Source organism: Amphritea atlantica, assembly GCF_018860855.1.
In the GTDB taxonomy this organism is placed as follows: domain Bacteria; phylum Pseudomonadota; class Gammaproteobacteria; order Pseudomonadales; family Balneatricaceae; genus Amphritea; species Amphritea atlantica_A.
Map to the genome: position 1 here is coordinate 115,344 of NZ_JAHKQE010000028.1, position 57,671 is coordinate 173,014.

General features: G+C 46.7%; 48 protein-coding genes (1 of these 48 only partly in view). 35 read left to right on the forward strand and 13 right to left on the reverse strand.

Annotated elements, in window-relative coordinates; all coding sequences use genetic code 11:
- Window positions 1-533 precede the first annotated feature (533 nt).
- From KO512_RS12835 to KO512_RS12895, 13 genes are all read left to right on the forward strand, one after another.
- Window positions 534-2,678 (forward strand): hydantoinase/oxoprolinase family protein, encoded by a 2,145-nt coding sequence (locus KO512_RS12835; protein ID WP_215952756.1) that lies wholly within the window; start codon window positions 534-536, stop codon window positions 2,676-2,678.
- Between the two features lie 34 nt (window positions 2,679-2,712).
- Window positions 2,713-5,046, forward strand: a complete 2,334-nt coding sequence (locus KO512_RS12840; protein ID WP_215952757.1) for a hydantoinase B/oxoprolinase family protein — start codon at window positions 2,713-2,715, stop codon at window positions 5,044-5,046.
- A gap of 91 nt (window positions 5,047-5,137) precedes the next feature.
- Window positions 5,138-5,638, forward strand: a complete 501-nt coding sequence (locus KO512_RS12845; RefSeq protein WP_215952758.1) for an acetone carboxylase subunit gamma — start codon at window positions 5,138-5,140, stop codon at window positions 5,636-5,638.
- Window positions 5,639-5,736: 98 nt separating this feature from the next.
- Window positions 5,737-6,189 (forward strand): protein-export chaperone SecB, encoded by a 453-nt coding sequence (secB, locus tag KO512_RS12850; protein ID WP_215952759.1) that lies wholly within the window; start codon window positions 5,737-5,739, stop codon window positions 6,187-6,189.
- 666 nt (window positions 6,190-6,855) lie between these two features.
- Window positions 6,856-8,409 carry an ABC transporter substrate-binding protein gene (locus KO512_RS12855; RefSeq protein WP_215952760.1) on the forward strand — a complete coding sequence of 518 codons (1,554 nt, stop codon included), beginning with the start codon at window positions 6,856-6,858 and terminating at the stop codon, window positions 8,407-8,409.
- Window positions 8,410-8,564: 155 nt separating this feature from the next.
- On the forward strand, window positions 8,565-9,539 hold the full coding sequence (locus tag KO512_RS12860; protein WP_215952761.1) for an ABC transporter permease: 975 nt from the start codon (window positions 8,565-8,567) through the stop codon (window positions 9,537-9,539).
- Entirely contained in the window at window positions 9,539-10,489 is a 951-nt protein-coding gene (locus tag KO512_RS12865) for an ABC transporter permease (protein WP_215952762.1), read from the forward strand. Before KO512_RS12860 ends, KO512_RS12865 begins: the two co-directional genes overlap by 1 nt.
- Before the next feature lie 3 nt (window positions 10,490-10,492).
- A complete protein-coding gene (locus KO512_RS12870) occupies window positions 10,493-11,485 on the forward strand; it encodes an ABC transporter ATP-binding protein (RefSeq protein WP_215952763.1) in 993 nt (330 codons plus the stop codon).
- Window positions 11,485-12,507, forward strand: coding sequence for an ABC transporter ATP-binding protein (locus KO512_RS12875; RefSeq protein WP_215952764.1), 1,023 nt, complete (start codon window positions 11,485-11,487; stop codon window positions 12,505-12,507). The genes KO512_RS12870 and KO512_RS12875 overlap by 1 nt, the downstream gene beginning before the upstream one ends.
- A gap of 99 nt (window positions 12,508-12,606) precedes the next feature.
- Window positions 12,607-13,743, forward strand: coding sequence for a M14 family metallopeptidase (locus KO512_RS12880; RefSeq protein WP_354667745.1), 1,137 nt, complete (start codon window positions 12,607-12,609; stop codon window positions 13,741-13,743).
- Window positions 13,744-13,794: 51 nt separating this feature from the next.
- Window positions 13,795-14,742 (forward strand): LysR family transcriptional regulator, encoded by a 948-nt coding sequence (locus KO512_RS12885; protein ID WP_215952766.1) that lies wholly within the window; start codon window positions 13,795-13,797, stop codon window positions 14,740-14,742.
- A complete protein-coding gene (pepQ, locus tag KO512_RS12890; protein ID WP_215952767.1) occupies window positions 14,742-16,064 on the forward strand; it encodes a Xaa-Pro dipeptidase in 1,323 nt (440 codons plus the stop codon). The genes KO512_RS12885 and pepQ overlap by 1 nt, the downstream gene beginning before the upstream one ends.
- Window positions 16,065-16,161: 97 nt before the next feature.
- The gene (locus KO512_RS12895) at window positions 16,162-16,368 is read left to right on the forward strand and encodes a hypothetical protein (protein WP_215952768.1); all 207 of its coding nucleotides are present in this window, start codon (window positions 16,162-16,164) and stop codon (window positions 16,366-16,368) included.
- Window positions 16,369-16,443: 75 nt separating this feature from the next.
- Here the strand turns inward: KO512_RS12895 and KO512_RS12900 are convergent, their stop codons facing one another.
- Entirely contained in the window at window positions 16,444-17,688 is a 1,245-nt protein-coding gene (locus KO512_RS12900) for a DNA/RNA non-specific endonuclease (RefSeq protein WP_215952769.1), read from the reverse strand.
- Between the two features lie 210 nt (window positions 17,689-17,898).
- On the opposite strand from KO512_RS12900, the gene KO512_RS12905 reads away from it, so the two are divergent.
- Window positions 17,899-18,228 carry a YegP family protein gene (locus KO512_RS12905; protein ID WP_215952770.1) on the forward strand — a complete coding sequence of 110 codons (330 nt, stop codon included), beginning with the start codon at window positions 17,899-17,901 and terminating at the stop codon, window positions 18,226-18,228.
- Between the two features lie 127 nt (window positions 18,229-18,355).
- Here the strand turns inward: KO512_RS12905 and KO512_RS20500 are convergent, their stop codons facing one another.
- The gene (locus KO512_RS20500) at window positions 18,356-18,778 is read right to left on the reverse strand and encodes an IS30 family transposase (RefSeq protein ID WP_354667747.1); all 423 of its coding nucleotides are present in this window, start codon (window positions 18,776-18,778) and stop codon (window positions 18,356-18,358) included.
- Between the two features lie 335 nt (window positions 18,779-19,113).
- Here KO512_RS20500 and KO512_RS12915 point away from each other — a divergent pair, with 335 nt between their 5' ends.
- The gene (locus KO512_RS12915; protein WP_215952772.1) at window positions 19,114-22,332 is read left to right on the forward strand and encodes an RNA-directed DNA polymerase; all 3,219 of its coding nucleotides are present in this window, start codon (window positions 19,114-19,116) and stop codon (window positions 22,330-22,332) included.
- Between the two features lie 292 nt (window positions 22,333-22,624).
- Here KO512_RS12915 and trpB read toward each other — a convergent pair whose 3' ends face one another.
- Window positions 22,625-23,827: a tryptophan synthase subunit beta gene (gene trpB / locus KO512_RS12920; RefSeq protein WP_215952773.1), complete on the reverse strand. Its 1,203-nt coding sequence runs from the start codon at window positions 23,825-23,827 to the stop codon at window positions 22,625-22,627.
- Window positions 23,828-23,997: 170 nt separating this feature from the next.
- On the reverse strand, window positions 23,998-24,246 hold the full coding sequence (locus KO512_RS12925; protein ID WP_215952774.1) for a hypothetical protein: 249 nt from the start codon (window positions 24,244-24,246) through the stop codon (window positions 23,998-24,000).
- A gap of 110 nt (window positions 24,247-24,356) precedes the next feature.
- On the opposite strand from KO512_RS12925, the gene KO512_RS12930 reads away from it, so the two are divergent.
- The 4 genes from KO512_RS12930 to KO512_RS12945 all read left to right on the forward strand — a co-directional run bounded on the left by KO512_RS12930 (window position 24,357) and on the right by KO512_RS12945 (window position 27,730).
- Entirely contained in the window at window positions 24,357-25,496 is a 1,140-nt protein-coding gene (locus KO512_RS12930; protein ID WP_215952775.1) for a 4-phosphoerythronate dehydrogenase, read from the forward strand.
- 70 nt (window positions 25,497-25,566) lie between these two features.
- Complete coding sequence (locus KO512_RS12935; RefSeq protein WP_215952776.1) at window positions 25,567-26,289, forward strand: flagellar brake protein; 723 nt, start codon at window positions 25,567-25,569, stop codon at window positions 26,287-26,289.
- Window positions 26,290-27,402, forward strand: a complete 1,113-nt coding sequence (locus tag KO512_RS12940; protein ID WP_215952777.1) for an ATP-NAD kinase family protein — start codon at window positions 26,290-26,292, stop codon at window positions 27,400-27,402. It abuts the gene before it with no gap.
- A gap of 79 nt (window positions 27,403-27,481) precedes the next feature.
- Entirely contained in the window at window positions 27,482-27,730 is a 249-nt protein-coding gene (locus KO512_RS12945; protein WP_215952778.1) for a hypothetical protein, read from the forward strand.
- Window positions 27,731-28,202: 472 nt separating this feature from the next.
- Here KO512_RS12945 and KO512_RS12950 read toward each other — a convergent pair whose 3' ends face one another.
- Window positions 28,203-28,784, reverse strand: a complete 582-nt coding sequence (locus KO512_RS12950; protein WP_215952779.1) for a HupE/UreJ family protein — start codon at window positions 28,782-28,784, stop codon at window positions 28,203-28,205.
- A gap of 433 nt (window positions 28,785-29,217) precedes the next feature.
- On the opposite strand from KO512_RS12950, the gene KO512_RS12955 reads away from it, so the two are divergent.
- Window positions 29,218-31,950 (forward strand): bifunctional acetate--CoA ligase family protein/GNAT family N-acetyltransferase, encoded by a 2,733-nt coding sequence (locus tag KO512_RS12955; protein WP_252735008.1) that lies wholly within the window; start codon window positions 29,218-29,220, stop codon window positions 31,948-31,950.
- A gap of 310 nt (window positions 31,951-32,260) precedes the next feature.
- Here the strand turns inward: KO512_RS12955 and KO512_RS12960 are convergent, their stop codons facing one another.
- A complete protein-coding gene (locus tag KO512_RS12960; RefSeq protein ID WP_436792278.1) occupies window positions 32,261-32,581 on the reverse strand; it encodes an ArsR/SmtB family transcription factor in 321 nt (106 codons plus the stop codon).
- Window positions 32,582-32,848: 267 nt separating this feature from the next.
- Between KO512_RS12960 and KO512_RS12965 the strand changes: the two genes are divergently transcribed.
- Genes KO512_RS12965 through KO512_RS12975 form a run of 3 tightly spaced genes read left to right on the forward strand, consistent with a single transcriptional unit; the run spans window position 32,849 to window position 37,577 of the window.
- On the forward strand, window positions 32,849-35,401 hold the full coding sequence (locus tag KO512_RS12965; protein WP_215952781.1) for an efflux RND transporter permease subunit: 2,553 nt from the start codon (window positions 32,849-32,851) through the stop codon (window positions 35,399-35,401).
- On the forward strand, window positions 35,398-36,207 hold the full coding sequence (locus KO512_RS12970) for an outer membrane lipoprotein-sorting protein (RefSeq protein ID WP_215952782.1): 810 nt from the start codon (window positions 35,398-35,400) through the stop codon (window positions 36,205-36,207). The genes KO512_RS12965 and KO512_RS12970 overlap by 4 nt, the downstream gene beginning before the upstream one ends.
- Before the next feature lie 2 nt (window positions 36,208-36,209).
- On the forward strand, window positions 36,210-37,577 hold the full coding sequence (locus KO512_RS12975) for a hypothetical protein (RefSeq protein ID WP_215952783.1): 1,368 nt from the start codon (window positions 36,210-36,212) through the stop codon (window positions 37,575-37,577).
- A gap of 78 nt (window positions 37,578-37,655) precedes the next feature.
- Here KO512_RS12975 and KO512_RS12980 read toward each other — a convergent pair whose 3' ends face one another.
- Both KO512_RS12980 and KO512_RS12985 read right to left on the reverse strand, forming a co-directional pair.
- Window positions 37,656-38,213, reverse strand: coding sequence for a DUF5610 domain-containing protein (locus tag KO512_RS12980; RefSeq protein ID WP_215952784.1), 558 nt, complete (start codon window positions 38,211-38,213; stop codon window positions 37,656-37,658).
- A 260-nt stretch (window positions 38,214-38,473) separates the two neighbouring features.
- Window positions 38,474-38,878, reverse strand: coding sequence for a YgaP family membrane protein (locus tag KO512_RS12985; protein WP_215952785.1), 405 nt, complete (start codon window positions 38,876-38,878; stop codon window positions 38,474-38,476).
- A gap of 262 nt (window positions 38,879-39,140) precedes the next feature.
- Between KO512_RS12985 and KO512_RS12990 the strand changes: the two genes are divergently transcribed.
- Window positions 39,141-40,082 (forward strand): universal stress protein, encoded by a 942-nt coding sequence (locus KO512_RS12990; protein WP_215952786.1) that lies wholly within the window; start codon window positions 39,141-39,143, stop codon window positions 40,080-40,082.
- Window positions 40,083-40,212: 130 nt separating this feature from the next.
- Here KO512_RS12990 and KO512_RS12995 read toward each other — a convergent pair whose 3' ends face one another.
- The gene (locus KO512_RS12995) at window positions 40,213-40,758 is read right to left on the reverse strand and encodes a hydrolase (protein WP_215952787.1); all 546 of its coding nucleotides are present in this window, start codon (window positions 40,756-40,758) and stop codon (window positions 40,213-40,215) included.
- Between the two features lie 161 nt (window positions 40,759-40,919).
- The gene (locus KO512_RS13000; protein ID WP_215952788.1) at window positions 40,920-41,180 is read right to left on the reverse strand and encodes a hypothetical protein; all 261 of its coding nucleotides are present in this window, start codon (window positions 41,178-41,180) and stop codon (window positions 40,920-40,922) included.
- 277 nt (window positions 41,181-41,457) lie between these two features.
- Here KO512_RS13000 and paaY point away from each other — a divergent pair, with 277 nt between their 5' ends.
- From paaY to rho, 6 genes are all read left to right on the forward strand, one after another.
- Window positions 41,458-42,057 carry a phenylacetic acid degradation protein PaaY gene (paaY, locus tag KO512_RS13005; RefSeq protein WP_215952789.1) on the forward strand — a complete coding sequence of 200 codons (600 nt, stop codon included), beginning with the start codon at window positions 41,458-41,460 and terminating at the stop codon, window positions 42,055-42,057.
- A gap of 403 nt (window positions 42,058-42,460) precedes the next feature.
- A complete protein-coding gene (locus KO512_RS13010; protein ID WP_215952790.1) occupies window positions 42,461-42,979 on the forward strand; it encodes a TetR/AcrR family transcriptional regulator in 519 nt (172 codons plus the stop codon).
- Window positions 42,979-44,055 (forward strand): alcohol dehydrogenase family protein, encoded by a 1,077-nt coding sequence (locus KO512_RS13015; protein WP_354667746.1) that lies wholly within the window; start codon window positions 42,979-42,981, stop codon window positions 44,053-44,055. The genes KO512_RS13010 and KO512_RS13015 overlap by 1 nt, the downstream gene beginning before the upstream one ends.
- A 380-nt stretch (window positions 44,056-44,435) precedes the next feature.
- Entirely contained in the window at window positions 44,436-45,053 is a 618-nt protein-coding gene (gene thrH, locus KO512_RS13020; protein ID WP_215952792.1) for a bifunctional phosphoserine phosphatase/homoserine phosphotransferase ThrH, read from the forward strand.
- 107 nt (window positions 45,054-45,160) lie between these two features.
- Window positions 45,161-45,913 carry a pseudouridine synthase gene (locus KO512_RS13025; protein WP_215952793.1) on the forward strand — a complete coding sequence of 251 codons (753 nt, stop codon included), beginning with the start codon at window positions 45,161-45,163 and terminating at the stop codon, window positions 45,911-45,913.
- Between the two features lie 17 nt (window positions 45,914-45,930).
- Window positions 45,931-46,878: a transcription termination factor Rho gene (gene rho, locus KO512_RS13030; protein WP_215952794.1), complete on the forward strand. Its 948-nt coding sequence runs from the start codon at window positions 45,931-45,933 to the stop codon at window positions 46,876-46,878.
- 255 nt (window positions 46,879-47,133) lie between these two features.
- On the opposite strand, the gene KO512_RS13035 is transcribed toward rho, so the two are convergent.
- From KO512_RS13035 to pabB, 3 genes are all read right to left on the reverse strand, one after another.
- The gene (locus KO512_RS13035; RefSeq protein ID WP_215952795.1) at window positions 47,134-48,735 is read right to left on the reverse strand and encodes a hypothetical protein; all 1,602 of its coding nucleotides are present in this window, start codon (window positions 48,733-48,735) and stop codon (window positions 47,134-47,136) included.
- A gap of 615 nt (window positions 48,736-49,350) precedes the next feature.
- A complete protein-coding gene (locus KO512_RS13040) occupies window positions 49,351-50,658 on the reverse strand; it encodes a DEAD/DEAH box helicase (protein WP_215952796.1) in 1,308 nt (435 codons plus the stop codon).
- A 338-nt stretch (window positions 50,659-50,996) separates the two neighbouring features.
- Window positions 50,997-52,394, reverse strand: coding sequence for an aminodeoxychorismate synthase component I (pabB, locus tag KO512_RS13045; RefSeq protein WP_215952797.1), 1,398 nt, complete (start codon window positions 52,392-52,394; stop codon window positions 50,997-50,999).
- A gap of 295 nt (window positions 52,395-52,689) precedes the next feature.
- Here pabB and KO512_RS13050 point away from each other — a divergent pair, with 295 nt between their 5' ends.
- From KO512_RS13050 to acnD, 5 genes are all read left to right on the forward strand, one after another.
- Window positions 52,690-53,553, forward strand: coding sequence for an alpha/beta fold hydrolase (locus KO512_RS13050; RefSeq protein ID WP_215952798.1), 864 nt, complete (start codon window positions 52,690-52,692; stop codon window positions 53,551-53,553).
- 191 nt (window positions 53,554-53,744) lie between these two features.
- A complete protein-coding gene (locus tag KO512_RS13055; protein ID WP_215952799.1) occupies window positions 53,745-54,449 on the forward strand; it encodes a GntR family transcriptional regulator in 705 nt (234 codons plus the stop codon).
- A gap of 3 nt (window positions 54,450-54,452) precedes the next feature.
- Window positions 54,453-55,343 (forward strand): methylisocitrate lyase, encoded by an 891-nt coding sequence (gene prpB, locus KO512_RS13060; RefSeq protein ID WP_215952800.1) that lies wholly within the window; start codon window positions 54,453-54,455, stop codon window positions 55,341-55,343.
- Window positions 55,344-55,457: 114 nt separating this feature from the next.
- The gene (gene prpC / locus KO512_RS13065) at window positions 55,458-56,588 is read left to right on the forward strand and encodes a bifunctional 2-methylcitrate synthase/citrate synthase (RefSeq protein WP_215952801.1); all 1,131 of its coding nucleotides are present in this window, start codon (window positions 55,458-55,460) and stop codon (window positions 56,586-56,588) included.
- 131 nt (window positions 56,589-56,719) lie between these two features.
- A protein-coding gene (acnD, locus tag KO512_RS13070) for a Fe/S-dependent 2-methylisocitrate dehydratase AcnD (RefSeq protein WP_215952802.1) crosses the window boundary here: on the forward strand, window positions 56,720-57,671 show its beginning. The gene runs 1,652 nt beyond the window's last position; 952 of the gene's 2,604 nt are visible here — the first part of the coding sequence; it begins with the start codon at window positions 56,720-56,722; its stop codon lies beyond the right edge, outside the window.

Here is a 57,671-nt window from a genome sequence, read left to right on the forward strand (position 1 = left end):
TGCAGCGTTGCCAAGATGCTTGGATAACTGAGCGGACAGCATTATCTTGAATAGCCCCTTTATTGAGTAGCACTTCTCTAGCTTTTGCTATTTTCTGGGGATGCTCGACAGCTGCTGTTCCTCGTAAGGAGGTTCTTATATTTACAGGCTTCATACCATTTTTTTATATTTATTTATAGGTCGTTCAATTCTGCACCGACTGCCATCGTTTTACAATCGTCTGTTTTTCAGACGGTTTTAATTAGACCTACTCTACTTTTTATCCTGTTGTAACGGAGTAACTCGTTCGATTATTTTTAATAAACCCGTTTGATAAACGGTCGATGAACGACTGATTATCGAACGATTCTGTATTTTTTATTCGTATATATATACTTGGATTTTTATTTAATTATTTGTTTTTTATGGATATTTTTATATTGGCATAGTGGCTGCAATTGAATCTATTGATCAGTTTAGACTGATTGAAATACTTACTATGGCAAATCTCACCAGGTAAGCAGAGACAATAAAAATAATATGAGGATAAAATTTTGAATCAATTAATGAATCCAGTAGAAGTCCTAGGAATAGATGCCGGTGGCACTATGACCGATACCTTTTTTGTCCGAGCCGACGGAGAATTTGTCGTCGGCAAAGCACAAAGTAATGTTAATGAATCTCAGGCGGTACTTGAATCGAGTACCGATGCGTTGGCCCATTGGGATCGTAAGGTTGAAGATGTATTTCCAGAAATGGTGACCTGCGTTTTTTCCGGTACGGCAATGCTGAACCGAGTAGTCGGTCGTAAAGGACTGCGCACCGGTTTGATTGTGAGTAAAGGGTTTGAAGATTTTCATCGTATGGGACGTGCGATCCAGAGCTATCTGGGTTATGCCTTCGAAGATCGTATCCACCTAAATACTCACCGTTATGATGAACCCTTGGTGGATATCAAAGACACTCGAGGGGTTACTGAGCGGGTCGACTCTAAAGGGAACGTGGTGATTGCGGTTCGTCTTCATGAGGCCCGTGAAGCAGCACGTGAATTGATTGAGCAGGGTTGTCAGGCGATTGTTATCAGTCTTCTCAGCTCTTATCTCTATGAAGACCACGAGAAAGCGGTTCGCGATGCTTGCAAAGAGGTGGCGTGTGAGATGGGCGTGGATATTCCGGTGTTTGCTTCAGTAGATTACTACCCGGTCCGAAAAGAGAGTCATCGAACCAATACCACTATTCTCGAAGCGTATGCTGCTGAACCGTCAAGAGCGACATTAGGTACGATCAGCGACAGCATGAAAGATGTCGGCGGGCAATTTGATTTGCGCGTCATGGCGAGTCACGGGGGGACCATTAGTTGGAAGGCTAAAGAACTGGCTCGCTCATTGGTATCCGGTCCGATCGGTGGTGTGATTGGCGCTAAATATCTAGGTGAGAAATTAGGATATGAAAATATCGCCTGTTCCGATATAGGTGGAACTAGTTTTGATATGGCGTTAATTACTAAAAACAATTTTGCCATTCATAAAGATGGCGACATGGCGCGATTGGTGTTGTCTCTGCCATTGGTTGCGATGGATACCATTGGTGCGGGTGCTGGTAGCTTTGTACGTATAGATCCCCACGCTAACGCGATAAAACTAGGCCCAGACAGTGCGGGGTATCGCGTCGGCACTTGCTGGCCAGAAGGTGGTGTGGATACAGTGTCAGTAACGGATTGCCACATTATTTTGGGCTATCTAAATCCGGAAAACTTCTTGGGCGGAATCCTTGAACTGGACGTTGATCGAGCTCGGCGTGAAATTAAACGACAGATTGCTGATCCACTCGGCCTATCCGTTGAAGACGCGGCGGCAGGTGTTATTGAACTGCTGGATCTATCATTGCGTCAGCATCTGCGGGCGATGATTACCGGTAAGGGTTATAGCCCAACGGATTTTGTCTGCTTTTCTTACGGTGGTGGTGGCCCTGTACATGCTTATGGTTATACCAAGGGGCTAGGCTTTAAAGAGACGATTGTGCCGGCATGGGCAGCAGGTTTTTCTGCTTTCGGTTGTGCTACGGCAGACTTTGAATATCGTTACGATAAGAGTGTTGATATCGGTATTACAGAAGAGTCCAGTCAGGTAGATATTGCTGCGGCTACTACAACTCTACAGACTGCTTGGAATGAGCTACGGGACAAGGTCTTAGAAGAGTTCCGTATTAATGGTTTTAAGGATGAAGAAGTGACCCTAACACCAGGATATTCAATGCAATATCTGGGACAGCTCAATGATTTGGAGATTGACTCTCCTCTTGAGTCGGTTTCTGGTGCGGAAGATTGGGAAGATCTTGTTCAGTCTTTCAATGAAACTTATGCCCGTGTATACGCTGACGCTGCTCGGTCCCCTGAGCTAGGTTATGGCATCACCGGTGCCATTATGCGGGGTACGGTGGAAACGAAAAAACCTAATATTCCAGTAGAGCCGGATGCTGGTCCAAACCCTTCAGCAGAATCCCGTCAGGGCACTCGTCCTTTCTATTATGAAAAAAAATGGGTTGAAGCCAATATTTTCAAAATGGAATTACTTCAACCGGGCAACGAAGTTAAAGGCCCTGCTGTGATTGAGTCTGATGCAACTACCTATGTGATACCGCCAGGTTTTGAGACCTTTTTGGATGTGAACCGGTTGTTCCACTTAATTGAGTGCAAGTAATCCGATAATAAATACAACAAATTGAGGAAAACAGATGACTATTCAAGAAAAATTCAACGGCGAAAGTAGCAGACAGGTAAGCCTTCTGAAAAGCGGTCTGACGCTTAATGAGCATCGGAATTTGATTCTTAAACGGACGGAAGACAGCGGCTTTTATAATGGTTTGGAACGTTTGGAATTTAAAGAAACGGACCCTATTGGTTATGAGCGGATTTTTTCAAAGCTACGTGCGGGTCTTGTTAACTCCCGAGAGGTCGCTAAAAAAATTGCAGCGTCACCTATTGTTGAGCAGGAGGGGGAGCTGTGTTTCACCCTCTATAATGTTGCTGGCGACTGTATCGCTACCTCGACAGGCATCATTATTCATGTGGGCACTATGGGGGCGGCGATTAAGTATATGATTCAGAATAACTGGGAAGCTAACCCAGGGATCAATCCAGGAGATATGTTTACTAATAATGACTGCCAGATTGGTAACGTGCACCCCTGTGATATCGCCACAATTGTGCCTATTTTTCATGAAGGGGAGCTGATTGGCTGGGTTGGAGGTGTTACACATGTTATCGATGTGGGAGCCGTAGGCCCAGGCTCTATGTCGAACGGCCAAGTTCAACGGTTTGGTGATGGGGTACAGATCACCTGTCGTAAAACCGGTATTAATGATACGCCACTACGTGACTGGTTGCATGAAAGTCAGCGTAATGTGCGAACCCCTAAGTACTGGATTCTTGATGAGAAGACCCGTATTGCCGGTTGCCATATGATTCGTGACCTCGTTGAAGAAACAATTCGTGAAGAGGGAATGGAAGCCTACGAAAAATTTGCGACTGAAGTGATTGAGGATGGTCGCCGTGGATTGGCTAGCCGGATTAAAGCGATGACTATTCCGGGTAAGATCAAAACGGTTGCTTTTGTTGATGTTCCTTATGCGCATGAAGATGTTGTCGTTCCATCACCTTTTGCCAAGGTTGATACGATAATGCATGCGCCTTGTGAAATTACCATCAAACCGGATGCGACTTGGCGTTTGGATTTTGAAGGTTGTAGTCGATGGGGCTGGCATACCTATAACGCCAATCCTGTTGCTTTCACGAGTGGTATTTGGGTCATGATGACGCAGTCCCTTGTGCCAACCGAGCGGATTAATGATGGCGCTCGCTATGCTACTGAGTTCCGCTTGCCCAAGGGTACTTGGACCAACCCAGACGATCGACGTACAGCGCATGCTGATGCTTGGCACTTCCTTGTATCCTCCTGGAGCTCGTTATGGCGAGGTGTGAGCCGCACCTATTTTGGTCGTGGTTATTTGGAAGAGGTTAATGCCGGTAATTCCAATCCATGTAACTGGTTGCAAGGTGGTGGTATTAACCAAGAAGGTGAAATCCATGCGGTTAACAGCTTTGAAACTGCGGCCTGTGGTACGGGTGCCTGTGCGGTTAAAGATGGCTTGAATCATGCTGCTGCTATCTGGAACCCTGAAGGTGATATGGGTGATATTGAGATTTGGGAGTTGGCTGAACCATTACTTTACATGGGACGGACCATTAAAACCAATACGGGTGGTTATGGTAAATATCGCGGTGGTTTAGGGTTTGAAACCCTGCGTATGGTGTGGGGCTCTGCTGATTGGACGATGTTCTTTATGGGTAACGGCTACATGAACAGTGATTGGGGACTGATGGGTGGGTATCCTGCTGCGACTGGTTACCGATTTGAAGCACATAACACAGGTCTGCTGGAGAGGATTGAGGAAGGTAAATCGTTACCACTGGGCAAAGATCGTGATCCAAGTGAATGCGAACTTGAAAAACACCTAAGTAAAGATGCCCTAGTGAAACGGGATAAACAGTGTATTACCACAGAGGCGATCTTTGAAAATGGTGACCTGTATCTCAACTATTTGCGCGGTGGGCCTGGGTTTGGCGACCCATTAGATCGGGATATTACGGGTGTTGAAAACGATCTAAACCAAAATTTCGTGCTGCCAGAATTTGCCGAAAAAATTTATGGTGTGGTGATCTCTCAAGATAGTGATGATACATGGCATGTCGACGAGGAGAAAACGCTACAACGACGTGCAGCGGTTCGTAAAGAACGTATTGCCCGCGGTACTCCTACCCGAGAATGGATGGAAACAGAGCGTCAGAGCATTTTAGATAAGGACGCATCGGTGCAGGTTCAACAGATGTTTGCATCCAGTTTCGATCTATCTGAAAGTTTTCTGAATGAGTTTAAAACATTCTGGGATCTACCCGAGAAATGGGATCTGCTAGAAGAGTCGCTGGGTATTCCTATGTTCGGTGCGAAGCATCATATGGATATAAGTGAATTACCTGATGTACACCCCGTGATTATGACAGAACAGTAATCAACGGCCTCGAGGGGGCAGCCCCTCGTGATCCCTTATTTAAATTGAAATCTAACAACTCAAATCTAAAAACAATAAAGAGAGAGTGATTATGTCAAATTTTACAAAAAAACAGGTGGCAGATCTGGTTAAAGGTAGCCTTGACTGGGATACCCTACACATGATGCTTTCCATGCCTAAAGACAAAGAGCGCTATGCTAATTATATGTCCGTTTTACAGGATCAAGTATCTTGGGACGATAGAATTATTATGGCATTTGGGCCTCATCTTTTCTTGGCGGAGACAATCGACGATAAATCGTTGGTGACAAAATGTTCATGCGGTCATGACTTTGGTGATTACCGGACTAACTGGAAATTGAATGCGCTGATTTATGTCCGGGACGACGAGGAAAAAATGCAACAGGTTTATCCTAAATTGATGGCGCCAGATACTAGTTGGCAGGTCTACCGTGAATATTACTGTCCGACCTGTGGGGTGATGCATGATATTGAAGCACCGACGCCATGGTATCCTGTTATCCATGATTTTCAACCGGATATTCCTGCGCTGTTTGATTGGCTGGATCTTCCCGCTCCCGTTAATGCGTAATTGATAAGACTCGACTCACATCGCTTCCGGTTACTTGCTTGAAGTGTTCTCCCAATGTTGAGTCGAGTCATCACTGTTTTTTAGTCATGGAGCATCTTATGTCAGGTAACTATAACGAATCTCGGAATGCCGAAAACCCTTTTTTTGCATTACAAAAAATCTATGTCAAAAACTCATCCTTTGAATCTCCAAATACGGTTCGGGTATTCAGCGACGAGTGGAAACCAACCGTATCAATGGATTTGAATACCACCTATGAGCAAGCAGAAGAGGGGCTATATGAAGTGGTACTGTCGGTTTCTATCACCGCTAAAAACCATGATCAGTTGGCATTCATTGTCGAGGTTGATCAAGCGGCTATTTTTATGATTAGCGGCTTTCCTGAATTGCAAAAAACCGAAGCATTGGGTGTCGCCTGTCCTTCAGTTATGTTTCCTTATATTCGTGAAACTATTGATCATATTATGGTTAAGGGTGGTTTTCCGCCTTTAATGATGGCTCCGGTGAACTTTGATGTGCTGTATGCAGAGAAGAACCGTAAGTCTGCATAGAAAAATCAGCGGGGTATTGAAAAGCCGTTATGAGTTATATTTTTAATATCCCGTGTTATTAGACGGTTATCATTCTGTGTTACTGGCATTTGAGGATCGGGTGATCGTTTTAAAGACTACCGGTCAGTGAACTATATGTTCAGCGTAGCTTTGACAGATTCCTGCTTGATATAGGTTAAAACTAAAGAAGAATGCCTCATCATTTTTTAGGATGTACGTGCTATTAGTCAGTGATAGAGCCTGTCTATCTGAAAAGAAAGAGCACTGAACTCTTCTATGATTAACGTTAAACAGACTTAGCAAATTGCCATCAAAACCTTACAGTGAGACCACTGTTATTGTTAGTGTTTTTCTCGCTAAACCTGTGTCGTTAATGGCCAAAAGAGCAGCGCTAAATCGAATTTTATGACGGCTGTTATCGGTTTTTTTCAGTGTAGTTCTAATGCGACTTTAATGTTGTGTCTATTTTTTTGGTCTTAATCTCTGTGCCACAATATTGAATTTATTTTTTAATTTACTTTAAAAACAATTAATTAGGTGGCTATTTAGATAGCGTATAAGCTCACTTGTAATCTCAATTGGTATGCCAGCAGCGTTCCGGTAGTCTGGTTTGAGTCCTAATGACTATGAAGACCCCTAACAAAAACATTAACAAGGGATACCGAGATGAAAAAGACCTCTTTGCTATTTGCAGGTGTCGCACTTGCGTTGAATATAGCCAGTGCACAGGCTGCTACGTTGAGAATGGCCTATGATGCAGACCCTGTTTCTCTTGATCCATATGAGCAGCTTTCAGGCGGTACGCTGCAGCTTTCGCATATGACTTATGACCCATTAGTTCGTTGGGATAGAAATTTAGGCTTTGAGCCGCGTTTGGCTGAAAAATGGGAACGTATTGACGATAACACGATGCGTTTTCATCTGCGTAAAGGCGTTAAGTTCCATAGCGGTAATACGCTATCGACAAAAGATATTGAGTTTACTTTTAAGCGCTTACAGGACTCACCCGATTTTAAAGGTGTGTTTGCACCGTTTAAGGCACTCAATGTCATCGATGATTACACCTTTGATTTAGTCACCGCTAAGCCATTCCCGCTCGTCCTGAATAACATGACCTATCTGTTCCCGATGGATAGCGCTTTCTTCTCTGGGGAAGATGCTAACGGCAAGCCAAAAGACTTGCTTGTTAAGCATGGCGATTCATTTGCCTCACGGACTATTTCGGGTACGGGGCCGTTCACGGTTTCTTATCGCGAGCAGGGCGTAAAAGTTGAGTTTGCGCGTAACCCGAATTATTGGGATACCAACTCCCCAGGTAACGTTGATAAGATCGTATTCACCCCCATCAAAGAAGCACCGACCCGTGTAGCGGCTCTGCTGGCAGGTGATGTCGATTTTATCGCCCCAGTGCCACCGACGGATCATAAGCGTATTAAAAGCAGTGATAATGTTGAGCTGGTCACCATGAGTGGCACACGTATCATTACCTTTCAGATGAACCAAGAACGCAATGAAGCCTTTAAAGATGTGCGGGTTCGTCAAGCGGTTAACTATGCGATCAATCAAGAGGGTATCGTTAAGAAAATAATGAAGGGCTTCGCGACGCCTGCTGCACAGTTTTCACCTAAAGGTTATTTAGGATATAACCCAGCCTTAACGCCACGCTATGATCTTAAAAAAGCGAAAGCGTTAATGGCTGAAGCGGGTTATAGCGATGGCTTCTCAGTCACTATGATGGCGCCTAATAACCGTTATGTGAATGATGAGAAAATTGCTCAGGCGGTGGTGTCTATGTTGGCAAAAATCAACATCAAAGTTGATTTGAAAACCATGCCAAAAGCACAATACTGGCCTGCCTTTGATGAGCGTGCTGCTGATATGATGATGATTGGTTGGCATTCAGATACTGAAGACACCAACAACTTCTTTGAGTTTTTGTCCGCCTGTGCCAATAAAGAAACCGGTGCTGGACAATACAACAGTGGTAACTACTGCAACCCTAAAGTTGATGCCATGATGGCTGAAGCGAATGCCGTCACCGATCCTGCTAAGCGTGCTGGTATTATGCAAGCCATGGAAAAAGCAGTGTATGACGATGCTGGCTTTGTGCCGCTGCATTGGCAGAACCTAAGCTGGGGGGCACGTAAAGGTGTTGATATTGCGCCTATCGTCAACGGCATGAACTTCCCCTATCTCGGCGACCTTGTCATCAAAGAGTAAGCCTCTTTAATTTAAACCTTGCGTTTTGTGATGCCTGTTTACAGCTTTATGTATTCAGGCATTACATATAGCCTTTGGGGAGCATTGCCCCCCTAGAATAATAAGCAGATAACCTAGCGTTGGAACCACCGCGCCAAACCCTAAGGCTGATCATCATGATTGCGTTTTTTGTAAAACGGTTTTTTCAAGCGGTTGTTGTGATGTTTGTCATCAGCCTTATTAGTTTTTCTATTCAGGATAACTTAGGTGATCCTCTAAGGGAGCTAGTAGGGCAATCCGTGTCAGAAGAGGAGCGTCAGGCGCTGCGTGATGAGATGGGATTAAATGATCCCTTTCTAGTGCAATATCTGCGTTTCGCTAAAAAAGCAGTGCAGGGTGATCTTGGCGATTCCTATTTCTTTAAGAAACCTGCGTTTGATGTGATTATGAAAAAACTACCGGCGACCTTGGAGTTAGTCTTTGGCGCTACCATTATTATCATTCTTTTTTCAGTACCGATTGGTGTGTACTCTGCGATAAACCCCCAGAGTTGGTTCTCAAAAACGGTGATGGGTTTAAGCATCGTCGGCATATCGATCCCGGTATTCTTGACGGCGATAGGGCTTATTTATCTATTTGCCATTGAGCTTAATTGGCTACCCTCTTATGGGCGTGGCGAAACCTCTAACCTGTTGGGTTGGGAAACCGGCTTTTTGACGGCCGATGGTTTAAAACACCTGATATTACCGAGTTTCACCTTAGCATCCATTATGTTGCCGCTGTTTATTCGCCTGATTCGATCTGAAATGATGGAAGTGTTGCAGTCAGAATATGTGAAGTTTGCTTGGGCTAAGGGGATCTCCCCGCGACGTATCTACTTTGTACACGCACTTAAAAATACCATGTTGCCGGTTATTACGGTGGGTGGCGTGCAGATCGGCACCATGGTGGCATACACCATTTTGACCGAAACTGTTTTTCAATGGCCGGGCATGGGCTTCTTGTTTCTTGAAGCGGTGAATCGCGTCGATACGCCATTGATCGTGGCTTATTTGATTGTGGTGGGCGCTATCTTTGTTGTAACCAATACCTTGGTTGATCTTATTTATGGTTTGGTTAATCCGGCCGTTAAGTTGGCAGGTAAAAAATAATGTCTGAGTCTACTTTTAAGACGGAACAGCCACCTACCGCTTTACAGCGTTTTAAAGCGTCCCACTTTTGGCATAGCTTTAAGATTGATCGGGTGGCCCAGCTGAGTTTTTTGATTTTTTTAGCCTATGTTGTCTTGGCTATCTTCGCTTCATTGATCGCACCGTTTGATCCATACGATGCCTCTCAAATTGATATTATGAATTCAGAAATACCGCCCAGTTGGCAAGCGGAAGGTGAAGCCGACTTTTTGCTAGGCACTGACGCTCAGGGCCGGGATATGCTGTCGACCATCCTCTATGGCACGCGGGTGTCTTTGTTGATTGGGCTTTGTGCCGTGGCCTTGCAAGCGTTGCTGGGAATTGTCATTGGTTTGACGGCGGGTTATATCGGTGGACGTGTCGATAGTTTCTTGATGCGTATCGCCGATATTCAGCTGTCTTTCTCGACGCTCATGGTCGCTATTATTGTGCTGGCGGTGTTTCAGGCAACCTTCGGCACCGAGTTGTATCAACAGTTGGCCATGATCATGTTGATTTTGGTAATTGGTATTGCCGAGTGGCCGCAATATGCGCGTACGATTCGTGCTTCGGTGTTAGCCGAGAAAAAGAAAGAATATGTCGATGCAGCGCGCGTGATGGGCTTTGGGCGATTAAGAATCATGTTTCGTCATATATTGCCGAATACACTGTCGCCTATTCTTGTGATCTCGACCGTGCAGATCGCCAATGCGATTATCTCAGAAGCTTCGTTATCTTTCTTGGGGCTGGGTATGCCGGTGTCGCAGCCTTCGCTGGGGTCGCTGATTTCGAGTGGTTTTGAGTATATTTTTTCTGGTGTGTGGTGGATTACCGTTATTCCCGGTGTTGTGCTGATTGTGCTTGTCCTCGTTATGAATCTGCTCGGCGACTGGATGCGCGATGTTCTTAACCCAAAACTGTATAAGGGGTAACGCATGCCATTGTTAGAAGTTAATAACTTAGAAGTCTGCTTTGGCCTGCGTAGTGGTGCGGTTAAAGCATTGCGCGATGTCAGTTTTACGCTGCAGCGCGGTGAACGTCTGGGTGTGGTGGGTGAATCCGGTGCGGGTAAATCAGTACTGGGTTTCTCGATTATCAATCTGTTATCACGCCCCGGCCATATTTCATCCGGCAGTGTGCATTTTGAAGGCAAAGATCTAGCAAGTTTAGCCCCAGAAGAGCTACGTTCCATTCGTGGTAATCGTATCTCGATGATTTTTCAAGACCCGATGATGACCCTCAATCCGGTATTAACTATCGGTGTGCAGATGGTTGAGTGTCTCTTGGCACATCGCAGAATCTCGAAGGCGGATGCCAAACGCATCGCCCTGAAGAAGTTACAGCAGGTGCAGATCCCCTCACCGGAAAAACGTTTGGATCAATATCCTCATGAGCTCTCTGGGGGGATGCGACAACGTATCGTGATCGCTATCGGCTTGTTGCTTGACCCTGACATCATTATTGCCGATGAGCCAACGACGGCGCTGGACGTTACCATCCAAGCGGAAATTATGGATTTGATGCTGAATTTGTGTGAGCAGAATAACGTGGCATTGATCCTCATTACCCACGATTTGGGTGTTGTTTCTCAAGTGACGCAGCGCATGTTGGTGATGTATGCCGGGCGTATTATCGAGCAGGGGCCAACGAAAGAGATCATCAATGATGCACAGCACCCCTATACGCAAGGGCTTATGAACGCCTTGCCACAAATGGCGCTGCCGGGGCAGAAACTGAATCAGATTAAGGGCACGATGCCGCCTTTACAGCGCATTCCTAAGGGCTGTTCGTTTAACCCTCGGTGTGAATATGTCATGGATATCTGCAAACAAACACTGCCGTCTTTCACTCAGTCGGGTAACTGTCAGGTTGCTTGTCACATGGTGGCTGAACCCATGCAAGATAAAATGCTGATTAAAGAGGTCTGATGATGGCAGAGCAAGCTAATTCATTGGTGCAGATCCGAGATTTATATAAACGTTTTTCTATCTCTGGCGATTTGCTAGACCAATTGCAGTTTAAAGGTGGCAAGTTAACCCGTCATCGAGAGTATGTGCATGCCATCAATGGGGTTTCGCTGGATGTGATGCAGGGCGAAGCCTTATGTGTGGTCGGTGAGTCTGGGTGCGGTAAATCGACTGTTGCCAGAACAGTGATGGGGTTACTTTCGCCGACCGCTGGGCAGATCGCTTATCGAGGCGAGCGTATTGATAACTTGAGCGATAAGCAGATGTTGCCTTATCGCAAAAAGATGCAGATGATTTTTCAGAATCCTTATGCCTCTTTGAATCCACGAATGACCATTGTCGAAACCTTGCAAGAGCCGATTAAGTTTCATAACCCGTCGATGACCCGCGGTGAGATACAGGACAAAATCGCCGAGGTGATGTTATCGGTCGGGGTTGACCCTAGTTGGGGAGAGCGTTACTCCCATGAGTTCTCGGGTGGCCAGCGACAGCGTATCAGTATTGCCCGTGCATTAGCGGTTAACCCTGAGTTTATCGTCGCCGATGAACCTATTTCAGCCTTGGATGTATCCATTCAGGCGCAGGTTTTGAACCTGATGATGGATGCACAGGAGCAGCGTAATTTAACCTATCTGTTTATTACCCATGACCTGTCGGTGGTTGAGCATTTTGGCACCCGTGTGGCGGTGATGTACCTAGGTTCACTGTGTGAGTTGGCATCGACTAAACAGTTATTTTCTAACCCTCGCCATCCCTATACACAGGCGTTGATGTCGGCTATTCCGCGTTTAGAGGATGACCGACCGGACTACATCAAGTTGACGGGGGAAGTACCCACCCCGGTTAACTTACCCTCCGGCTGCGTGTTTCATGGCCGTTGCCCCCATGCTAACGAGCGCTGCAAGCAGGAAATTCCCGTGCTGACAGCGTTGGATGATGGTACTCAGGTTGCTTGTCATGGTGTCGAAGAGGATCGTCTTTAAATGGGGCGCTTAAGTCGATAATGTAGCGGTAGTGAGGTTTAAATATCGCGCTATCAGGTTTTAAAAAATTGTAATAACCCTTTTTATATAGGCATGAGCATGCTCAAGATTAGCAGCCAGTTTGATGCGGGTAATATAGAGGTGGTTGAAGCCTCGTCGTTACAAAATATTCAGCTTAGCATTCGCAAAGATCAGCACTCGGACTTTTTTCAGTGGTTCTATTTCCGTGTGCAAGGCGGTCAAGGTGAAACGCTGCGAATGCGTTTAGTGAATGCCAGCGAGGCGGCTTATCCCGATGGTTGGGATGATTATAAAGCGGTGGCTTCTTATGATCGTCAAACCTGGTTCCGGGTGCCGACCGTCTATGAAAATGGTGAATTGATCATTGAACATACACCAGATCAAAACAGCATTTACTATGCGTATTTTGCCCCTTATAGCTTTGAACAGCACCTTGATTTAATCGCTGCGGCGCAGCAGTCTTGGCGCTGTGAGGTTGTCGATGTCGGCAGCACCTTAGACGGTCGAGATATTAATCTGTTGCGTATAGCGACCGATGAATCAGCCGCTGACCAGCGAATGAATATCTGGCTAACGGCACGCCAGCATCCAGGCGAAACCATGGCGGAGTGGTTTGTCGAAGGGGTGTTAGAGCGTTTGCTTGACGAAGACGATGCACTGGTCAATTGGTTATTAGAGCGTTGTGTTTTTTGGCTGGTGCCGAATATGAATCCTGATGGCTCTGTTCGAGGGCACCTGCGCACCAATGCTGCCGGTGCTAACCTCAACCGAGAATGGCATACACCGAGCTTAGAAAAAAGCCCTGAAATTTTATTTGTCAGAGATCAGATGATGGTTCATGGTGTCGATCTGTTCCTTGATATCCATGGCGATGAAGCGTTACCGTGTAATTTCATTGCTGGGCAAGCAGGCGCGCCCGATGTGACGGATAAAATCCTAGCTGAAGAGGCGCAGTTTGTTGCATCACTTTGCCGTGTTAACCCCGACTTTCAGATGGATAGGGGGTATGAGCCGGGTAAGTTTGGCCCCGAGACCCTGACCGTTGGCTCGTTCTGGGTTGGCCATCATTTTAAGTGTCCGGCGATGACGATAGAGATGCCGTTTAAGGATTACGATAAACGTCCAGACCCAGTTTATGGTTGGTCTCCTGAACGTTCTCGAAAACTGGGTGCGTCTATAGTGCATCCAATTAAAGATTGGCTGGCGACGCGCTAATAACGTTAGGGATAGGGATGTGGGGTGGATAATGTTCGGAGCATATAGCGCATGGAACTGAGGTGGCTCGATGATTTTATCGCCTTGGCTCGTACACGCCATTTCTCACGAGCAGCGGAGGAATGCAATGTCACTCAGCCAACCTTGAGTCGTCGTATTAAGTTGCTTGAGGATGAGATGGGGGTCACACTGATTGATCGAAATACCCTGCCATTGAGCTTAACGCCCGCCGGTGAGGTGTTTCTGTCAGGCGCTGAGAATATGTCGCGTATCGCCCGCGAGACCAAATCGCAATGCCGTGAAATACGCAAACAAGTCGAAAGCCGTTTGCGGTTTGCCACCACCCAAACTCTGTATTTACTGTTTTATCGCAACTGGTTAATGCCGGCTTCTGAGCGGCACAGCACGCCGGTGGATTTGAACCTGAATTCAACCTCGTGGGCAGCCAGTGATTTTGTTACCGCGTTAACACAGGGTCAGTGCGATCTGGTGTTGTGTTACTGGCATCCATTGACCCATGTTTTTCAAGAACTTGAAGGGCCGGAGTTTGAACACCTCGTCGTCTGTGAGGAGGAGTTAGTGCCGGTGACCGGATTAGGTGAGGATAATCAGCCGCTGTTTCAACTGCCGGGCAGCTCCCGTAATCCACTTCCTTATATCAACTATCACGCTAGCTCATACTTAAGGCCACTGGTTGACCATTCGCTATTACAGGTGGAACAGCCGCCTCATCTGGTGACGATTAATGAAAATATGCACTCGGTGAATGTCAAAGCGATGGTGAAAGAGGGTTTTGGTGTGGGGTGGTTGCTGAAGCGTCTGGTGAATGAAAGCCTAGCGTATAACAGCCTTTCCTTAGCGGGGGATGAGCAATGGAATATCCCGCTACAAATTCGTTTATACCGTTTAAAAAATAGCCACCGTACAACGCTCGATTCTTTTTGGCGAAAGCTGAGTGAAGAGCTAGAAACCGATGGTCTTATAGAGGTGCCGAATTAATGACAGAGTTTCTGTTTAAAGATCATTTAGCCATTTTGCAACAACGTAGTGCCGATCTATTAGCGCAACAGGGACTGGATGCTCTGCTGATTCACTCAGGCAGTAGTAAAAACTACTTTCTCGATGACTATGCCCCAGCGTTTAAGCCCAATCCACACTTTGTACAGTGGATGCCGTTTCTAACCGAACATCCCGAATGTTGGCTGCTCATCAAACTCGGTAGTAAGCCGAGTTTATATATCTACTCGCCGGATGATTTTTGGCATATGACCGCGACAAAGCCCACTGATTTTTGGAGTGAGCTATTTGATGTGCAGCTATATACCGACCGCGCCGCTCAGATAAAGCAGATGAAGGTCAAGGGTGAGGTTGCTTTGATCGCTGAAGATTATATCGAGTTTTCACAGTGCAAGGTGCAGCATAATCCCGAAGCGTTGATGCACGCCTTGCACTATCGACGCGCCGAGAAAACGGCATGGGAGCAGCACTGCATTCGTGAAGCCAATGCTATCGCCGTTAAAGGACATCGTTCTACTCAGCGTGGTTTCTTAGCAGGATTGAGTGAGTTTGAATTGCACCAAGGTTATCTGAGTGCCACGGTTCATCTTGAAAAAGAGTTACCGTACAGCAATATCGTCGGCTTTAATGAACATGCTGCGGTATTGCATTATCAGTATAAAGATAGAGTCGCTCCGCCACAGATGCGTACCTTATTGGTTGATGCAGGTGCGGTATATCACGGTTATGTCGCGGATATTACCCGCACGGTAAGCCAAGGTAATCAGGACTTTCAGGCGTTGTTGGCTGGGATGGATCAAGCACAACAGGCGCTGGTTGAAACCATTAAGCCCGGTATCTCGTTTATAGCGCTGCATGAAACGATGCATCAGCAACTGTTTTCGATGCTGTGCGATGCCGGCATTGTTAAGCATGATTCGCTGCTTAGCCCTTCTGATCAACTGATCATCACCCGTACTTTCTACCCACATGGTTTAGGCCATCTATTAGGTATACAGGTGCATGATATCGGCGGTTGGCAGCAGGATATCAATGGCCTAATGTCCGCACCACCGGAGCCGCATCCCTTTTTACGCTTAACGCGAACGTTGACTGAAAATATGGTTGTGACGATTGAGCCTGGCTTATATTTTATTCCCTTACTGCTGGAGCAGTTGAAAGCTACACCGCTGGCTAATCACATCAACTGGGCGTTAGTCAATCAGCTGATACCTTGGGGAGGCATTCGTGTTGAAGATAATGTCTGCGTGACGGCTAATGGGGTAGAGAACTATACTCGTGATGCTTTTAGTGGATTAAATTAGCAGCGTATCAATTTCTTTAAAGAGCCGCGCCAAGGTGCAGTAAAAAGCACAGCACTAAAGCTTGACACAAAAGCGTGGCACAAAAGAGTAGAGGGTTATGGCAACTGACAATAAGGCTGATCATCCAGCCAATGATAGTTTTAGCTATGATGACGAGCAACGGCAAAAACCGGTTGATGATCCGTTAGCCGCCATTAAAAAAATGCGTTTAGAGCAGTTAGCGGTATGTCGCTTAAAAACAGAGAAAGAGCTGCAAGCGATGCAAGATAAAGCTAACAAGGGTGAGGGTAAAGCCTCGAGCTAAAGTGTTGTTATCGTAAAAAGCGGGACATTATTGATTACCTAGCCATAGTTCTGTGTATTCTCGGTGTCGATCGGTTCAGATATCGAGAGTGTCCCTTGGGCTTAGAAAGAGCACCGGTTTACCTTTTACTACCATATCTTCTGTGTAGTTGACCCAGTCAATTCGGGCGCCTTGTTGATCATACAATTTTATAATATCGCCCTTATTGGAGAGCCTTAATGGCGATAGCTTTCTCAGAATAACAGAGCAGCCCGGTTGCAGTATGGTGTTATCGATGAGGTTGGTTAAGGGGATGGTTCTATCTGAGTTATCCGCGAGTTGCCAGCCGGCAAGGTCAATCTCTGTTGCGCCAAGGTTTATCAAGCTAACCCATTCATGACCCGAATCAGTTCCGACGGGGTCAACTAATGCGGCACAGATGAAAATATCACAAATATCATCATGAACCGTTTGCCGAGTTTGTCCTTTGGCTAGGATGTCCGCGGGTTTGGCTATTTCAATATTCTCAGGAAAATGACTGACATTCTCTTCAGCGGTGACATGATCACCGGTGTAATACAATGGGTTGGCTTGATAAATTCGGTTATCGAAACGTAAACCGGTTAGCGCCTCAATCTCACTCACGGTCACTTGATAATGTTGGTTATTGTAACGGGATCTTCCTTTTTTATCGCTCAGGGCCTCTTCATCTTGATAAATAATAAAGGCACGTACATCAAGGTTGTTGGTGTTTTTATTGATGAAACAAACAATCTTAAAAAAGCCGGCAGGAATTAGGGCCGTCTCTCTACCTGAGGGTCTTACCGTTCGATCATTTGCACCGTAAAACGGCCCTGAGAATGAGGTGATTTTGCCATCAGTATCAAGGTCGAGGTCGAAAACCCAATCCTCTAAGCCACGCCACTCATCTCGGTTGAGATTTTCATGCTGTAAACAACTATTGGAGTAGTAGAAGGTTTCATTTGCTGCATATTGAGCATCTCTGGCGGTTTCGCCCTGTGCTGCCGAGGTTCTTTTGGCCATGTGGCCTTTATCCCACGGGTTGCTCGCGTAGTAAGCGTTATCCAATTGATGATTGAAGCCAATACGATTATCTATTTTCCAGGCATCCGAGCGGGTTGTCGTTTTTAGGTTACTTTGATCGATATTGAGGCAGACGATCACGGCGGATCGCTTTACTTGGGCGCTATTCATGATGATTGAGTAGTTTGGGTAGTCGAATATTTTGCCCACATCCAACACTTCTTGTGATAACTCTGTCGAGAATGTGGGTAGCGGTAAGACGATGCCTTTCAGAAAATCTTGACGGTAACCTAGCATAGGGCTCTCCCTAGACGTTATTTCCAGCGCTAAAGTTTAAGCGCATAAAAAGCCTAGCCGCTGTTGGAAAAAGAGCAACTCTAAACACGCTATAGACTAATGATTGATCATGTTTTGGCTGTTTTTTACACATTATCATCAGAAGTGAGCTATACCGAATGACTCGTACTGACGAAATTCTAGATAATGATAAAAGGTAAGGAGTGTTACATGGCTGCAAAATTTGAGATATATGAAGATAAAGCGGGTGAGTTTAGGTTTCGTTTAAAGGCGGGGAATGGCGAAAACATCGGTGCTTCTGAAGGCTATAAGGCTAAAGCGAGCGCTAAAAATGGTGTTGAATCCGTCAGGAAAAATTCGGTGTTGCCAGAACGGTTCACGGTATTTGAAGGAAAGAGTGGAAAGTGGTATTTCAATCTTAAAGCCGGTAATCATGAAATTATTATGACCAGCCAAGGTTATACAACTGAAGCAGGGGCCAAGTCTGGCACTGAAGCGGTCACTCGTGCTGCTCCAGAGGCTGAAGCGGTCATCCTCTAAGGCCTGCCTATCTGTACTTAAGGGCCTTTAAAAGGCCTTTTTTTGTGTCCATAAAAAATGGGAATTACCGATTAAGATCGGTTACTTTTACAGGGTAAGGGACGATGCTTATTTGCTATCGGCCCGTTTAATTAAATAAATAAATTTTACTTTTGTGCTCAGCCAGTGTGACCAAAACTCTTGTTCCTTGCTTACCCAGCACTGTATCCGCCTCCCAGTCCCGGACACGCTGACGAGTGTTGACTATTATTGGTCTTTCATCTATTGAAATGGAGTCCTCTATTGGGGAGCGTTTACAACTTTTGCCACGGTGATCTCGCTTGTGACCCTGTCTTAAATGCGTATATAGCTGTCTTTCAGCGGCTTTGTCTAACGCCGCATAACGATAAATCCATTCATGGCTTACGGGTAAATTGATAAGTTTACCTATTGCGCTAATCTGATCAGCACTCCATTCCTTTTGCAACGCCCACTTAACATACGTGATCACCTTAGAGGGAATTATATACTTAATCGCTTTTGCCCTAGCAGCAAAGATTTTTGATGCGATTTATTTGGATGGTAAGTTCCGTAATGATTGTTGCGCAACAAGCTCACGGCAAATTGTTGATCAGTTAACACCGATCTGACGAGTAATACTAAATTGTGTAAAACCTGCGAAATAAGAATGGAAATCTGATATCGTTTCCCTCCGGTTAACTGCTGGTAATTTATAGAAACTGCTTTTTGACTTTGGCTAGATGAAGAGTACCACTGTCAGAGGTTAACCACCTCACACCGTTGAACTATGAGTGTTGCACTTATTATAGAACCCCCAGACCACTACAATCAAAGCTGAGCGGGACAAAAGAACACAAAGAAAATACACAGAAGGAAGAAAGTGGGATGAGTTACATAGCTAAATTCAAAGGATGGGATAAGCTTGGTCTTTCTGACCTGATTGTTGCATATCGTAAAGCTAAGGCGGATCACTTCTTTGAGAATAGTTTTCCGACCGCTGTTAAATTTGCCGAATATGAACAAGATCTGCTTGAAAACTTGAAGACACTGCTTGAAACGCTTCAGAAGTCGAAGGGGTTCAAAGATAATAAAAAATTGTTAGGTGACTGCCGGTTAATACCGAAAAAACTCAGACTTGATCCCAAAAAAGACATGAAGAATGGACACACTCATTTTTCGGATCATGATAGAGAGTATGAATATCTTTGCGAGTATAACAAGCTTATTCCAGAGTTTAGAATAGTAGGAGATTTTCCGGTAGATGCACATGTATTGTCTGCATTATGGATTAATATGGTGGGTCATAAATTTGATAGTTGTCTGGATGATTCCTGTTACGGTGCAAGAGTTCGCCGAATTCGTAATGAGGAAATTATCGATAAGAAAGCACCTAAACCTTTTCATATAACGGCTATAGGCTCGTTTGCCCCCTATTATCAGCCTTATAAAAAATGGCGTTCAGACGGTTTAAATGCGATTCGGGATGAGCTGGAAAAAGATAGAAAAGTTGTAGCAGTTTCACTGGACCTTCGCAGCTATTATCATTTGCTCGATCCTAGCGTTATTGCTGCTCATACGTTCCAGAAAGAGATCGGGTTAGTTGGTGAAAAATCACTTAGTATCGATGAACAAGACTTTACTAGTCAATTGTCGAAGCTCTTGAATAAATGGGCTAAGAAAGCTGAAAAGTTTTCTACTGAGCTTCAGGAGGGTAAAAAAGGCAAAGTCACGGGCGGTTTAGTTATAGGTTTAACCGCTTCACGGATAATTTCAAATGTTGTGTTACATAAGTGGGATGCATTGATTCGAGAACAAATAACGCCGATACATTATGGGCGTTACGTTGATGACATGTTCCTTGTTTTACGAGATCCTGGGACGATTAAGAGTACGGCTTCACTTATGCAGTTCCTACAGGCCAAATTGGGAATTGATACGTTATCTGAGAAAAAAAGGAAAGGTAAGCCAAAAGGTATCTGGCGTATCAATCTTGGTATGGATTACCAAAAGAAATCAGTTATAGAGCTGCAAGCCGATAAGCAAAAGCTTTTTGTTCTTCAGGGCCAAGCAGGTTGTGATCTTCTTGACAGCATTGAAAAAGAGATTTACGAGTTGTCCAGTGAACAGCGTTTAATGCCATCACCTGATCAACTAGAACGGTCGACGGCAGCCAGAGTGTTATCGGCTGCAGGGTCTGTAGGAGAGGAGGCTGATTCATTACGGCGTGCCGATGGCCTTACAATTAGACGATTAAGCTGGTCGTTACAACTGCGGCATGTTGAGACCCTCGCGCATGATTTACCCGCGAACGCCTGGAAGAAAGAGCGAGCTGAATTTTATCAGTTTGCACATAACCATATTTTACGGCCTGATCAGATCTTCGCTCACTATGTGTATCTACCTCGTTTACTTGGCTTTGCTATTAGTATGGGAGAGTGGGAACAAGCGGAAGCGATCGTTCGGAAGGCGTTTCATTGTTTGACTCAGCTAGCAAAATCTAAAAAGCATATTAGCCATATTGCTATGAATGGTTGTCGTTGTTTGCCAAGTGAGAAGGTATGGAGTCATGTACATGGCTCATTGGCTTGGTCTTTTATCGATGCAGCGGCGAAATACTATGACCCTCAGAGTTTATTGGTCGAAAAGTCAAACTGGAGGGAGTCAAAGTTGGCAACCATTTTTATGGATCAGCTATGGAAAGAATTGGATGTTGCGGAACTTCTTGGCTGGACTATCGGCAGCAAAAATTTTTATGATAAAGCGCCTTTGCTGGCAATATGTGATCTTGCGAGAACCCCTTACAAGCGCATTCTTTCAAGCAGGTCTGCAGCTGAATTACTTAAACGGCGGGACAAAAAGAAAGAGTATATGATTCTAAAAGCATTTGAAGAAACGGAGCTGATCGATGTCGATAATCTACGAAATTTTTTAAATTCTTCAAGGTTTAAACGCTTAGCTACAGTTCCTAAAGATGAGAGAAAAGAAGAGACTATATACACGCCATATCTTTTCCCTACCCGGCCATATAGTGCTGCTGAGATTGCTGAACTTGCTCCTGAATGCGTTGGTTTTGGGAAGATAAGCGAAATAAAACCTCAGTCTATATGGGCTAAGTATGTTAGGGCTATGCGTGGGGTTTGGGTTAAACCGGCACTGTTAGAAGATGAAGTGTCTGAAGTAAAGCTAAAGACAGGCAAGCTACAATACCGAAAACGCTTTCGTATTGGCACACAGAAGAAAAAATCTGTAGTTGTAGCGATTACTAACCTTCTAACGGAGGAGAGTGCGTGGGCAGGATCTGCATGCAATAAACCTGAATTAACACTTGATCGATATAAGCGGATTTCTGAATTAGTAAATCAGGCTCTAACAATAAAACCTCGGCCAGACTATTTATTATTGCCTGAGTTATCGCTGCCGTTGCAATGGGTAGATAGTGTTTCCAGTCGTTTAGTGAGGGCGGGTATCAGTCTTATTGCTGGTACTGAATATCGTCACTATGAAAGGGGCGAAATTGGTAGTGATGCGTGTTTAGCATTAACCGACGATCGACTGGGTTTTCCATCTTCAGTGCGGATATGGCAACCCAAAGTAGAGCCTGCTGTCGGTGAGGACCGTGACCTTACGTCCAAAATGGGTAAAACTTGGCGAAAGCCAAGCCGTCGTAGAAAACCGATTTATATTCATAATGGTGTTTATTTTGGCGTAATGGTTTGCTCTGAGCTGTCTAATAGTAAGGAGCGGATTAGGTTTCAAGGCTGGGTTGATGCGCTAATGATTCTTTCATGGAATCAAGATTTAGATACGTTTGCATCGTTAATTGAGTCTGCGGCACTTGATGTCCATGCTTATACCATTCTAGTTAATAATCGAAAGTATGGTGACAGCAGGGTCAGAGCTCCGAGTAAAGAATCATTTCGGAAAGACCTTGCTCGCATCCGTGGAGGCGAAAACGATTTCTGCGTTGTTGTGAAGTTGGATGTTGATGGTTTGAGAGCTTTCCAAAGCAGAGCTAAGCGTTGGGCAGATAAAAGTGATCCGTTTAAGCCTGTACCTGAAGGATTCGAAATTAAGGGCTTGCGGAGGAAATTACCTCCGAAGTAAGGATGTTCGGAATTGCTCACCTATAGTTAGTTGAAATATATGGTTCGCGACGAAGCTTTATCTTTGATGGCTTTTTTAAAATCCAGTGATAGTAGGGGCTGGGTGGAGTTGGCCGATTCATATATTACTAGAGGTGTATAGTAGTTTTAATTTAGAAAAGAACTCTCAGCCGCGTGCGATTAGCTTGTAAGTTTGTAGAAGGGTTTGGAAGGACGGTAGAAAGGACTAGATTAATCACCAAGTTTTAACTAAGTGATTAAAAAGATCTAATCCTTTCTATTTGTTTTAGAGCTTACAGACCCAACTTCTCAGCCACATAATCGGCATCTTTATCGCCTCGGCCAGACAGGTTAACCAGAATGGTTTTATCTTTACCAAGCGTCGGTGCTTCACGCATCGCCCAAGCAACGGCGTGGGCGCTTTCTAGTGCAGGGATTATGCCTTCCACTTGGGAGAGGGTCATAAACGCATTCAGGCATTCGTCATCGGTGACGGATTGGTATTCAACCCGTTCGATATCTTTCAGATAGCAGTGTTGCGGGCCGACACCGGGGTAGTCGAGGCCCGATGCGATGGAGTGAACCGGCAGCGGCTCGCCATTCTCATCCTGTAGGACATAACATTTGAAACCATGGATCTCGCCGGGTGTGCCTAGCGTTAAGGTAGCGGAGTGGTCTTTGGTGTCCAGCCCTTTACCGGCGGGTTCGACGCCGACAATTTTCACCTCATCATCGTTTAAGAAAGCGGTAAATAGGCCCATCGCATTGGAGCCGCCGCCGACACAGGCGGTGATGATGTCCGGATTTTTGCCATGTCTGTCGTTAAACTGCTGACGGGCTTCACGACCGATAATACTTTGAAAATCCCGTACCATTTTCGGGAAAGGGTGAGGGCCAACCACGGAGCCAATGGCGTAGATAAACTCTTCCGGGTTTTTCAGATATTCTTCAAAGGCGCTATCGACAGCGTCTTTAAGGGTGGCCGTACCACGGGTGACGGGTACCAGTTTACAGCCGAGGATCTTCATTTTAGTGACGTTAGGATGTTCTTTCTCAATATCGACCTGACCCATATGAATTTCGCAGGGGATGCCCACTAACGCACAGGCCGTGGCGAGGGCCACACCATGTTGTCCGGCGCCGGTTTCGGCAATGACTTTCTTTTTGCCCATGAACTTGGCCAGTAGCGCTTCACCTAGGCAGTGGTTAATTTTATGCGCGCCAGTGTGATTGAGGTCTTCGCGTTTAAGGTAGATCTGAGCGCCGCCGAGCTGTTCGCTCAGGCGTTTCGCATGATAGATCGGGCTTGGGCGGCCCACATAATCCTGATTAAGTTGCATCAGCTCAGTTTGAAATGATTCTGTATGACGAATCTCTTCGTAAGCTCGATCGATATCATCCATCACTTTTTTTAGTTCAGGGGGAAGTATCTGGCCACCGTAATGACCGAAGAATCCCTCTTTGTCGGGCATCGGGGCAAAATCAAACTTACTCATAAAACCTCTCTTTGTTCAGCTACGATGGCGTGACTATGTGATACCGTCAGTGATGAATAGCTGAAATGTTTGTCATATTGTTGAAGCAAGAGAGGAAATATATCGCTGCTGTTGGCGGATGCCAACTATTAGGACTAATTATTTGGTTATTGGTGGTCTGTCGATCAGTGTTAACCGAAATCTAGTTCGATCTGCTGTTCTTTGGTGGCGGTTTTTTTAAAGCCAAGTGACTTCTGTCGTCGGCTGATCTCTCTTAATTGAGAGCGAGCTTCATGGTAGCAATGAAAAATGGTGTGATTCACCATATCTTTGTTATTCTGCCTGTTGCTCCAGGATTCGCTCAGCACCCAGTCCCCCATCAGATCCTGATAGAGTCGGACAATAAAATAATCCTGTTGCTTGCGCCAACGAATAATCAAAAAGTAACCTGAACTTATTTGCCTAGAAATGATGTCAAACCGTAAGGCGGGCAATTATAATCGGCGTTTGGTTCCTTAACCAGCTGATTTTATAACCTTTGGAGTGATCTTTGAAACCATCCAGACTGAACATTGTTGCTGATGAAAATATTCCTGCATTGGAGCGGTTATTTGGTGATCTTGGCGAGATTCGCAAGGTGTCGGGCCGAACGATGAAAAATAGTGATCTGCAGCAAGCGGATCTATTATTGGTGCGTTCAGTCACGCAGGTGAATCAGGCACTACTTGAGAATACGCCAGTACGATTTGTTGGCACGGCGACTATCGGTACAGACCATATTGATATGGATTGGTTGGCGAAAAACGATATTGGTTTTTCCAGTGCCCCCGGCTGTAATGCCGATGCGGTCGCTGAGTATGTGGTGAGTAACCTATTGTTAGTGGCGGCAGAGCAGGGATTTAAACTCACCGATAAAGTCGTCGGTATCGTTGGGGTGGGCAATGTTGGTCGGCGACTGCAGCAGCGTCTAGCACAGCTAGGCGTTAAGTTATTATTGAATGATCCGCCAAGGGCCGCTGCCGGCGAGCAGGGGTTTGTTGAACTGTCATTGCTGTTACAACAAGCCGATATTATCTGCCTGCATACCCCGCTGACGAAAGGGGAGTACCCTAGCCACCATTTGTTAAATGCCGAGAACCTTGAGCTTATTCGCCCCAGTGCGGTGTTGTTAAACGCAGGGCGAGGGCCGGTAATCGATAATGCGGCCTTATTGCATTGGCATCGTTCACGTGCAGATGTGACCCTCATTCTGGATGTATGGGAACATGAGCCCTGTGTGGATTCGCTATTAGCCCAGCGAGTGCGCATCGGCACCCCCCATATTGCAGGTTATTCTTTGGATGGGAAAATTCGTGGTACCTGGATGCTTTATGGCGCCTTTTGTCAGCATCAGGGGATCGCGCCACAAATAACTCTGTCTGAGTGTTTAGCTCAGGCGGGTGCCGTGCCTCAGATCAGGTTGGATGGCCACCAGACCTTGACCGACATCGTACATTCCGTTTATCAGCCGGAGGCCGACCATGAACGCTTTATGGCTTCGCTAGCCGATGTTGAGAATCAGCCGCTTGCCTTTGATCAGTTGCGTAAAAGCTACCCCGTGCGACGGGAGTTTGTGGCGGCACAGTTCATCGGTGAGCAACCGCTTGAGGTGCTCTCAACGCAGCTTAAAGCGGTCGGTTTCAAGGTTTAACCCTGATCATTCATAGGAGTGCGGATATTAATCGCTTAAATTCATTTATTCAGAACAGGGAACCGGTCTAATGACCTTAACTCTGGAATCTACTCAAACGGCTAAAACGCTGACTGATCTGCGTTTGCAGATTGGTGATCCTGTTCGTGTTGAGATCCGTTCCCCACGAGCAAAGTTTACGGCGAGGCTGGTGGGCTATATGGAAAATGGCGGCATTATGATCTCCGCCCCTTCGAGTACCAGTGGTGTACCTACGCTGATTAATGAAGGCAACATGGCCAGTCTTCGTCTAATCAGTGGCAACAGGATCTGTCACTTTACCAGTAAAATACTGAAACAGTATGATCAGCCTTTTGGCTATTGGTTGTTGGCTTACCCTCAGACAATTGAGTTGAAACGGATTCGAGGACATAGCCGAGTGCCTGTTCGCTTGAGCTGCTCTATTGATGATTATGATGAGATGTCTGAACGGGAAGGACTGCCTGCGAGTGCGTTATGTGTCGATATGAGTCTGAGTGGTTTGTGTTTGCAACTACCGTATGCGCTGGGCGATATAGGCGAACATTATTATCTGACGACGCGGCTAAGAATCGGTGATATTGATCAGGTGTTATTGGTGCCGGTTGAATTAAGAAATATTCATAACAGCTCGCTTGAGTCGGGCAGTTTGTTTAACCATGGATTTAAGTTTTTCGAGTTGGATGAAGATACCCGACTGATCATCGCGGCCTTTGTCTATCAACAGTTTTTAGTGGAGACCGGTCATCTCGATCAGACGGGTCAGGAGTTATAGATGTTTCGGCTTGGTTTGATTGTTAATCCGCTGGCAGGTGTCGGTGGCAGCGTGGCTTTAAAAGGAAGTGATGGCGATGCGACGGCACAGAAAGCGCTGTCGATGGGAGCTGAACCGAAAGCCAATTTACGCACGCAGCAAGCATTAGCCGCATTAGCGGGACTGGATATCGAGCTATTGACCTATCCTGGAGAGATGGGTGAAGACTGTGCCCGTCTAGCGGGATTTGAGCCTCGAGTTATTGGCAGTATTACCGCTGGACAGACCCGTGCGGAAGATACCGAACGTGCGGCTCAGGCGATGGCGGCGCAGGGGGTTGATCTTATTTTGTTTGCCGGCGGTGATGGCACCGCACGTAATATCTGTCATGCCATTGGTGACTCAACACCGGTGCTAGGCGTGCCTGCTGGGGTGAAAATACATTCCGGCGTTTATGCGGTGACACCCAAAGCGGCCGGTGAAGTGGTGGCGATGTTGGTGCGAGGTGAGTTAGTCACTTTGGCTGATCAAGAGGTTAGAGATATTGATGAGGCTGCGTTCAGGGAGGGACGGGTCCGTGCTAAGTATTATGGTGAGTTGCTAGTGCCTGAAGAGGGGCGTTTTTTGCAGCATGTCAAACATGGTGGCCGTGAAGTGGAAGAGCTGGTTCTGGATGATATCGCTGCCGATTTTGCCGAAAACATGCAAGATGATGTGCGCTATATCATGGGCTCTGGGTCTACGGTGCAGGCATTGATGGATAACCTTGGGCTAGAAAATACTCTTTTAGGCGTTGACCTGATTGAGAATGGTGAATTGATCGGTCAGGACCTAACGGCCCATCAGCTGTTGGATATGACGGCGGGCTTTGATACTAAACTGGTGATTACGGTTATTGGCGGTCAGGGGCATATTATCGGTCGCGGCAATCAGCAACTCAGCCCCGAATTGCTGCGTCGTTTAGGACGTGAAAATATTATTGTGGTGGCGACTAAGAGCAAGATAAAAGCACTAGAGGGCCGTCCTCTGATAGTGGATAGCGGTGATCTTGAGTTGAATCATCAACTTGCTGGATTAATTCGGGTTGTCACCGGTTATCGTGATGCCATTCTTTATCGTGTTGCCGATTTATAATCGGTTTTAACGGCCAGTGACGAGCAAAATAGCGATTCTTTGATAAGCTGTATATAGGGTTTATTAAAGGAGTATTGTCATGGGCTTCTCATTAATACGTTTCTATTTACAGCTACTGCTGCCCGAATGGATGTCTAATCGGCATCCTGACAGTCGTCACTTCTATCGGCGAAAATTTACCGATGCTTATAAAGAGCGACGGTGTTGGGCATACCGCATCTGGTTAGGCTCTGTTCTACTCATGTTAGCGATACCATCGCCTCCGGTGATTATAGGCTTAGGACTATTTACCACGTTCTTATCATTTTCGTTGTTGGATGAGTATTGAGTTATAAGATGTTTGTTTCTGCGAATATGCTTAACCTGTGCATCGTAGGTTAAGTTGCGCTGCCTCTGATTAAGATGAGAATACCGCTTAAGGAATAGTGTTGGCATTGAATGATCGGCATAAAAATGGAGTATCTGACGAATGCTAGACCAGCGATATGCACTGTTAAATTTTTATATGGTAGTGATTTAATCGCATGGTTGTTCTTTCTATTGATTCACTAACACCAGACTATAAAAGCCGCTAAGCGGTTTTGTACATTTAAAGCCCGTGGTTTTCTTCTACGTGTCCTGTCGGTAGGTTCTGTAAGTATTGGCTCGTTGTCTCTGTTTGGACGAAAAAAAACCGGGCTGGGCCCGGCTAAAAATGTAGAAACTGTTTTGGGTGATCAAAACAGCAAAGCCTTACGGGGACACGTAAGGAGTATCTAGTTGATAGGTTGTGGAGCAACCCATCAACTGGATCAGGGGTATCAAGCTGCCATGAGTAGATAGCTGCCGATACTCGCAAGCATCAGGCCTGCTAATTGGGTTATCCGTGGTGTTATCCAACCGCTGGCTTTAAATGTGGCCATACCGGCTAAGTGTAAGAGTGCAGAGCTGCTCATAAAGCCAATGGCAAAGAGTAGGGCGGAACCCGCAGCGGTTTCTACCCCATGTGCTTGGCCATGTGCTAAGGCAAAGAGTGCGGTTAATGTCAGACTGACCGCGATGGGGAGGCGGACGGTGGTCGCGATGATAAGGCCACAAACAAGTACGGATACGGCAATAGTCTGCTCAATTAATGGCAATACGGCGCCATTTAAGGCTAGTGAAAAACCGAGGCCCAGAAAGGCAAGAAAGGTGAAAGGGATGCTGAGCTGATGTGTTCTTTTCTGCATGGCGGCCCAGAAGCCGATGGCGAGCATGGCCAACAGGTGATCCAAGCCTGAAAGTGGATGCGTCAGACCTGCTTGTAGGCTTGAAGCCGTTATATGGCCAGTATGTGCCATAGCAGGAACCGCAACGAAAAGAGAAAGAAGCGCTGTACTGGTTAATAAAGGGCTAAATTTCATCGATGCTACCTATTATTGTAAGGGTTCATGTTGATGGTGTGATTGCGATATGCAGATCTGAAACCATGTTTATGATGATGCCACTGAACATCTAATAGATAGAAACTAGCAAATCTGAGGCCAAGATTACGAAAGCCTGTTAGGATTTTATAAAATGACGTAGGCGCGAGTCGTGATCAAGGGTCATTAGGGAAAGATGATAAAATGCTATTCTTAATGCGGTGTATTGTTCGCTTAAACTGGTAAGTAGCTTTCCAGTTAATGAATAAATTGGTACTAAACTGTGTTTTTGCCCACTTTGTTTGGGCTTTATGATGTTAGTCACTTATTTATCGTTAATAATGTTTGTGCTGCACCTGCGTAATATGGAATATATAGAACTGTCGTACGATCAGATGTCTGACCGGTTCTAATGGCCTATGGAGTAAGTCTCTTGAGTACAAGATATCTCAAACGTTTTTTTAAACCTAAATCGATTGCGGTGTTTGGAGCCTCTGAAAAAGAAAACAGTATGGGCGGCGTGGTACTGCATAATCTCTTAGAGGGCGGCTATGAGGGTAAGTTGATCGCGGTGAATAAGCGTGGGTACGATGCTGTTCACGGTATTACCTGTTATAGCAGTTTGTCAAAGCTGCCTGAAATGCCTGATCTGGCCATTATCTGTTCGCCACCGGAAGGTGTGGCTGATTTAGTACGCCGGTTAGGTATCAATGGTGTCAAGGCAGCCATGATTCTGACTGGCGGGCTATCTCGTTCCCGAAATACGATGGGCAAAACGGTACGAGATGAAATAATGGAGTTTGCGAAGCCTCATGGTATTCGGATACTCGGGCCCGATTGCATGGGTATGCTGGTGTCTAGCAATCATATGAATGCCAGCTTTTCACATCTGAATATTCGCAAGGGCAAAGTGAGTTATGTCGGTCAGTCAGGTTTACTGGGTACCGCGATGATTGACTGGGCCAATGGTCAGGAGATTGGTTTTTCTCACTTTCTAACGCTAGGTGAGGGGGTCGATATCGACCTTCCATCTATCATTGACTATTACGCACAAGACCCTTACACGCAGTCGATTCTGATTCAATTGGATCATCTGGTTGGCTCTTCCCGTAACCTGCTTAGTTCGCTGCGATCGGCATCGCGGAATAAGCTCGTGTTGGTGCTGAAATCCAATATGATTTTTGATGAGGATAAAGTGCATAAGCCAGCACTGGGGATCAAGGATGAAGATCTCGTTTATGATGCGGCTTTGCGTCGCGCCGGTGTTGTTCGAGTGAAGACGGTGGATCAGCTATATCACGCATTAGAAACGCTGTCGCGGATGAAACCGATGCGAGGGGAGCGACTGGCGTTAGTCTGTAACGGCATGGGGCCGAATGCACTGGCAACGGATCAGTTGCGACGCAAGGGGGGAGAGTTATCGGAACTTTGCGAAGAAACCGTCACCGCGTTAAAAGAGGTGTTACCGGATCACTGGAACCTAAAAAACCCCATCGATATGCATGCTGATGCCACTCCAGAACGCTTTGCGCGGGTGACTCAACTGCTAACCAAAGACCCTAATGTCGATGCCGTCTTGGTCATTCATGCACCAACGCGTATGGCTCCCGGTGCCGAGACCGCCAAACAAGTCATCAATGTTGCCCGCAATACTCCCCGTAATATTCTTAGTTGCTGGATGGGACGGAGTACCGCGATCGAGTCGCGTAATTATTTTAATGCTGCCGGCTTACCGACCTTTATTACCCCAGAGGAGGCGGTCGATGCCTTTATGCATATGGTGGAATTTCGCCGTAACCAAGAGGTGATGAAACAAACCCCAGCACCCTTTATCGATTCCAATGTGCAGAACCATCTACAAGCGAAAAATTTGATTGCCAATGCGCTAGCTGAGGGCCGGGATTACCTGACTCACAGCGAAGCGACCGATCTGCTTGACCAATATGATATTCCCGTATCTCACAGTGAGTACGCCGATGATGTGGATGGTGTAGTTGATCTTGCTAAGAAGCTAGGCGGAACCGTTGCTGTTAAGGTGATGCACGGTGACAATGTTTATCCGTTTAACTATGACAACAGAGAGTCGCCCCGCTGGAAGGATTTAGCGCTCGATCTATTTTCCCCCGAAGAGGTTAGACAAGCGGCGACGAAACTGGCTTTTCGAGTGCAAGAACGGTTTCCTGAAGGGCCAAAAGGTTTTTGTGTTCAGCAGATGAAACGGGGTTATCAGTCGCTACAAATTAATATGGGAATTACCCGTGATCCAGTTTTTGGGCCTGTACTGCTGTTTGGTAAAGGGGGGTATTCGGTGGATGTATTGGCAGACCGTCAAGTAATGCTACCGCCCCTTAACCTGAGTTTAGCGCGTCGGCTGATTAGTAGGTCGCATATGTTCGATGTGCTAAAAGAAAGTAGTGTGCAGTTGGAACGAGATCTGGATCAGCTCAGTGACCTACTGATTAAACTCTCTCAGATGGTGGTTGAATTGCCTAATTTGAAAGGGTTGGAGATCAATCCGTTGCTGGTGAATCGGCGCGGTGTGTTGGCGGTTGATGTCGCCGTATCATTGGGTGAACCTTCGGTCTTAGCGATCTCGCCTTATCCTGAATACCTGACAGAAAATATATCGTTACGTAAATCGGGCCGTAAAGCGGTGGTACGTGCGATTCGAGGAGAAGACGAGCCAAGTCATCTCGCGTTTTATAACACCTTGAGTGCTGAGTCGATCCGTTTACGCTATTTCTACAGTCGTGGTATTCCAACGCATCAAGAGTTAGCTAACTGGACTCAGATCGATTATGACCGAGAGATGGCCTTTATTGTTACCGCTCCGAAACAGGGGGAACCCGGTTGGGAAACCTTGGGGGTGGTCCGGGCAGTAACCGATGCGGATAATGTGCGAGCCGAGTTCTCTGTCGTGATTAGAGATGATCTGCAGGGGGAAGGGCTTGGGGCCGTTTTAATGCAGAAGGTGATTGATTACTGTAAAGCTCGGGGAACTTTGATGCTGATGGGGTCAACGTTAACGTCGAATAAAAGCATGCAGGGATTGGCTCAAAAGCTGGGTTTCAAAAACCATTACAATATGGAAGAAGATGTGGTGGAAATGGAAATGATGCTTAATGAGCCAACAGAAGACTGGCAACGCAGCCGCCTAAAAAGTTAAATATGATACTCATTAGCCTCGTTTTGAGTGGTTGAGCACTCATTAGGTGATTTACGCGATAAGCAAAAAAGACGGACGTGTTATACAGCCGTCTTTTTTATTTGACACTTTGGCTGATATAAACGGAATCTCTTTTAACGATCTGTTATTAAGTTCAAGGGGATAATGCATTTATGGTAAGAGGCACTGCCGCAGGGCTGTCAACATAAGAGCTATAGCGGGAGCCCAAGAGAGGAAGCAACGCTATCGCTCGAGTAGCGAGTCGATATCTGGTCGGCGAAGAGGATTTAAGCGGTTTAAGGTGTTTCGTTTATAAATTGGGACAGAACATCTCGTGAAGCGTATGAATAATACGCGTGGCAGTATCCCCTGAGAGTGAGTAATAGATAGTTTGTGACTCGCGTCGAGTGCTAACTAAGCCATCTTTACGTAGTACAGCTAGGTGTTGCGACAGCGCGGATTGACTCAAATCGAGACAGTCGTTTAATTCGGTGACGGAAAGCTCTTTCCCATCCAAGTAACACAAAATTAGCAGACGACTTTCGTTGCCCAGTGTCTTCATGAGCTTTGCGGCTTTGCTGGAATTAACTTTCATCATAGCTAACGTTTCGGGTGTCATTCGCTGGGTCATTGTGTTCAATCGGTATCCGCCTGTTTTTATTATTTTACGGAACGTTATGCATAAAACTAACGGCCAGCAAAGGTTTGGTATTCTACTGTAGCGGCGGTCAATTCTCAATTTACTAATGTAGTGCTTTTAAATATTAGCATACACTAATATAATATCCAGCATTAAGAATGCTGTCGTAACAAATTGTTGTAATAGGACAGTGTCGTTTCAAATAGGTTTTGATAAACAGGCCTCTATAAAAAGTATCGCCACAAACAGGAACAATCGATGCGAACTACACTGGTTAATTTGTCAATGAACCGCCCTAAGTGGGTGTTTTTGGGCGTGTTGCTACTGACGTTGATAGCGGGGTTGCAGATACCCTCTATCCAAGTGGATACCGATCCGGAAAATATGTTGCCAGCGGATAATCCTGCGCGGGTTTTTCATGATCATGTCAAAGAGCGGTTTGGTCTGCATGACATGATCGTTGTGGGTGTGGTTAATAACGCGGCACAGGGTATTTATAATCCGCAGAGCCTATCAGAATTACATCAGCTTTCAGATGCGATTGTGCAGATGAAAGGGGTCATCAGCCAAGATCTAATGTCCCTCGACCGGGTCGATAATATAACCCAAGAGGGACCCGGTAGTATCCGCTTTGAATGGATGATGAAGCAGGTGCCGCAAGATCAGGCTGGCATTGATCAGATTCGAGCATCGGTCGAACGCTTGCCACTGCTGAATAATACTCTGGTGTCGGGTGATGGAAAGGCCGCGGGAATCTATGTGCCTATTGCGCAAAAATCAGAAAGCTATCGGATTTCCGGCTTAATTCAGACTGAAATTGATAAGCTTAGCGGCAATAATGCGTATTATATTTCAGGCTTGCCAGTCGCCGAAGATACCTTCGGTGTCGAGATGTTTCTGCAGATGGCCATTTCAGCTCCCTTGGCGGGGTTGATGATTTTTATCTTGATGTGGGTTTTCTTCCGCAGCTTTTTGTTGATTACTGCACCGATGCTGGTAGCGATGGCATCGGTCATTATTACCATGGGATTGTTGATTGGGCAGGGCTATACCGTCCATATTATGAGCTCGATGATCCCGATCTTTTTGATGCCGATTGCCGTGGTGGACTCGGTTCATATCTTATCTGAATTTGCCGATCGCCACCGTCCTGGTGAAGATCCTAAAACCGCGGTGAAAGAGGTATTAGGCCATCTGTTTACGCCAATGCTGTATACCTCCGTGACTTCCGCCGTGGGCTTTGCGTCATTGGCATTTACGCCAATACCACCGGTGCAGGTGTTTGGTTTACATGTAGCGTTCGGGATTATGTTGGCGTTCCTGCTGACGATTACCTTGGTTCCCGCTTACATTATCAGTCTTTCTCCAGCGCGTATGGCGCAGATGAAAGATCATAATATCGATGAAGATGATAATTCTCTGCTAGGGCGTTTACTGATTTTTATTGGTCGCTTTTCTATTGCTCGCGCTAAAGGTCTATTGGTGTTTTTTATCCTGATAGTGGTGGGCAGTGTATACGGGGTGGCACAGATTCAGATTAATGATAATCCGGTTCGTTGGTTTAAGCAGGATCATCCTCTGCGCGTCGCCGATAGAGTCATGAATCATCATTTTCCCGGCACCTATAATGCCTTCTTAGTATTGGATAAAACCAGTGATCTTCGCACCGGATTAGAGCAGCAATTGAGCCGGCGAGCAGCGCAAGAGGGCGTCGATTTACAGCAGCGATTGGATAGCGTTAACAGCGACAGCTTTATTGAATATACCAATGGTTTAATCAATCAGTTTGATCAGCTTAGCTATGATGACAGTGCCCATGAAACTATGTGGCTTGAGTTACTGGATCTTACCGAAAAAGCACAGATCGACAGTAAGTACTTTCTGACTCCGCCAGCGCTGCAGTATGTCGATCAATTACAGGCCTTCTTAGAGCAGTCTGATTATATCGGTAAGAGCAATAGTTTCCCGACACAGCTGAAAACGATTTACCGTGAGTTGAATGGTGGCACGGAAGATCAGTATAAATTGCCACCGAGTGCAGCTGCTGCAGCTCAGACCGTCTTGAGCTTTCAGGGATCTCATCGGCCGAATGATTTGTGGCATATGGTGACGCCGGATTATCGTTCGACAGTGCTATGGTTACAGTTAAGCAGTGGTGATAATCAGGATATGAGTCGGGTGTTATCGTTAGTGGATGGTTATGTCGCGGATCATCCGTTACCTGAAGGCGTGGAGCTTAACTGGGCTGGGCTGACGTACATTAATGTGGTGTGGCAGGATGAGATGGTAAACGGCATGTTGAACAGCTTAATAGGGGCGTTCTTCATGGTGCTGTTTATTATGGTGCTGCTGTTCCGCTCGGTGAAAATTGGTTTGCTGTCGATGCTGCCTTTGACGGTGACGATTCTGTTTATCTATGGCCTGATTGGTCTCATCGGTAAAGACTATGATATGCCGATTGCGGTGTTATCCGCCTTAACCTTGGGTTTGTCGGTGGATTTTGCTATTCACTTTTTGGAACGTACCCGAGCCATCTATCGTCAATGTGGCAACTGGGAGCAAACGGTGGCCGAGGTTTATCGTGGGCCTTCGCGGGCTATCAGTCGAAATGCAGTGGTGGTGGCCATCGGTTTCACACCGTTATTATTTGCGCCGTTAGTCCCCTACATTACGGTGGGCTTCTTTTTGGCCGCGATCATGGCGGTATCGGCGGTCGTTACAGTGATGTTACTGCCAGCAGTGATGCAGATGATTAAAAATAAAGATAGCTTGTTTGGCGTTAAATCCTCGGCTAAGGAGAGAGAATCATGATTAAACAACTGTTTACGACATTGATCGTTGGGCTGACACTGATTACTTCAGTGCAGACAAATGCAGCGGATCTCACCGATGTGTCTGAGATCGTCAAGCAGGCAAACCTTGCCTCTTATTATCAAGGTGCTGACGGACGTTCTGAGGCGCGTATGTTGATTCAGGACTCTCAGGGACGCCAACAACAGCGGCAGTTTACTATTCTCAGACGAGATTATGAGGACGGTGGTGATCAACAGTTTTTAGTGGCTTTTAGCCGTCCAGCAGATGTTCGCGATACGGTTTTTTTAGTGGAGAAACATACCCAAAAAGATGATGACCGTTGGCTTTATCTCCCGGGACTCGATCTGGTGAAACGGATTTCCGCCGGTGATAAACGCACCAGTTTTGTTGGTTCAAACTATTTTTATGAGGATGTGTCGGGTCGTAACCCTGAAGAAGATCTGCATACATTGGTAGACACGACTGATGATTTTTATGTGTTAGAAAATACCCCGAAAGACCCGAACTCGGTGGAGTTTAGTCGTTATCGGGTGTGGATCGACAAAGGTAGTTTGTTACCGATGAAAACCGAGTACTACGATACCAATAATAAGCTCTATCGTCGGGTTGAAGTATTAGCCACTGAGACGGTACAGGGCGTACCTACGGTAACAAAGTCTCGGGTAAGCGATCTGGTTAGCGGTGCGAATACGACGATGGAGTTTCGCTTTATCCGTTATGACCTCGGCATGGATAGTTCGGTTTTCTCTGAACGTTCTTTGCGCAACCCGCCTCGTCAGTGGCTTAAACGTCCAGAGTCATGAGTATGTCGGCCATCAATACGCGTTTAACTAAGGTACTGCTGTCGCTTGCTGTGATCATGGCCCCGCCGGTGATGGCACAACAAGACCTGCCTATTGCTGCTGAACAGGGTGAGCAGGATTGGGGTGATGATAACTGGGGTGATGACAGTTGGGGTAATGATAGTACAGCTGACGATAATGCTCGTGTCTGGCATGGCTTTATTGAAGGGGGGCTGGGAAACCGCGTGGGCTATGATCCTGCTTTAAATGATCGCTTTTCGCCGATGGATGATGCGACGTTATCTGATCTTCGGGTTCGTCTTGAGACCAGTGGTTTTGTCGGAAATGATCGTTATGCGTTGAAAGCAGATCTCTATGCGGATGGTGTCGAAGAAGGATTGCGTTCGGATCTACGAGAAGCTTCTTATACCTTGAGTCCGAGTGAGCGAACCGATCTGAAACTAGGACAGCAGGTGTTAACCTGGGGAACCGGCGATCTGCTGTTTTTGAATGACCTATTTCCTAAAGATTGGCAGTCATTTTTTTCCGGTCGTGATACCGAATATCTGAAGGCGCCAGTGTTGGCCGCTAAAGGGAGTTATTATGGTGATGCGGCGAGTATTGATCTGGTATGGATGCCGGATTACACCTCGGACCGTTATATTAACGGCAATCGTTTTTCGTGGTTTTCGACCCAAGCGGGACAAAATGTAGCGGCACCCGAGGGCCGTATCGATGCAGAAGAACCTGCCAATAGTTTTGCTAATAGTGAGTTTTCTGTTCGTATTGCCGGTAGTATCGAGAGCACCGAATGGGCGCTTTATGGTTATCATGGTTTTCAGAAGCAACCGAATGGACTGGATGATGCGGGTAATCCGATTTTCAGTAGGCTGAATGTGCTAGGTGCGAGTGTTCGTGGCAATGTCGGTTCGGGCTTAGCGAACGCAGAAGTGGCGTGGTATATGGCCGAGGATAGTGATGGTAGTGACCCATATCTCCCTAACAGTCAGTTCCGTTTTTTACTTGGTTATGAGCGGGAGTTGCTACCAAGGTTAACTTTAAGCCTGCAATATTATCTTGAGCAGACTCTGGATTATCAAGCGTTAGAGGCCGCATCAACATCGGTTTATAACCCAGAGGAATACCGCTACTTATATACCACTCGGCTAAACTACCGCATGTGGCAGGATAATTTGGTATGGTCCCTGTTTGCGTTTTACTCACCCAGTGATGAAGATCATTATCTAAGACCCTCCGTTAGTTATCGCTATAACGATAATTTGAGTGTAGTGCTAGGGGCGAATATTTTTGAAGGAGCTAAACCGAACACATTCTTTGGCCAATTTGAAGATGCTAGCAATGTTTATGGCCGAATACGTTACGCTTTTTGATCGGTAGAAAACACAAAACCGGGCCATCGCCCGGTTTTTTAATTTACTCGTGCAGCGGCTCCGTTTTGTGAAATCGGTTTAAGCCTGTTCGCCTGTATTATCGGCTAACGTTGGTGCCTGTTTGAGTAATGTGTCGGTCAGCGTTGAGAGCTTTTCTTGTACGAGGTCATAGGTCTTATCGATATTGGTCGCAATATCACCATCGAGTACCTTTAGGCCATCAAGAATATCGCGTGCCTCGGTAAAGCCTTGATTGATCCCCCCACTAATCACATCAACAAAACTGGTTACCTGATTCTGATAATCCATCTCTGGGTGCTGTGCTTGATAGCTACTGAAAAAACCAGCGCTAAGCGAGACAATCCGATCCGCAGTCGCTTCTGGAGAAACATCTAAGCCGGAATCATAGGCTGTCTGAATAGCGGACGCACCTAGATCAGTTTCGAGTACCTTATTTAACTCGGTGACAGCAGAGCGGTAAAGCAGAGTCAGGGAATCATTGCCTGAGGAGATACTGACATCTAATGACGCTTGTAAAATAGCCTGATTATGTGCAGTTTTGTTTTGTTGTGCTTGAGTTGGCTCGGTCGTTTTATTCTGATCGGTGATCGGCTGATTTATCGATGTGATCTCCATATCGTCTCCTTTTATAAGGTGTTTAGGGCTGCGTTTAGCGATTCCCAGTAATACTGAGTGTTATCGGCAGGCTGGGCTATTTTATGCGTGAAAATTTTTCATTAGGGCCTTTTGCAACGTTTAGCCGACCGGTAGGGGGGCAAAAAAGATTAACGTTTGAAGACTTCATCTTAGTTTTAATATATAAAAAATGCCGCACTTGGCGGCATTTTTGTCATTTAAGTAGTTTAACTACCGTGTTGAATTCAGGGTTCTCAAGGTTAGTCGGCTTTCTTAAACCCGAGTAGTGAGGCGATGGTAAAGGCCGGACACCAGCCGGTAAAGGCTGATTGAAATAGACTTATACCGATCACCGCAGTGATATACAAAACCCAGAATGGTGCTGCAAAAAAGAGATAGGCGGCAACGGTGATTAACACCAGTGTACCGGCAATAAGATGAACGCCTTGATGCACACTCATTCCAGTACTGCAGGTTTGCTCTTTTAACTTGAGCAAGCGGAATATAGCCATCGCAGGACACCATCGCGTAAATGCAGATTGTAATAAGTTAAGGCCAACAAAGCCGGTGAGGTAATACCAAGCTGGGTGGAAATAAGTTCCCAATGCCAAGCTGATAAGAATGACAGATCCAGCCAGTAGTCGAAGAGCAGCGTTAAGCGTCATAATAAAATCACCTCGTTGTTAATGAAAAAAGCTCTCATGAAGAGTGATCATTATATTTTATTAAATTAGTAATTGCTAATGTAATAGATTAGATTGGATTGGCTCTTCTAAATAGCGTTTAAGCTTTGTTGAGAGGTCGTCGTGGCTGATATTGAGGTATGGATCATCAATCTGATATGTTTGTGCTAGATCGAAAAAATTGAGTTGGCAAAATAGCCTGCTTGCCTCATGCTTAGACTATAACCGCTGAGGAGATTCTGGTGTGGATATTGGCAAGATTTTGGTGAATATCGAGCAGGGCAGTGATGCCAGCTTTTTGTTGGAAAAGGCGGCCCGACTGGCTGAAGGAAGTGGCGCGAAAGTAGAATTGTTTTGTTGCTGTTACAACTCATCGTTGTATAACAGCTACCTGTTTGATAAGTCGTCGCTTAGTCGTGCTGAACAGGCTTATGTGCGTCATGTTGAAGGGGAATTAGAGCCTTTAACAGCATCATTCAAAGAGCTTAATATCGAGGTTGATATCGATGTATGCTGGCAACGTCATCAGGCAGAAGCCGTTGTGCGTAAGGTGTTACGTTTTGAACCTGATATTGTGTTGCATCCCGTCAAACAGCATAGTCGTCTTGGGCACTATGTTTTCGATCAGGCTGACTGGCAGTTGATTAGAGAATGCCCCGTGCCGCTGTTATTAGTGAAACAGCAAGCTTGGTCTGATGGTGGGCGTGTGGCCGCGGCGGTTGATCCATTCCACGAATGTGATGTCCCCGCGGAACTGGATAAAACTATATTGGCGTGGGCTAGTCGTCTGGTACATGTGTTGGAAGGCGATTTGAAGGTGATGCACAGTTTTAGTGTATTACCGCATTCAGTTATTTTTGATGAACATCTAGTGACTGATTTTGAAAGCATGCAGGAGACTGTGAGAACCTTGCATGTGGAGGCGTTGGCTAAACTGCTTAAGCCCTATGGTCTAACAACGGATAGCCCCGCCGTCACATTGAAAGAGAAAGAGCCCCATAAGGCGATTCTCGAATATGTGGAAGAGGCACATATTGATATTTTGGTGGCCGGTTCGGTGGCTCGAGGTGTAATTGATCGGATATTGGTCGGCAGTACTATCGAACGGGTTTTGGATGAACTTCATGCTGATTTAATGGTGATTAAACCCGCGGGGTTTATGAGTAGCATTAAAGAGATTGCCTAAGCTCGTTACTGACGATGAATCTGTTAGTAGCAATATCATCTCATCCAATATCGATAACTGAGAAAAGGAGCCTAGGCTCCTTTTCTGACAGGGTTATAGCGGGGTATGGATGGATCGAACAAGAGGGATGTTAACGCAGATAGTTTTGGCTGAACTCTCTAAACTGATCGGTACCGGATGTCTGAATCCACTCGAAGCCAACCATCTCTTTTGTCACGATATGAATACCACACTGGCGCATCCGCTCTAACGCCATCGCTTTGTCGGCGGGGTTTCGTGATGAGACGGCATCGGCTACCACAAACACTTCTCGGGCTTGCTGCTTAATCTGTATCGCCGTTTGCAAGACGCATACATGGGATTCCATACCCACAATAACAACCTGGTTAGGCTTGATGCTATTGATCTTCTCATTACAGCTAGGCTCTGCCATACAGGAAAAATGCATCTTCTCCATAAAACCCTCTTTCGGTAAAACATCCTGCAGTTCTGCAACGGTTGGGCCTAAGCCTTTGGGGTATTGTTCGGTGGTGAATATGGGCACATTGGCGAGTTTGGCGACTTCGGCCAACCAGCGAACATTGGCGATAACTGCATCACCTTCATGTATTGCCGGTGCGAGTTTTTCTTGAATATCAACGACCAGTAGGCAGGATGAGTTTGGGTAGATCAGCATATCAATTCTCCGCATAACAGTGGCTCGAAGCCAAGTTTAAACGTCGGACTTACATGCTTGATTGAGTAAGTTAAAGCAGGCCGACAGAAACCGAATGCTGGTAAGGATATACCCTCGGTTTGTATTTGGCTATGGCCTTGCTAACGGCTGGTTTTGGTTGTTTAACGGGTGTGTTTCGCCGGTAGTCGCCAACAGTATTGCGCAGGTACTTTAAAGTAATCAACCAGTACAACAGGTGTATCTGAAAGAAAGATAAATAGGCCGGCAAAAATGAAACTGCAACACAGGGTATAGCCAATATAAACCCGGTGTTTCAATAACGCGGTAAAATTAGCGACGATAATACTGGGCTGTAATGAACTACGGTCTTCAAACGCTAGTGATTCTGGCACTTGAAAGGCGAGCGGTAACATCGAGATCAAGGCATAGACCGCTAGAAAGATAAAGGTAGCGTTCCGCTCAAACTAAACGATCATATAGCCGCCCATCACCGGTGCTACTGCGGGCTAAGGCATAATGCTGCCCATGATGGATAGCACTTTGATGGCATTTACGGGCCCATGGATATCATGCACCTAATAACAAGTTACTTATCATGTTAATTATATTGGATAAAATATAAATACGGGTATTCCTGTATATAAGAATGCGCTAACATAGAGCCGACACGAGAATAATTAGGAAAGTGGATATTACATTATGAAAGTCTATGCAATCGATGGTATTACGCCTGTGGTTGATCCAACCGCTTATGTTCATCCAACCGCGGTGTTGATTGGTGATGTGATCGTCGGGCCGGGATGTTATGTCGGTCCTAACGCTTGTCTGCGCGGTGACTTTGGTCGCTTGGAGTTGAAGCGCGGCGCTAATCTGCAAGACACCTGTGTGATGCATGGCTTTCCCGGCACCGATACGACGGTTGAAGAAGACGGCCATATTGGTCATGGTGCGGTGCTTCACGGCTGTGTGATTGGCAAAAATGCGTTGGTCGGCATGAACTCTGTCATTATGGATGGCGCGGTCGTGGGCGAATCATCCATTGTGGCGGCGATGTCCTTTGTTAAAGCGAAGATGGAAGTGCCTGATCGTACATTGGTAGCCGGCTCGCCAGCCCGTATTATCAAAGAACTGACCGATAAAGAGATCGACTGGAAATCGGCAGGCACCCGTCAGTATCAAGATTTGACGCTGCGTAGCATGAATACCATGCAGGAAGTTGAAGCTCTGTCGGAAGTTGAAGCTGACCGCCCCCGTTTAGATGTGGGTGTTGAAGGGGCAATACCTAAATATAAAAGTTGAATCATGTCATCGTCAGATCGAGCTTTTACCTATTTGGACTGCTAGCCTATGGCCGTTTACTCTTAGCCGATTGAATGTCGCTAAGGTTAGCCCCGTTAGGTTAACTTAGGATCTGGCGGTGCATCTGCTATCTGCATTTTTGCACTGCTTCTCTTTGTTAACTGAGGTTAGCGCACTGATTGTTATAAGCGCTTAAACTGCCGCTATGATGCATGCAGGGTATAGCTTTTAATGACGATGCCCCATCCTTACTTCGTGAGATCTATATCTATCCCCGTGTAACCCCGCGACTCCACTTTGATTCTGACCCTATCCCTTTTGGCTAGCTGCGCAGTGTTGTTGACAAGGTAGAGTGTTTGCTCTACTTTGCAGGTAGAATAACTATTCTACTTATGAGATCGTCATGCTTAAAACGCAAATCGCAGCCCGTCTTGAAGCGGCATTTAGTCAATACGGTTTTGCCGAACCGAGTGTTGCGCAGTTAAAAGCGGCCTGTCAGGTCAGCCTGCGCACTCTGTATAAACATTACCCCTCGAAAGAGACGATGGTGGTGGCGGCATTGGATTATCGTCATCGACGTTATTTGGCATTTCTCTCACAGGAGCATCCGCCAGTGGGTGTTGAGTCGATTATCTATATTTTTAACCGGCTAGAGCAGTGGATGGCGGAGTATGCGCCGCACGGTTGTTTGTCTATGAATGCCATCGCCGCCTTTCCCGATAATCTGCAGATCAACGTGGCGGTGCAAGCGCATAAGACGGCGGTACGTCAGTTTTTGGCTGAGCAAAGCCTGCGGGATGATCTAGCGACGGCTATTTTTATCTTACATGAAGGGGTCTCTAGCGCTTGGCCTGTCTTAGGTCGGGATGCGGTAACGGCGGCCCAACAGGTGCTATTAACACTTTTTAACGAGGAGCAATGATGACTATACCAACAACGATGCAGGGTATTCAGCTAATCGGTCACGGTGGTTCAGAGATGCTGCAATTAAATGAAGCGATCGCTGTACCAACGCCCTCAGCGAATGAGGTATTGATTCAGGTGGCCGCTGCAGGGGTTAATAATACCGATATCAACACGCGGATTGGTTGGTATTCAAAGCATACCGATGGTGCTGAGACATCTTCTAATGGGATATCCGCTGAGGATGCCAGTTGGACAGGGAGCGCCTTACGCTTTCCGCTGATTCAGGGGGCGGATGTGTGCGGAACCATCGTTGCTGTCGGTGAGCGGGTTGACGCCCAGCGTATTGGTGAGCGTGTGTTGATTGAACCTTGCCTTAGAGAGGTTGATGGCCAATTATTAGATCAGCCTTGGTATTACGGTTCTGAATGCGATGGTGGATTTGCACAGTATACGACGGTAGCGGCTAGGCATGCCTATGCGGTTAATAGTAAGTTGACGGATATCGAGCTGGCCTCTTTTCCATGTTCCTATTCCACCGCCGAAAATATGCTGACCCGCGCTAAGGTTGTGGCACAAGACAGGGTATTGATATCCGGTGCCTCGGGTGGTGTTGGCTCGGCGGCGGTGCAGTTGGCTAAAGCGCGTGGTGCCTATGTCATCGCCATTACTAGCCCGAGTAAAAGTAAACAGTTATTAGCGTTGGGTGCCGATGAGGTCATTCCTCGGGATGCTGATTTAGTCGAGGCTTTGTCTGAAAACAGTGTTGATGTTGTGATTGATCTCGTGGCGGGGGAGCAGTGGCCACAATTCTTACAATTGCTAAAGCCGGGTGGTCGTTATGCGGTATCGGGCGCGATTGGTGGACCTTTAGTCGAGCTGGATGTGAGAACACTGTATCTGAAAGATTTAACTTTAATGGGCTGCACAGTGCTTGGCGAAGAGGTATTCCATAACCTCGTGCAGCGTATTGAACGGGGAGAGATTAAACCCATCGTGGCGCAAACCTTCCCCTTGGCGCAGATCGTCGCAGCCCAAACGTTGTTTTTGCAAAAACAGCACGTAGGTAAGATCGTGTTAACGCTAGCATCTTAATACGAGGTACTTTATAGAGGGCACGGAGATAAATGCTTTTTAATCAGCACTTATATAAACCCTTAGGTCAGTTCTTGTATAAGCATTTAGATACGCACTTAGATAAGTTCTTAGATAAGCACTTATAGAAGCACTTAGATAAGCCCAGACGGCAATTTGCCATCCATTGGCGCTGATGGACTATCTTGGCGTTTAAGCGGGCTCATCTGAGCGTACATACTGACAAGTAGGGAATCAGTGTTCTTTGCCGATGAGTCGCAGCCTGAGTGGGGCTTGCCTGAAGCCGTTGCAACAACGGTTTAATCCGGTAGAATCTGCGCTCATAATATCCATCATTGCGAACCATACAATTCGCATCTGCCATTATTTAGGAGTCGCTTGTGGAACTCGCATGTCTTGACCTAGAAGGTGTATTGATCCCTGAGATTTGGATCGCTTTCGCAGAAGAAACCGGAATCGAAGAGCTTAAAGCGACTACCCGCGATATTCCTGATTATGATGTGCTGATGAAACAGCGCCTGCGAATTTTGGATGAGCACGGCCTGACCCTGCCACAGATTCAAGCCACTATCGATCGTCTGTCGCCGTTGGAAGGTGCCCGTGAATTTATCGATTGGCTGCGTGAACGTTTTCAGGTGGTGATTCTGTCGGATACGTTCTATGAGTTTGCCGCCCCTTTGATGAAGCAACTGGGTTATCCAACACTGTTGTGTCATAAGTTAGAGGTGGATGAGACTGGGCGGATTACCGATTATACCCTGCGACAAAAAGACCCTAAGCGTCAGTCTGTCCGTGCATTTCAGTTACTGAACTATCGGGTAATAGCCGCCGGTGATTCATACAATGACACCACCATGCTAACCCAAGCAGAAGCGGGGGTTCTGTTTCATGCGCCGCAGAATGTCATCGATGAGTTTCCGCAGTTCCCTGCGGTACAGACCTTTGATGACCTTAAAAAAGAGTTTATCAAAGCCAGTAACCGCGATTTGACGTTGTAATCTTAGCGGCTAGCCAGACAACGCGTTCGCCTGATTGAAGGTGTACTCGGCAGGCTAGCACAATCATAAGGAGAGCGCTGAGGCGCTCTTTTGCCTTTGTTGGTGCGATGCGACTAGATAAATTTATCTGTAAAAGTAGCGAATATTCGTTGCCCGAGGCGTTAGCGTTAATCGAGCAGCGACGGCTTGTGGTCAATGATCAGGTTGTCACTGAGGCGTCCCATCAGGTACACCAAAACAATGTTGTCACGTTGGATGCTCAACGTTTAATACCGCGGCCGTTCCGTTATTTTTTATTGCATAAACCGATCGATATGATCTGTTCAAATATCGATGAGCAGTATCCGTCTGTGTTTAACCTTTTGACGGTTAATCGCCCAAGTGAGCTGCATATCGCTGGCCGTTTGGATGCCGATACCACCGGCTTGGTACTGATTACCGATGATGGGCATTGGTCTTATAGACTCACATCGCCTAAACATCAGTGTGAAAAAGTGTATAAAGTAGAGCTAACGCGGCCGCTGTCTGCTGATGCAGCGCAACGCTTTCAGTCTGGCATTTTGCTGCAAGGAGAGGCCGCACTAACGCGACCGGCGAGGTTGCAGGTCATTGATCCTTACTATGTGTATCTAACCCTCACTGAGGGGCGCTTTCATCAGGTTAAGCGGATGTTTGCCGCGATCGGTAATCGGGTGAAGGCGTTACATCGTCAGCAGATTGGTAGCCTATCGTTGGATGTGAAGCTGGGTGATTGGCGCAGCTTAACGACAGCAGAAGTTAAATCCTTGGCAGGGGATAATGAGAGCCAGAGTATAGCGATTACCGATGCCGCTAATCCGACTAACACACCTTATTCGTAGAGTTATAGATTGAGACCATGACGAGAAAAACATTAAGTTTAAAGGTTAAAAAAGATAGCGCCGCGGATAAAGTAAGCGATGATCCGTTTGAGGCTGACCCGCAAAAGCGTTTTTTAAATGGGGTGGCGATTCATCCGACTCCCTGTATTCGCCTTGAAGCCGGTTCTTCAGAATTATCTATGCGGGCCATGGATTTGATCACGCCCATCGGTATGGGGCAGCGAGGGTTGGTGGTTGCACCACCAGGCTCGGGTAAATCGACGCTGCTAAAGCATATTTGCCAATCAGTCGGGACGGCCTATCCTGAGATCAAACTTTATGCGTTATTGATTGATGAGCGGCCAGAAGAGGTTACCGACTTTAAGCGCAGTGTGACCGCCGAAGTGCATGCCTCATCGTCGGATGAAAGTTATGCTCAGCATGTGCGCGTGGCGAATGAGTTGCTGAATAAGGCGCGTCGGGAAGCCGGTGAGGGTCATGATGTGATGATCGTCATTGACTCACTCACCCGGCTGTCTCGGGTTCATAATGCCGAGCAAAAAAGTAGTGGTCGTACGATGTCGGGCGGCGTCGATGCGCGCGCATTAGAAATACCGCGTAAGCTATTCGGTGCCGCGAGAAAAATCGAAAACGGTGGTTCACTGACGATTTTGGCAACCATCCTCGTGGATACCGGTAGTCGGATGGATCAGGTCATCTTTGAAGAGTTCAAAGGCACCGGTAATATGGAAGTCGTTTTGTCGCGGGAGATTGCCAATTATCGTATTTTCCCCGCGCTGGATATTGCTAAAAGTAGCACCCGTCGAGAAGAGCTGCTGTTGGATGCGAAAGACATCGCTAAGATTCGCACGTTGCGCCGCTCACTGACCAACCTTAAACCGATTGAAGGGGCGAGACGCTTAGTTGAGCTATTGGAAACATACCCAACCAATGCCGAGCTTTTAAATGCAATGGTGACGGATTAGCACTGACGTGATCGTTACCCAAAAATGAGAAAGAGCGCGAAGGAGCTCTTTTTTTGTCGAAGGCTTTAGGAAAAGCTTTAGAAAGGATAGGCACTTTTTGGTTTTGTCTAATCACGTAGATGGGAAGCACGCCTCTGTGGTTTATTAACAATTGGCAACTTTAGTATGTAATTTTGGCTAGGTCATACATCTTTTTGGGGGGCAATCAGAAAATGTCCCCCCTCAACTCAATAAATAACGACAGAGTAGAAGCCGTTATTCAACCATCCTGAACTGCCCACCAGAGTTGGTGCAGGCCTGCTTTACTTGCTCTGGCTCGGAGCCGTAAAGATAATCATGCGTCTTAGTTTTCCCGATGGCACTCTGGTGGCTGCAAATGGCCTGTCGGGAAGTATGATCACAGCTGGCTATTACCTTGTTTGTGCCCTGGGAGCACTGGCTCCTGAACTGATCAGCTTTCGTCCGGCTGTAAAGTGTATAATCGATGCAAATGAATGAACCAGGATCATAGCAACTTAACTGGAATATGCCTTTATCGCCTTTATCGTCCGCTGATATGGTTTGCCCTTGCCCAGCCGGTGCAAGCTTCTGTTTCAGCGTATTAAGGTTCTGGCCGTCTCCGCCGACGAGTACATCCTTTGCAAAGGCATTGCCTATATCCACTTTCTTTGTATCTGAAATCCCCGCGCTACCGATCACTGCCAACCCGGCCCCCAAAGCAATAAGCTTGCCAAAATCCGGAGTCGAACTATCTTCACCATCATGAATCAACTTGTCACCGGAATAAATTCTAGTGAAATTCCGAACCCGGTCTCCTATTTCGGCCATTGATCGTACCCTGAAAGCCCCTTCACGCTTATTGTTAATGTAGGTTCCGGTGTAGCTCTCATTGAAGTAGTGTTGGCTGACATGGGCACCGTATACCTGTCCGTGAAATTTACCTTCCTTCCAATATCCAACTGACAGCTCGTCGATGCTATTAGTCCAGGCTCCGGGCCCATTCAGCGTTCCATCAACATAATTACCTATCCAGGTATTCCAGACCTTTCCGTCATCGAAAGGTTTAAGTAGCTGCCTAGCGCCAAAGCCCTCAAAAGTCCCATTTTTGTACTCACCAATAGATCTGACGATCATAAGGTTAGTGTAGCCCCAGATGTTTATGCCAAAACCGTTTATTTCCCCGTCTTTAAAATCACCGTATCGGTGCCATTGGTAACCATCCTTTCTTACTGTAGTCGTCAACAGGCGAGCAGTGCGATCCTTACTGGGGACTTCTCCCATCTGAATAAGCTTCATGTTATCTTCAAGGAGCATAGTGAACACACCCTCAATCATTACCCCCTGATCAAAACGCCCGACAAAATGTGCGCTCAGTTTTTCATCAACGGCTTCACCAATCCCGTGAGCCAGCCCATCGAAACATTCGCCTTGCACGAAGCGCCAGTCAAACTGATCCTTATTCACTTCGTCAGTTACTGCATAAGCACCATTATCTACCAGGTCACACCCCCTCACTGAACCGATATGAGGGTAACGGGCTGCCACCGCTGCATCATACCCAGCACGGGCTAGATTTATCATCTCCATCATAGTTTGTTTGTTAAAACGGTCTTGGAAATAACTGATGATGGCCTCATTGCGTGGGTCAAAGACAAGGTGGTAGGGAGCATCATGCTTCCTTTCGGCCATGGCAATGGAGCGAATTTTTTCCTCAAGATTTTTAAGTTCAGGTTCAACTATAAAGGGGTTAGCCCCTTGCTTCTGAAGGTCGGAAACAAAGTTTTCACGAGTGGTGGAACATCCGCACATTAGTAGTGATGTCATCGATATTAGAGTTATTACATTAATTTTTGACATATTTCCTCCGCTAAAACTACGTCGTCTGTGTCACGATACTTTCATCTCGGACTAGTCTGCCCAGAAGCTGATCCGCACGCCTGAATTAGGCATTCGAGCTATAAGTTTCAACGGATAGAAAAAAATTATACCTTTATCTGGCTTTATATCTCAAGAATTACAGGCACAACAGGTTTAGATAGGTATTTCGCCGCCTGGAGGGGTGTGTGATGTCATTACACTTGATCGACATTTTCAGACAACTAACTTGAAGTTGAAACTTTAGAGGATTAGAAAGGCTCTCTGGGTGTAACATTAGTGGACCTTTGAATAAACCGCTCCTGCGGCTAGTAACATTAGTATCCGTCCATAATTCGGCTTGGTTAGGGCATATTTTTACGACTAGGCGATGGTGGTTATAGGCATCACGGCGTAGGCACAAACATCGATAGCGACAAGACCGTTGATCTATAGCTATCTTGGTTGCTGTTCGATCATCAGTACAAAGTAGGCATTATCTATTATGATGAAGTGCTCAAATTGAAAAGACTGCTGCTTAAAGCATCAGTCTTTTGTTTCATGCAGCTAGGAGCCGCTTCTGTTCTATGGCTTTTGTAATCGTTTGTTTATTCTCGCTCAACCCCAGATATGTTTGTTGGGTCTGTTTTCGCCTTTTTCGCCAGGTGATTTTTTACTGGGTGCTTTCACTCGAGCTCTTGAGGGTTTGCTCGACGGCGTTTTAGGCATCGGTGGTTTACTGGTGCGAACAAAATTTAACACCGAGACTGGTACCTCTTTTCTCACGGCAAAACCATCAATCTCTTTACGCTCAATAATCTGGTCAAGTCGGCTTTCAATGGCACAAAGGTTTTTAAAATCGCCCATGGCAACAAAAGAGATTGCTTCACCCGTGGCGCCGGCACGACCGGTACGGCCAATACGGTGGATGTAATCTTCCGGCTTGAAAGGCAGGTCGTAATTCACAACGCGGCTGAGTTCACCAATATCCAAACCCCGAGCGGCAACACCGGTGGCCACTAAGTATTTAAGCTTACCCGATTTAAAATCCGCCAGAATTTTCTCACGCATCGCTTGGCTTCGATCACCATGGATAGCTTCCGCGACAATACCGCGCTTCGCCAATTGAACCACCAGTTTAGCCGCTGCGTGTTTCTTCTCAATAAAAATTAGCGCCTGATCCCACTGCTGTTCATTAATCAGGTGGCTCAGCAATGCGGATTTGGTGTCTTTATCGACCGTAATTAACCACTGATTAATGGTGGTGGCCGCTTTAGTTTTGGGTGAAACCGATATCTCAACGGCAGGGCTGGCGACTTTGCTATCGGTGAAGCGGTCGGCGATATCGCGAACATCGTCACTCATGGTGGCTGAAAATAGCAGGTTTTGGCGGGCTTCAGGCAAGCGGTCGATAATCTTATTGATATCCCCGACAAAGCCCATATCGACCATGCGGTCGGCTTCATCTAGCACCAATACTTCCAGTTCATCAAAATGCAGCGCCCGTTGGTGGGCCAGATCAAGCAGGCGGCCTGTGGTCGCCACTAAAATATCCACCCCTTCAATCAGCCGCTCTTTTTGTGGCTCGGGATCCACTCCACCATACACCGCCATCGAGGTGAGGTTCAGGTGGCGACTGTATTGCGCAACATTGTCCGCCACCTGAATAGCTAATTCCCGTGTTGGCGTAATAATCAGTGCGCGGATGCGTTTACCCCGCAGGGTACGTTCTTGATTAAAGCGCTCCAGTATCGGCAGAACAAAGGCTGCGGTTTTGCCGGTGCCGGTTTGGGCGGTGGCAATCAGATCTTTACCAGACAGAATGATCGGAATCGCTTGCTTCTGGATCGGTGTAGGGGTGGTATAACCCAGTTCGTTAATGGCGTGTAGAATCGGATCGGATAATCCAAGGTTTGAAAATGGCATAGAGGTTCGGATAGCTCGGCAAAGGAGAGTAGAGCGCAGTATAGCTTAAAAGCATGAAGGCTGGTGCGAGTTGTTAGATGTGGCTTCGTCACATGCTAGAGCGTCGCAGTGCTACTCACTAGAAAAATAACCGTTGTCGTCATGCTGGGACAATTGCGATAGCGTTAAATCCAGTGGGTTACTGGCGTAGCCGTATTGTAGTCTGTGACGTTGATCGGTCTGTGTCGCTCGAATAGGCATTTATCGGCTAGGCACTTAATCGACCCTGTATATAGCATTGTGTAACAAACCAACACTTTGTATAGCAATGTAACCACTAGCCAGCAATGCAGCGACGCCTAGCCACTGCGTTTACCAATCGTCTCTTCCAACGGCCACAATAGGTTGTTCACCTTATCGTAAGTCTCTTGATATTCGTCGGCGATTTCTGAATCGGCGACGATACCACCGCCGGCCCAACAATGTATTTCACCCTGTTGGCAAACCAGTGTGCGGATGGTGATACTGGTGTCGATCTGCCCAGAAAAGCTGAGGTAGCCGATGGAGCCGCAATAGATTGAGCGGCGGTGGGGTTCGAGTTCTTCGATGATTTCCATGGCGCGAATTTTCGGGGCGCCGGTAATTGAGCCGCCGGGGAAACTCTGCGCTAACAGGTCTATCGGTGTTTTGTTACTGGCGAGTTTGCCGGTGATGGTGCTGACGAGGTGATGCACGTTGGCATAGGACTCGACGGCAAAGAGTTTAGGCACGCGGACACTGCCGTGTTCGCATACTTTACTCACATCGTTGCGCATCAGATCGACGATCATCAAATTCTCTGAACGATCTTTCTCACTGTCATGCAAGGCCAGTTTAAGCTGTGCATCGAGGGCGGGATTGTTACCCCGTGGTCGGGTGCCTTTAATGGGTTTGGTTGTGACTCGTGCGTTACGCACCTCAAGAAACTGCTCCGGCGAATGGGATAGGATCGCGCCGTTGGCGGTTTCGATATAGGCCGAATAGGGTGTTGGTGCATGTTCTCTTAAACGCTTATAGGCATTCCAAGGATCGCCTTGGTAACGGCTACTGAAGCGCTGAGCAAAGTTCACCTGATAGCAATCACCCGAATGAATATAATCGTTTATCCGCGTCAGTGAGGCGTGGTACTCCGCTTCGCTCATATTACTGCTGAAGGGCGTGCTAAGCCGGAAGTCGTCGGCTTGCACTACCGATTTATCGTTGAGTTGCTGCAGAATTGTGGCTGCCTCGGCCTCATTCACCAGCGGCGTGCTCATTAAGACCGCTGTTTGTAGTTCATGGTCGACGATGACCGCCCAGCCATAAATGCCGACCTGCATATCGGGTAGATCGATATCGCTGATTGTTTGTTCTGGCAATGATTCTAAGCTGCGCCCTAGATCATAGGCGAAATAGCCAAGTAGCCCTCCACAAAAGGGTAGTGCTTTGATCTCTGTTTGTTGAGGGGAAGGGCAGCTTATCTGATAGTGATTAAACAGATTTTGTAGATGTGTAAAGGGGTTGCCACTCAGTTGCTGTTTTGTTGTCGGGGTACTGATATGGGTTAATTGATCTTGATAGCTTAACTGGGCTGCGGGATCGGCAGCGATAATGTCATAGCGACCATATTGGCCTGCGGGTTTGCCACTATCAAGAATAACCGGCGCCGGTAGGTGGCGGATACGTTCGAAATAGAGGGTTGAGTTAGCTAGATAGGAGAGTGGAAAAAGTCTGTACACCCGAAGAGCCTTTATACTGACCGGTCTTCAGCTAAAACCGGCGGTTGTTATGTCAGCGACTCGCTATTATTGTGTCGCCGTATAGTTAAACCTAAGCCATTAGACTCAGGCATTAAGACGGTGAGTCCCCGACATGTCAGGTCAGTGGTTGATATCGATTGTAACGGGACGTGGTGATGAAAGCGAGATGCACAGGTTTTTTTGTCAGTCGCAGGCATTATGAGCGACAACAGGATATTATTCATATTTTTCATAGCACTTATTACCGCATAGCCAAGAGCAGTTAGATAGAACGATGATGAAGCACCCGTATAAGATCAGTTCGCAGCAATTTAATCTTCCCGATCAACAGATCAGTTATCAGCTATACCGCAAAGCGTATGAGGGTAAGCCGCGTCGTTTGGTCATGTTGCACGGTGCCGGTGTGGCCGGTCAAGATACCTGGGCCGCCATCGCGATGCTGGTGAATCAGTGGGATGAAATCTTGATACCTGATCAGCGTGGTACGGGCAACACCCGTTACCCCAATGGCGAAGAGTATGCATTTACCGTGACTGAGCTGGTAAATGATATTGGGTCACTGGTGGATCACCTTGGGTGGTGGCAGTTTGATTTAGCGGGTTACTCGATGGGCGGCATGGTGGCCTTAATCTATAAGCAGCGTTATCACGATCGAGTACAGAAACAGTATTTGTTAGAAGCAGCGGTATTGGATCGGCCTAGCTGGGAATCAACGGTTGATCTACGCCATCAGTTTAGTGCGGCAGCAGAGCAGCTTAAACAAGATCAGGCGGAAACCGGTATTAAAGCCTTTTTAGATACCATTTCACCGAACCGAAAAATCACGCCACAGGCTGAGTTGTTGACAATCCAGCGCCTTGGCGCTCGTCCGATAGGTTTTGCCAACGCTTTGAACTGTGTGACCGAAACGATTAATTCGATTGATCGAGAGGCATTAGTCGCTGCCCAAGGCGATGTAACCAGTTTTATCGGGGGTCAGAGTGTTGATCTGATGCATCAGTATCAGCGGGATTTGGCTGAGCGACTGCCTAATTGGCACTATTTTATGGTACCCGGTACGGATCATTCGTTGCCTTTTCAGAAGCCTCGTCAAATAGCGCGGATCATGGACGCTGAGTTACTCCGTTTTCTGGCCTGATTCACACTTATCAACTAGACTGAAAGCCTCGTTATACGGGGCTTTTTTATGTCTGATTGTTACCTAGGACATACCCCTATACTTTTGTAGTATGTTGACAGTTTCGCCGTTAATATTGTTGACGCTAGGATTTCAGGTCTGTATTGTTACCGAATTCACGAGATTGTCGACAATCCAATAAGAAGGTTGTAATGGCAGAAATTATAGAATTAACCGATAGCACAACTGAAGTGCGGACTCTGGCAGACAGAGTCAGCGGCCAGTTGATCACTGCGATTGTACGTGGTGACATCCCGCCAGGCCAGAAGATCAGCGAGCCTGAATTAGCGCGTACTTACGGCATCAGCCGTGGGCCTTTGCGGGAAGCGATTCGTCAACTTGAAGGGCTGCGGTTAGTGGTTCGGATTCCCCATGTCGGGGCGCGCGTTGTCTCACTGACACCTGAAGAGTTGGTTGAAATCTATCGTATTCGTGAAGCACTCGAAGGCATGGCTTGCCGACTGGCGGCGGATAATATGTCGACAGATGAGATTAACAGCCTGCGCGAGTTGCTCTATCAGCACGAAAAAAATATTCAAGAGATCGATGGTCGAGCCTACTTTCAGAAAGAGGGCGACCTTGATTTTCACTATCGGATTGTTCAATCCAGCAAAAATACTAAGCTATTTGAACTACTCGGTGGCGAGCTTTATCACCTGGTACGTATGTACCGTTATCAATTCAGCGTTTCTAAATCACGTCCACAGCGCGCCCTTAAAGAACACCATCGTATCCTTGATGCGATAGAAGAGAGGGATGGAGAGCTAGCGGAGCTGCTGATGCGCCGACATATCGGTCGGGCACGCCGCAACATTGAAGAACGTCTGAATCCAGCGAACAAAGAAGAGAGGGAGTAACCCATGAGCAAACTGACCGCAGGCGGACGTTTCCGCAAAGCACTTGAAGAGACTAATCCACTACAGATCGTCGGTACTGTTAACGCTTATCACGCCATGATGGCTGAGCGTGTTGGTCATCGTGCGGTTTATCTGTCCGGTGGTGGTATCGCCAACGCATCTTACGGTCTGCCTGATTTGGGTATGACTACGATGAATGATGTGTTGGAAGATGTCCGTCGGGTCTCTAGTGCTGTAGAAACGCCGTTGATCGTTGATATCGATACCGGTTGGGGCGGGGCGTTTAATATTGCCCGGACGATTAAAGAGACGATTAAAGCCGGTGCCGCGGGTTGCCACCTTGAAGATCAGGTAGCGCAGAAGCGTTGTGGTCACCGTCCGAATAAAGAGATCGTATCGACTGAAGAGATGGTCGATCGTATTAAAGCGGCGGCTGATGCTAAAACCGATGACGACTTCTTCCTGATTGCTCGTACCGATGCGTTCCAAATGGAAGGTTTGAATGCCGCTGTTGACCGTGCGCAGGCTTGTTTAGAGGCGGGTGCCGATGCGATTTTTGCTGAAGCGGTACATACCTTGGATGATTACAAAGCCTTTGCTGATGGTATCAAGGGTGCGAACTTGTTGGCCAATATCACTGAGTTTGGTGCTACACCACTGTTCAACAAAACAGAACTGGCTGAAAACGGCGTGAACATGGTGCTCTATCCACTGTCTGCGTTCCGTGCGGCTAACCAAGCAGCGTTGAATGTGTTTGAAGCGATTCTGCGTGACGGTGATCAGAAAGCAGTTATTGATACTATGCAGACACGTATGGATCTGTATGACTTCTTGAACTATCACGACTTTGAACAGAAGCTAGATGCGCTGTTTAAAGAAGGCAAAAACAAGTAATCAGCCCTAGAGCTGAACCCGGTCCATGACCGGGTTATGTTGACATAATCAAAGCAATAATACTGTAACGGGTCGCCATGACTATCTGGCCCGGAAGCAGAAAGGAGAGATAGGATGGCAGAAGCTAAGAAACTGAGTGGTGCGGGTTTGCGTGGTCAGTCCGCAGGTGAAACGGCACTCTGTACTGTAGGCCAATCAGGCGCAGGCTTGACTTACCGTGGCTATGATATCAAAGAGCTGGCAGCTAAAGCCCAGTTTGAAGAAGTGGCTTACTTGCTACTGTACGGCAAATTGCCGAACCAAGGTGAGTTAGATGCCTATAAAGCACGACTGAAAGGTATGCGCGCTCTGCCTGACGCACTGAAAGCTGTGTTGGAACAGATTCCGGCTGATGCTCATCCTATGGATGTTATGCGCACGGGTTGTTCAATGCTGGGCAACTTAGAAACGGAAATGAGCTTTGCCGAGCAACACGATCATATTGATCGGATGCTGGCGGTCTTCCCGGGCATGATCAACTACTGGTACAACTATAGCCACCACGGTAAACGTATCAATGTTGAGACCGATGCGGATTCGATCGGTGAACAGTTCCTCTGGACGCTGCACGACAAAAAACCTGCACCACTGCATGTTGATGTGATGCATGCCTCTCTGATTGTTTATGCTGAGCACGAATTTAACGCATCAACCTTCACTGCAAGGGTTTGTGCCTCAACCCTGTCTGATATTCATAGCTGTATTACGGCGGCCATTGGTTCGTTACGTGGACCACTGCATGGTGGTGCTAACGAAGCGGCTATGGCAATGATTCAGAACTGGCACTCTCCTGAAGAAGCCGAAGCTGAAATTATGGCGATGCTGGCGCGTAAAGATAAGATTATGGGCTTTGGCCATGCGATCTATCGTGAATCAGATCCACGTAATGCGATCATTAAAGAGTGGTCTAAGAAACTTTCAGAGCACGCCGGTGATGAATCGTTATACGCCGTGTCTGAACGAGTTGAAGCGGTGATGTGGCGCGAGAAAAAACTGTTCTGTAACGCTGACTTCTTCCACGCGTCTGCCTATAACTTTATGGGTATTCCGACAGAACTCTTTACACCTATCTTTGTTTGTTCACGGGCCTCTGGCTGGGCCGCTCATGTGATGGAACAGCGGGCGAATAACCGTATCATCCGCCCATCAGCAGATTACACGGGCCCAGAAAGTGCTGAGTGGGTCGATATTGCTGATCGCGCATAACGCTATTCACTTTACTCGCTAGCTCTATTAGATAGCTCTATTAGGTAGCTCTATTAGATAGTTCTTTAAGTAAGGCAGGAGGGGAAGATTCCCCTCCTCGCTGACGATAATATTTTCAATACAGGTGTTATATGAACACTGAATACCGTAAACACTTAGCCGGCACCGACTTAGATTACTTTGACACCCGTGCGGCTGTCGATGCAATCAAGCCTGGGGCTTATGCAACACTGCCATACACCTCTAGAGTGTTGGCTGAGCAACTCGTACGACGTTGTGACCCTAAAGCGCTAACCGACTCGTTAAAACAGCTGATTGAGCGTAAACAAGATCTCGATTTTCCTTGGTATCCCGCCCGTGTTGTTTGTCATGATATTCTTGGCCAAACAGCGTTGGTTGACCTTGCAGGTCTGCGTGATGCGATTGCTGAGCAGGGCGGCGACCCTTCAAAAGTAAACCCAGTCGTCCCAACGCAGTTGATTGTTGACCACTCGCTGGCAGTTGAAGCGCCGGGTTTTGATCCGGATGCCTTTGAGAAAAACCGCGCGATTGAAGATCGCCGTAACGATGATCGTTTCCACTTTATTGAATGGTGTAAAACGGCGTTCGATAATGTTGATGTGATCCCTGCCGGTAACGGCATCATGCACCAGATCAATCTAGAGAAGATGTCTCCGGTGATTCAGTCCCGTGATGGCGTTGCTTTTCCTGATACCTGTGTGGGTACGGATAGTCATACTCCACATGTTGATTCACTGGGTGTTATCGCCATCGGTGTTGGTGGCTTAGAAGCCGAAACCGTGATGCTTGGCCGTCCATCGATGATGCGTCTACCGGATATTATCGGTGTTAAATTGATCGGTAAACGTCAGCCTGGTATTACCGCCACTGATGTCGTGCTGGCGATCACTGAGTTCCTGCGTAACGAAAAAGTCGTTTCTGCTTATCTGGAATTCTTCGGTGAGGGCGCTAAAGACCTGACCATCGGTGACCGGGCAACGATCTCCAATATGACACCCGAATTCGGTGCTTCTGCCGGTATGTTCTATATCGATGAGCAGACCATCGATTATCTAAAACTGA

Bases quoted from the DNA above. Each gene is read 5' to 3' on its own strand.
- KO512_RS12840 (WP_215952757.1), top strand. From the start codon at position 2,713: ATGACTATTCAAGAAAAATTCAACGGCGAAAGTAGCAGACAGGTAAGC.
- KO512_RS12845 (WP_215952758.1), top strand. From the start codon at position 5,138: ATGTCAAATTTTACAAAAAAACAGGTGGCAGATCTGGTTAAAGGTAGC.
- secB (WP_215952759.1), top strand. From the start codon at position 5,737: ATGTCAGGTAACTATAACGAATCTCGGAATGCCGAAAACCCTTTTTTT.
- KO512_RS12855 (WP_215952760.1), top strand. From the start codon at position 6,856: ATGAAAAAGACCTCTTTGCTATTTGCAGGTGTCGCACTTGCGTTGAAT.
- KO512_RS12860 (WP_215952761.1), top strand. From the start codon at position 8,565: ATGATTGCGTTTTTTGTAAAACGGTTTTTTCAAGCGGTTGTTGTGATG.
- KO512_RS12865 (WP_215952762.1), top strand. From the start codon at position 9,539: ATGTCTGAGTCTACTTTTAAGACGGAACAGCCACCTACCGCTTTACAG.
- KO512_RS12870 (WP_215952763.1), top strand. From the start codon at position 10,493: ATGCCATTGTTAGAAGTTAATAACTTAGAAGTCTGCTTTGGCCTGCGT.
- KO512_RS12875 (WP_215952764.1), top strand. From the start codon at position 11,485: ATGATGGCAGAGCAAGCTAATTCATTGGTGCAGATCCGAGATTTATAT.
- KO512_RS12880 (WP_354667745.1), top strand. From the start codon at position 12,607: ATGCTCAAGATTAGCAGCCAGTTTGATGCGGGTAATATAGAGGTGGTT.
- KO512_RS12885 (WP_215952766.1), top strand. From the start codon at position 13,795: ATGGAACTGAGGTGGCTCGATGATTTTATCGCCTTGGCTCGTACACGC.
- pepQ (WP_215952767.1), top strand. From the start codon at position 14,742: ATGACAGAGTTTCTGTTTAAAGATCATTTAGCCATTTTGCAACAACGT.
- KO512_RS12895 (WP_215952768.1), top strand. From the start codon at position 16,162: ATGGCAACTGACAATAAGGCTGATCATCCAGCCAATGATAGTTTTAGC.
- KO512_RS12900 (WP_215952769.1), bottom strand. From the start codon at position 17,688: ATGCTAGGTTACCGTCAAGATTTTCTGAAAGGCATCGTCTTACCGCTA.
- KO512_RS12905 (WP_215952770.1), top strand. From the start codon at position 17,899: ATGGCTGCAAAATTTGAGATATATGAAGATAAAGCGGGTGAGTTTAGG.
- KO512_RS12915 (WP_215952772.1), top strand. From the start codon at position 19,114: ATGAGTTACATAGCTAAATTCAAAGGATGGGATAAGCTTGGTCTTTCT.
- trpB (WP_215952773.1), bottom strand. From the start codon at position 23,827: ATGAGTAAGTTTGATTTTGCCCCGATGCCCGACAAAGAGGGATTCTTC.
- KO512_RS12935 (WP_215952776.1), top strand. From the start codon at position 25,567: ATGACCTTAACTCTGGAATCTACTCAAACGGCTAAAACGCTGACTGAT.
- KO512_RS12940 (WP_215952777.1), top strand. From the start codon at position 26,290: ATGTTTCGGCTTGGTTTGATTGTTAATCCGCTGGCAGGTGTCGGTGGC.
- KO512_RS12945 (WP_215952778.1), top strand. From the start codon at position 27,482: ATGGGCTTCTCATTAATACGTTTCTATTTACAGCTACTGCTGCCCGAA.
- KO512_RS12950 (WP_215952779.1), bottom strand. From the start codon at position 28,784: ATGAAATTTAGCCCTTTATTAACCAGTACAGCGCTTCTTTCTCTTTTC.
- KO512_RS12960 (WP_436792278.1), bottom strand. From the start codon at position 32,581: ATGACCCAGCGAATGACACCCGAAACGTTAGCTATGATGAAAGTTAAT.
- KO512_RS12965 (WP_215952781.1), top strand. From the start codon at position 32,849: ATGCGAACTACACTGGTTAATTTGTCAATGAACCGCCCTAAGTGGGTG.
- KO512_RS12970 (WP_215952782.1), top strand. From the start codon at position 35,398: ATGATTAAACAACTGTTTACGACATTGATCGTTGGGCTGACACTGATT.
- KO512_RS12975 (WP_215952783.1), top strand. From the start codon at position 36,210: ATGTCGGCCATCAATACGCGTTTAACTAAGGTACTGCTGTCGCTTGCT.
- KO512_RS12980 (WP_215952784.1), bottom strand. From the start codon at position 38,213: ATGGAGATCACATCGATAAATCAGCCGATCACCGATCAGAATAAAACG.
- KO512_RS12985 (WP_215952785.1), bottom strand. From the start codon at position 38,878: ATGACGCTTAACGCTGCTCTTCGACTACTGGCTGGATCTGTCATTCTT.
- KO512_RS12995 (WP_215952787.1), bottom strand. From the start codon at position 40,758: ATGCTGATCTACCCAAACTCATCCTGCCTACTGGTCGTTGATATTCAA.
- paaY (WP_215952789.1), top strand. From the start codon at position 41,458: ATGAAAGTCTATGCAATCGATGGTATTACGCCTGTGGTTGATCCAACC.
- KO512_RS13010 (WP_215952790.1), top strand. From the start codon at position 42,461: ATGCTTAAAACGCAAATCGCAGCCCGTCTTGAAGCGGCATTTAGTCAA.
- KO512_RS13015 (WP_354667746.1), top strand. From the start codon at position 42,979: ATGACTATACCAACAACGATGCAGGGTATTCAGCTAATCGGTCACGGT.
- KO512_RS13025 (WP_215952793.1), top strand. From the start codon at position 45,161: ATGCGACTAGATAAATTTATCTGTAAAAGTAGCGAATATTCGTTGCCC.
- rho (WP_215952794.1), top strand. From the start codon at position 45,931: ATGACGAGAAAAACATTAAGTTTAAAGGTTAAAAAAGATAGCGCCGCG.
- KO512_RS13035 (WP_215952795.1), bottom strand. From the start codon at position 48,735: ATGTCAAAAATTAATGTAATAACTCTAATATCGATGACATCACTACTA.
- KO512_RS13040 (WP_215952796.1), bottom strand. From the start codon at position 50,658: ATGCCATTTTCAAACCTTGGATTATCCGATCCGATTCTACACGCCATT.
- KO512_RS13050 (WP_215952798.1), top strand. From the start codon at position 52,690: ATGATGAAGCACCCGTATAAGATCAGTTCGCAGCAATTTAATCTTCCC.
- KO512_RS13055 (WP_215952799.1), top strand. From the start codon at position 53,745: ATGGCAGAAATTATAGAATTAACCGATAGCACAACTGAAGTGCGGACT.
- prpB (WP_215952800.1), top strand. From the start codon at position 54,453: ATGAGCAAACTGACCGCAGGCGGACGTTTCCGCAAAGCACTTGAAGAG.
- prpC (WP_215952801.1), top strand. From the start codon at position 55,458: ATGGCAGAAGCTAAGAAACTGAGTGGTGCGGGTTTGCGTGGTCAGTCC.